The sequence below is a fragment of the Klebsiella sp. RHBSTW-00215 genome (genome assembly GCF_014103785.1).
In the GTDB taxonomy this organism is placed as follows: domain Bacteria; phylum Pseudomonadota; class Gammaproteobacteria; order Enterobacterales; family Enterobacteriaceae; genus Klebsiella.
On record NZ_JABXQS010000001.1, the window covers coordinates 2,642,393 to 2,700,063 of the forward strand.

Genomic DNA, 57,671 nt, shown 5'->3' on the forward strand with positions numbered 1-57,671 from the left:
CGTGGCGGGCGGCCTCGCGCATAATCACCGTCGATGGCTCTTCTTGCGCCATAGGCGGTTTCTGCTGGCTAAGCTGCCGGAGAAGCGGCGTTTGCTGACGCATCCACTGCAGATTAGCCTGCTCTCTGGCTAGCGTTTGCCGCCATTGCGCCTCGCGGTTTTGCCACGGCTGCCATAGCGCGTAATACACCAGGCCGATAAGCAGCATCGCGCCCATCCCCAGCAGCAGATGCTGTTCACGACGCGTACGTTGTTGCCATAAGTCGAGCAGGTCAGGCATCGTTACCCTCCAGTGTCAGACGTCCTTCGATACCGTCGGCGCGCGGCTTCATCTCGCCGGTCTGCACGCGGAATCCCGTTCGTGCGCGATTGCTGAACTGCTCCAGAGCCTGTGATGAAACTGCAGATATCTCCAACTGTAGCGTGTTGCGTGCGGCGTCAAAGCTCAGGGAGCGCAAGCGGATGCCCGGCGTCTCAGCGATGATTTTTTGCAACGCGCCGAGCCGGGAAATAAGCGCTGGTTGCCCCCCTGAGCTTTCCAGTTGGCGCAGATGCTGTTGCATTTGCAGCCTTGGGTTGATGACGTTTTTTTCCGCCTTAAACCACTGGCGGTAAAAATCGCGGCTGGCCTGCACGGCGGCATCGGCCTGTCGCCCCAGGGCGAGGTGATCGTCCAGGCTGTTTCCGCCCCACAACAGCAGTAGCGCCAGCGCTGCGGCGATCGCTGGACGCCAGCGCCGGGGCGTCGGCTGACGGCGGCGTTTAGCGGCAAAATTGCCCTGGCGTAAACAGATCTTGCGGGCATCCGGATTGTTCGCCGCCAGTTGGAGCAGGTCCAGCGGCGGGAGAGGCTGCCACGGTGCGGCGATATCCGGCGGCGGTGAATAGCACGCGATCGACGCGACGTCTTGCCAGTGGGCCAGCAGCCCGTCGAGCCACGTGGTTTCCACCGCCATTCCGTTCCATGTATCACAGCGAAACAGCCACTGCTCGCCGCACTGTACGGCGCTCCAGCCGGTTGGGCTTTGCGGCAGCGCGAGGATATCCGGGGTCAGAGCCAGTACGTTCAGTCCAAGCTCCTCGCACCAGGCCTGCCAGGCGCGCATCTTTTCCTGTCCGACCACCGCCACGGCGCAGTCGGTTTTGTCCTGATGAAGTAGGGCAAAGTGGCTCTCTTCGACCTCCGTCGCCAGCTGTTCTTCGAGTAAAAACGCCAGCGCCTGCTGTGGTCGCCTGATGGCTCCGGCGGGCAGAGTGACGCGGTGAAAAGCGCAGTCGCTGGCCGGTACCAGCACCCAGACCGGATAGCGCTGCGCCAGCAGGCTAAGCGTCCGGTCGCCATCATCAGGATGCCATTCTCCGGTCTGTGCCGCTTCTCCCGGCGCGACCAGCCGCCATATTGCCGTGGAGGTATCAGGATTGAGGCGAATAATCAGCACGGCGGCGGAAGAGGTCTGGTGGTTATTCATCGGCTACCCAATAGATTCCGTAGCGCCGTTGAACGACGCTGAAGGTTCGCCCCTGTTTTTGCAGGAGGCTACGTTGTTGATAGCGGGCGTTGCCCATCACCACGCTGAAGGTGGCGATAAAGCGTTCACTGTGTACCGCCAGCCACGGACGCGCGGCGGCGGTATCGGTTTTTTGTAATGTCGGTTGCGACAGGAAGGCGGCGACGCTGCTCCAGCCCGTCGACGCGCGGGTTTGCAGCAGTTGCTGTGCCTCGGGGACGGTGAGTTCTGCTGGAAAGAGCGCCGCCAGCAGCGCGGCCTGAGCAGGCTTCAGGGTGTTGACGTTGACCTGTAGCACGTCGTCCGTCAGGGCACAGACGTAGGGCAACAGGCGCTGATAGAGCGCAGCGTCCATCCCGACCAGCAGGCGCAGTTCGCTAACATCCTGCAGCGGCTGATTCCCGGTCAGATAGCCGGGCGATTGCGCCATATAGACTTCGTCCTCCGCGCCGTTCAGCAGCGGCTCACGATTGCTGTCTACCCAGTCGCGCAGGGCAGCGGTGAGCTGTAGCGCCCGCAAGGGTTCGCTGCCGAGGTTTTCCAGCAGCCGGGTAAAAACCTGCGCGGGATAAGGCATTTCGGCGTTTTCGTCGCCGCTGAGCTGGTTAATGGCGTTAAGATTGAAGCAGGCCTGGGCGTCGGTAATCGTGGCGTAAATCTCGCCGTCATTAACCGTAAAACGGCGATCCTGCTGGGCCCAGTTCTGCGCCAGATGGGTTTGGTTTGGTGAATCGAGCGCGTCGCGTTGCAGCAGCGCCGCCGCCATGGTTTCCGCCCCCAGCGCGTACCATTTGGCCTGTAGATTATCGAGAGTGGTGGCGGTTTGCTGGTACATCTGCGCAGTGCGTTCGGTCATGGCGCTCGCCAGCACCATCATCAGGGCGAGGATCAGCAGTACCATCAGCAGGGCGACCCCGCGCTGGCGGTTGTTCATTGGCTGCCTCCTGACGTGAGCAGAAACAGCCGCTTGATCTCGCCGTATGGTTCCAGCCTTAGGGTGACTTCCAGCCCCTGCGGCAGCGTCTGCGACTGCTGCCATTCATCCTGCCAGCGGCCGCTGGCATAAAAGCGCAGACGGAACGCCTGAACGCCGCGCTGGACTACGGTTACCGTGGGTTGGCTGCCGGGCAACGGGTCCTGCTGGTCATAGCTCAGACGCTCCAGTTGGCCCTCACGCAGGCGATAGCTGACGTTCTGAATTTCCGAACGCGGCAGCATCCCCAGCGGATTGGGCCAGCCGTTGCGGCTAAAGGCCATCGCCCAGTCATCGCTGCTCAATTGAAAGCGTCCGGCAAAAAACAGGCTTGCGCTGTCGCGGCTGCGGCGGGGAATGATGTGGCTGAAATCCGCCGCCATCTGGCTGAAGGTTTGCTGTAACGCCTGCATGCGCCCGCTCTTATCACGGGTGAGCGTATCGGCGCGCATCACGTTTTGCAGCACCGTCACCGCGGCCACGCTGAGCGCGGCGAGGATCGCCAGCGCCAGCAGCATTTCGACGAGGGTGAAGCCGCGCGAGCGTTGAGTCATAGCTGGGTGACATAGGTGCGTAGCGAAGAGACCGGTGTCTTGTCGCTTTTATTGTGACGGACTTCGACATCCAGCGCCCGCAGTTGCGGAAGGTCAGTCTCCACGCCCTGCCAGCGAATATGCCAGCTGACGCCCGCCGCCTGCACGGTGGTTTCTGACCAGCTCAGCGCCGGAAAGCGATTCTCCAGCCGTAGCTGCACCAACTGATTATCCGCCAGCCAACTGGCGAGAGTTTTCTCTTCCATTCGTCCCAGCTGGCGGGTTTGCTGGAGCGTTGTCTGCATCACCGCCAGCCCGGCGAGGGCGAACACCACCAGCGCAACCATCACTTCAATCAGCGTCATACCGGACTGGGGTTTCATTGCGCCTCCTGCGATTCGGCCAGGCTTTCGCCGCGGGCATTAAACGCGATACCCGGCGCATCGCCCATGCTGAGCTGGAACGGCGTCATTTCGCCGCCGGGGAAAATCAGCACATCGGGATTGTTGCCAGGCGTCCAGACCTCGCCCTGCGGGAAAGTAAGGTTCAGCTTGCCCTGATTGAGATTGCCCGAAGTGGCGACGCGCCCGGCCTGCAGCGGTAGCCAGCGATATCCGTTCCAGCTGTCGCTGGCGGGTGTCGGATCGTTGCTTTCACGGGCTTGCAATACCAGGAACTGCCAGCCATCGGGATGCACCGAGACGCCAAAAAACTGACCGGTTTGCAGTCCTCGCTGCTGGACAAAGCGCAGCTGCGCCTGAAAGCGCGCCAGCGTCTGCTCCGCGCCATCGTCACGCGAAGCTGGGAACGCCAGCATCACCATGCCCGCGCTGACGCCCATTAGCAGCAAAATGAGCATCATCTCCAGTAGCGTAAAGCCGCGCTGGCGCACTATTTCTTCCCGATCGTCCAGTTGCCGATATCGTCATTGCTCTCCGGGACGCCGTCCGGCCCGAGGCTGAAAATATCCACCTGTCCGTGCTGACCGGGGCTTAACAACTGGTAATCGCCGCCCCACGGGTCCTGCGGCAGACGGCGGATATAGCCGCCCTCCGGATAGTTTCGTGCGTGCGGCTCGGCGGATGGCGCGCTGACCAGCGCCTGCAGCCCCTGTTCGGTGCTCGGATAGCGGCTGTTGTCCAGTTTGTACATGTCCAGCGCCCCCTCCAGCGCGACCAGGTCGCTGACCACTTTTTGCCGGTCGGCCTTTTCCTTGTTGCCCATCAGGTTGGGCACCACCAGGCTGGCGAGCACGCCGAGGATAACAATCACCACCATGATTTCCAGTAAGGTGAATCCGCGCTGTCGTTGCATATTTTTCTCCATTAGAACAATTACATACTCATCAGGGTGTTGAGTTGCAGTATCGGTTGTAGGATGGCGAGGACGATAAACAGCACCATTCCGGCCATCGCCACCACCAACAGGGGTTCAAACAGGCTGAGCGCCAGCTGGATTTGCGCGCTCAGCTCCCGGTCCTGATTATCCGCCGCGCGTTCCAGCATGCCGTTGAGCTCGCCGCTCTGTTCGCCGCTGGCGACCATGTAGCGCATCATCGGTGGGAATAGCTGGGTCATTTCGAGGGCGCGGTGCAGGCTGACGCCTTCGCGAACCGCGTCGCTGGCGGCTTCCAGCTGGTGCTTCGCCCAGGCATTGCTTAACACTTCTGCGCTGATGCGCATCGCCAGCAGCAGCGGCACGGCGCTGGCGTTGAGAATGCTCAGGGTGCGGGCGTAGCGGGCGCTATTGACGCTGCGCGCGACCCTGCCAATCAGCGGCAGACGCAGCAGCTGCTTATGCCAGGCCAGCCGCTTTGCGGGCTGACGCAGCAGGTAGCGCAGCAGCAGAATGACCAGCACGATGACCAGCAGCAGCCATGGACCGGCGGTGCGAACCAGGTCGCTCATCGCCATCAGCAGGCGGGTGGAAAACGGCAGCGCCTGTTTGAGGTGGATAAACTGGTCGACGACCTTTGGCACCACCGTCGAGAGCAGGATCACAATCACGCTGACGGCAACAAAGGTCAGTACGATGGGGTAAATCATCGCCTGCAGCAGTTTGGCGCGAAGCTGCTGGCGCTGTTCGGTGTAATCCGCCAGCCGATTTAGTACGCCATCGAGGTGGCCTGAGGCTTCCCCGGCGGCGACCATCGCGCAGTAGAGCGCGTCGAAACAGCCAGGATAGCCGCGCATGGCTTCCGCCAGGGAATGGCCTTCCAGCACTTTGCCGCGCACCCCGGCGATAATCGTTTTTAGCTGCGGTTTCTCACACTGCTGGGCCACCGCGTCGAGCGCTTTTTCCAGCGGGATGGCGGCGGCGACCAGGGTTGCCAGTTGGCGGGTCAGCAGGGCGAGATCGCTTGCGCTCGTGCGGCGGATAAAGCGTGGACGTCCGCTGCTGCCGTTGGCTGTCGGGTCGACTTCCAGCGCCAGCCAGCCCTGCTCCCGCAGCAGCTGGCGCGCGTGGCGGGCGGAGTCAGCCTGCTGAACGCCGCGCCGGGTTTTGCCGTTTTCGTCGAGGGCCTGGTAACGAAAAAGCGCCATCTCAGGAGGCCTCCGTGGTCTGCTGCTCGGTGACTCTGAGCACCTCTTGCCAACTGGTGATCCCCGCCAGCGCTTTTTCCCGCCCGGAACGGCGCAGGGTCATATAGTCCGCCCCCAACTGTTGGATCAGCGTCACCTCGTTTTCACCACGATGGATAGCCATGCGCACGCGATCGTCCACCAGCAGCAGTTCGTGAATGCCGGTGCGCCCGCGATAGCCGGTAAAACCGCACTCGGCGCAGCCTTGAGGCCGCCAAAGCGCAGTGCCGGGGGCGATATCCATCTGGCGGGCAGCGTCGATATTTGCCGGTTCCTGCTGACGGCAGTGCGGGCAGAGTCGGCGCACCAGCCGCTGCGACATCACCGCCAGCAGCGAGGTGGAGAGCAGAAAAGGTTCCACGCCCATATCCTGCAGACGCGAGATAGCGCCCAGCGCGCTGTTGGTGTGTAGCGTCGAGAGCACCAGATGGCCGGTTAACGAGGCCTGGACGGCAATCTGCGCCGTCTCGCCATCGCGGATTTCACCCACCAGCACCACGTCGGGATCCTGGCGCAATATGGCGCGCAGCCCGCGGGCAAAGGTCATGTCGACTTTACTGTTAACCTGGGTCTGACCGATGCCCTCGAGCTCGTATTCGATAGGGTCTTCAATGGTCATGATGTTGCGCTCGCGGGCGTCGAGGCGGCTCAGCGCAGCGTAAAGCGAGGTGCTTTTTCCCGAACCGGTTGGCCCGGTCACCAGCACGATGCCGTGCGGGCGGGCGATCAACCCATCCACCTGCTGAAGCAGCGCGGGCGACATCCCCAGGGTCAGCAGATCGAGATTAACGCTGTTCTTGTCGAGCAGGCGCAGTACCACCCGTTCGCCGTAGCTTGAGGGCAGGGTGGAGACGCGCACGTCGACGGCCCGTCCGCCAATGCGCAGCGCCATGCGTCCGTCCTGAGGAATGCGTTTTTCGGCGATATCGAGGCTCGCCATCACCTTAATGCGTGAGATCAGCAGCGCGGCGAGGCGGCGCTGGGGGCGCAGGATTTCGCGCAGGACGCCGTCGACGCGAAAGCGAATTTGCAGATGGCGTTCATAGGTTTCGATATGAATATCCGAGGCTTTCTCTTTGATGGCCTCGGTGAGCATGGCGTTAATCAGGCGAATAATCGGCGCGTCGTCTTCGCTATCCAGCAGGTCGTCGGTGTCCGGCAGCTCTTCGGCAAGGGTGTATAAATCCAGTTCGTTGCCGATATCCGCCATCATGCGCCGCGCCTCCGCTGAGTCACGCTGATAGCTCAGCACCAACAGCTTTTCGAACGCCTCTTCCTCCAGGCTTTCGAGGCTGAACGGCATCGCGGCGACCCGGCGGGCTTCCAGCAGCGCCTGCGGCGCGGTGGCGGCGAGGCAGAAAACCTCGCAGCTTTCCCCGTTGCTCAACAGCATCACGTTATGCATGCGGGCGTAGCTGAAAGGTAGCAGCGGACGGCGTTCGGCGGCGGGGGTCATAGATTTCCTCCCAGGTTGAACGCGTCGATAGCGGCGCTCACCTGACGGAACGCGGCGGTATCCTGGCGCGGATAGATTTCCAGCAGATCGTTACTCAGCATCGCGTCGTTGCTCTCCTTGCCACGCTGTTTGGTCTGGGCATCGTTAAAGGCGGTGTACTGGCCGGATGATGCCTGGCGGTACTCGTCGCGGTCGCGGATCACCGTCGGGCGAATAAACAGCATCAGGTTGCGCTTGGAGACCTTTTTGCTGGTGGAGCGGAACAGCGCGCCAATCACCGGAATATCGCCGAGTAACGGGACTTTATCGGCGGTGTCGGTGACGCTTTTATCCAGCAGGCCGCCGACCACTACCGTTTCGCCGCTGCCGACCAGCACCGCGTTATTCACCGTGCGGGTATTAAAGGTCGCGCCGAGATCCGAGCTGGTGCTGGAAGCGGCATCCGCCACGCTGGAGACCTCTTGTTCGATCTCCAGCAGTACTGAATCACCTTCGTTGATTTGCGGCTTGACCTTCAGCTTGATGCCGACGGTTTTGCGCTCAACGGTATTGAAGATGTTATCTCCGGAGGTGGTTTGCGAGCCGGTGAGCACCGGGACTTCCTGGCCAACGTTAAAAGTGGCCTCCATGTTGTCGAGGGTGACGATGCTCGGGGTGGCAAGAATATCGTTTTTGGTACTGCTGGAGAGGGCAGTCAGCAGCATCGCCCAGTTGCCCTGATAGAATCCGGCGGCAATGCCGTTGAAGGAACCCAGGGCGCTGGCCAGCGAACTGGTGAGGGTGCCATCTTTGTTGTACTGATTGGCTCCGGCAATCGCTGTGGATATCGGCAGGCCGCTGTTGGTGAACTGAGTCATCCCGGCATTTTTATTGGCCCACTGGATACCAAGGTTAAGACCGTCGGCATCCTGCACTTCAGCGATAATCGCCTCCACCAGCACCTGCGGGCGGCGGATATCAAGCTGGGCGATCACCCGCTCAAGGTCGTTCATCACGTCTGGCGCTGCGGTGACAATTAGGGCGTTGGTCTGACCGTGGGCTTTGATAATGATGTTTTTATCCAGCGCCGCCACCGGCTTCGCGGCCTGCTTTTCGCTCTGAATCGTGCTGCTGATGCCGGTCAGCACTTCCACCAGATCGGACGCTTTGGCGTATTTCAGGTAGATAACTTTAGTATTGCCCTGCGTCGCCTGCTGGCGGTCGAGCTGCTTGATCATCGCGATAATGCGCTGGCGGGAGTTAGGTTCGCCGCTGACCAGTACCGCGTTGGTGCGTTCATCCGCTACCACGTTGGCGACCATCGAGCCGGGCAGCGCAGATTTGCTGGTGTCTTTGTTGAGTTCGGTCACCAGCTTGACCACATCGGCGGCGGAAGCCCAGGAGAGAGGAACGGTCACCACGCTGCGGTCTCCGGCGTTATCGACGCGCTCAACAATGGTCAGCAAGCGTTTGATCACCGCCGCACGGCCTGTCATTAACAGGACGTTGGAGGGTTCGTAATGCACCACGCTGCCCGCTCCGGCGTTATCGTTGAGCTGGCGCAGCAGTGGTGCTAAATCGCGGGCGGCGACGTTGGTCAGCGGCACCACGCGGGTGACGACTTCATCGCCGATTCCCGGCGCGGCATCGCTGGCGACCGGCACGGCGGCGGTTTTCGCATCCTTCGAACGCACCACTTTCAGCACGCCGTTATTCATATTAATCACGGCGAAGCCATACACATCGAGGACGCTGAGGAAGAATTGATAATATTGCTCTTCATTGAGCATATCGTAGCTGCGCACGGTAATGGTGCCGCGTACGCTGGGGTCGATAATCACCGTTTTATTCAGGTTTTTACTCACTGTATTGATAAATTCCTGAATATCGGTTCCCTTAAAGCTGGCAGAGAATTCTTCCGCGCCAGCCGGTCTGAATAACAGGGATGAGAATATAAGTAGCGCCAGGAAAAATGGGCGGATAACGGTAGTGATGTTCAATTATTCGTCCCTCAGGGCCAGGTAAATATCGTGTTTCTGACCATCGCGTTCAACGGTAAGGGTTATTTCACTTAATTCCGGAAGCTGAGTTAACGCCTGCTGGGCCTGTTCTCTGTCGCGTAAATCCAGGCCGTTCAGGGCAATAGCTAAGTCGTTTTCCTGGAGACCGGCCTCGCGAAATAATGCCGGGTCTTTGCCTGGATTCAGGCGATATCCGCTCAGTTTGTCATTGGTCATCACCGGCGAAATATTGAGGTAGTGAAGAATATTTTGCGGTTGCTTGCGTAGTTCCTGAGCCAATTGTTGGGTTGGGGTCATCGCGCTATTTTTTGCGCCAGTAGGTTGGTCGTTAAACAGCGGGATGGCCTCATTGCTGCCGCGATAATTGACGATCAGGCGGTCGGGAAAAATAGCGACGATTTTGGCCTCTCCACCCGGCGTGTTATCGCCAATGCCGAGGCTAACCTGTTGATTGCCTTTCATCATAATAGCAATGGCGCGGGCTGGATCGGTGCTGGCGAGCAGGCCGGTCACGCGCAGTTTTAAAGCTGAAATGGGGGCCTGCTGAAGGTCATTAACGCTTGCGGGCGCGGCGGTCTTCTCCGCGATGCCAAACAGCGTAAAGCGCGGAAGCGCTGTTTTAGATGGAACATCGGGAGGTGCCGTCAGGTTGCTATGAGGGCGTTCGTTATCCGTAAAGTTTACCGGGAAAATTATTTTCCAGGTTAATTGAGCGAGCTGTTGGCAGAGAATTAATAATATGATGGAGGTCACAATATGAGGCATGTAATTAATTATTTTTTTATTTGATATTGTTAATCTCATCACGGAATTATGCATTTTCATTCCTTTGTTCATTCTATTTCCCTCAGCAAAAGGTACAGCCCTACCGATATTGGTGGGGCGTTTTTTTATTCTAAGTATGCTTATTGCGGGAATCTGTGTTGGTCGCTGCGAATCATAATGAGTTTCGCTATTGCGGTCGTCATTCCCTTTTTATTTTTTCTCCCCCGGCCGCCTACGCCCCCTGGGAATGAGTGAATGGATGATTGAACCGAAGAGGGCAAGAATATCTAATTATCGACGCTTTAAAGATATGCTCGTCATTTTTCATGGTGCTGTAATGCACTCTGAATAATTTCGTTCATAGATCACTTCATATAATTAATCAGCATATACCCTAAATAATTCGAGTTGCAGGAAGGCGGCAACGCAGTGAGCCCCCAGGAGCGTACTTAAGTACGTGACTGGGGTGAGCGAGGCAGCCAACGCATATGCAACTTGAAGTATGACGGGTATTAAAGGGACTATCGAATGCTCAGATATACCCGTAATGCCCTGGTTCTGGGATCGCTGGTTTTGCTTAGCGGCTGCGATAACGGATCCTCTTCTTCTTCCTCTGGAAATCCTGACACGCCTGATAATCAGGATGTCGTTGTACGTTTACCTGACGTTGCGGTGCCCGGTGAAGCGGTCACGGCGGTAGAAAACCAGGCGGTCATCCACCTGGTGGATATTGCCGGGATCACCAGCAACAGCGCGGCGGACTACAGCAGTAAAAACCTCTATCTGTGGAATAACGAAACCTGCGACGCGCTGAGCTCGCCGGTTGCTGACTGGAACGATGTCAGCACCACGCCGACGGGCAGCGACAAATATGGCCCGTACTGGGTGGTTCCGCTCAATAAAGAAAGCGGCTGTATTAACGTGATTGTTCGCGACGGCACCAATAAGCTGATCGACAGCGATCTGCAAGTGTCGTTTGGCGACTTTACCGATCGCACGGTTTCCGTTATCGCTGGTAACAGCGCGGTCTACGATTCCCGCGCCGATGCCTTCCGCGCCGCGTTTGGCGTGGCGCTGGCCGAAGCCCACTGGGTCGATAAAAACACGTTGTTGTGGCCGGGCGGTCAGGATAAGCCCATCGTGCGCCTGTACTACAGCCATAGCAGTAAAGTGGCGGCCGATAGCGAAGGTAAATTTACCGACCGCTATCTGAAGCTGACGCCGACCACCGTTAGCCAGCAGGTCAGCATGCGCTTCCCGCATCTTTCCAGCTACGCGGCCTTTAAGCTGCCGGAAAACGCCAACGTTGATGAACTGTTGCAGGGTGAAACGGTTGCCATTGCCGCAGAGCAGGACGGGATCCTGATTTCCGCTACCCAGGTACAGACGGCGGGCGTACTGGATGATACCTATGCTGAAGCGGCAGAAGCGCAGAGTTATGGTGCGCAGCTGACCGACGGCGGCGTGAACTTCCGCGTCTGGGCACCGACTGCTCAGCAGGTGGATGTGGTGGTGTACAGTGCCGATAAGAAAGTGACCGGCAGCCATCCGATGACCCGCGACAGCGCTTCTGGCGCATGGTCGTGGCAGGGCGGTAGCGACCTGAAAGGGGCTTTCTACCGCTATGCGATGACGGTGTATCACCCGCAGTCGCGTAAGGTTGAACAGTACGAAGTTACCGACCCGTACGCGCACAGCCTGTCGACCAACTCGGAGTACAGTCAGGTCGTTGACCTCAACGACAGCGCGCTCAAGCCTGACGGTTGGGACAGCCTGACCATGCCGCATGCGCAGAAAACCAAAGCTGATCTAGCGAAGATGACGATCCATGAATCGCATATTCGCGATCTCTCCGCCTGGGATCAGACCGTCCCGGCAGAACTGCGCGGTAAATACCTCGCGCTGACCGCTGGCGACAGCAATATGGTGCAGCATCTGAAGAAGCTTTCGGCTTCAGGCGTGACGCACATTGAGCTGCTGCCGGTCTTCGATCTGGCGACGGTGAACGAGTTCAGCGATAAAGTTGCTGACATTCAGCAGCCGTTCAGCCGCCTGTGTGAAGTGAACAGCGCGGTGAAAAGCAGCGAATTCGCCGGATACTGCGACAGCGGCTCCACGGTGGAAGAGGTGCTGAATCAGCTCAAGCAGAGCGATAGCCAGGATAACCCGCAGGTGCAGGCGCTGAATACGCTGGTGGCGCAGACCGACTCCTATAACTGGGGCTACGATCCGTTCCATTACACTGTTCCTGAAGGATCTTACGCGACCGATCCGGAAGGCACGACGCGTATTAAAGAGTTCCGCACCATGATTCAGGCGATCAAGCAGGATCTGGGGATGAACGTCATTATGGACGTGGTGTACAACCACACCAATGCCGCCGGGCCGACCGATCGCACCTCGGTGCTGGATAAGATTGTCCCCTGGTACTATCAGCGCCTGAATGAAACCACCGGTAGCGTTGAATCTGCTACCTGCTGTTCAGACTCCGCGCCGGAACATCGGATGTTTGCCAAGCTTATCGCCGACTCTCTGGCGGTATGGACCACCGATTATAAAATCGATGGCTTCCGCTTCGACCTGATGGGCTATCACCCGAAAGCGCAAATTCTCTCGGCGTGGGATCGCATCAAAGCGTTGAACCCGGATATCTACTTCTTCGGCGAAGGTTGGGACTCTAACCAGAGCGATCGTTTTGAAATCGCTTCGCAGATCAACCTGAAAGGCACCGGTATCGGTACGTTCTCCGATCGCCTGCGCGACTCCGTGCGCGGCGGCGGGCCGTTCGACTCCGGCGATGCGCTGCGTCAGAACCAGGGTGTCGGCAGCGGCGCGGGCGTATTACCAAACGAAATTACCAGCCTGAGCGATGATCAGGTTCGCCACTTGGCCGACCTGACCCGACTGGGAATGGCCGGTAACCTTGCCGATTTTGTGATGATCGATAAAGACGGCGCGGTGAAGAAAGGCAGCGAAATTGACTATAACGGCGCGCCTGGCGGTTATGCCGCAGACCCGACGGAAGTCGTCAACTATGTTTCGAAGCACGACAACCAGACCCTGTGGGACATGATCAGCTATAAAGCGTCCCAGGAAGCCGATCTGGCGACCCGCGTTCGCATGCAGGCAGTTTCGCTGGCGACGGTGATGCTGGGGCAGGGGATTGCGTTCGACCAGCAGGGCTCTGAACTGCTGCGCTCGAAGTCCTTCACCCGCGACTCCTACGACTCCGGCGACTGGTTCAACCGCGTTGATTATTCTATGCAGGATAACAATTACAACGTCGGGATGCCGCGCAGCAGTGATGACGGCAGCAACTATGATGTGATTTCTCGCGTCAAAGATATGGTTGCCACGCCGGGCGAAGCTGAGCTGAAGCAGATGACCGCGTTCTACCAGGAACTGACCGAGCTGCGTAAATCTTCTCCGCTGTTCACGCTAGGAGACGGTAGCGCGGTAATGAAGCGCGTTGATTTCCGCAATACCGGCTCTGATCAGCAGGCAGGTCTGCTGGTTATGACCGTGGATGACGGCGTGAAAGCGGGTGCCAGCCTGGATAGCCGCCTTGATGGTCTGGTGGTGGCGATTAACGCCGGACCGGAAAGCCGGACGCTGAATGATTTTGCCGGGGAAACGCTGCAGCTGAGCGCTATCCAGGAGACGGCGGGCGAATCTTCGCTGGCAAGCGGCGTACAGATTGCTGCTGACGGTACCGTTAAGCTTCCGGCCTGGTCCGTTGCGGTACTGGAGCTGTTGCAAGGCGATGCCCAGGGCGCTGGTCTGCCGGTGAGCAGTAAGTAAATTAAGTTAGTCCTGAACCTCCCGGTCTGCGGTGTGAAAACCGCAGGCCGGGATGGCGTTTCTTTATTAAGGAGAAAGCCAGTGCTTGTTCGCCAGCAAGAGCCGTTTCCTCAACCTGATGAGCCCCCGGTGGTGATCGGGAGAATGGTGCAAATCCCGTATGTAACCGTGCCACTGTATGCCGCATTGTTGATTGCGCTGGGCTGGTTTGGCGGTGAGCAATGGCGTAACAAACCTGAGCCGCAGCCGATGATGCTGCCGGTAGCCCATGCGGCGCTGATGCCGCTCAATCAGCCTCCCGCTGAACCAGTGGTAAAAAAAGCGGCGGTGCCGGTTAAAGCTGAGGCAGAAATACAGACCGAGGCGGAAACTGAGGTTGATGAAGATAATCTGCCGCCTTTGCGCTACAGCGCGCACGTCTACGCCTCGCTGGCGGAGAAGCGCAGCATTGTATTGAACGGACAATCATGGAAGGAGGGCGATTCGCCGCTGCCGAACCTGGTTATCGAGCAGATTCAACAGGATGTCACCGTGTTTAGTTTTAATGGTCAAACTTTTACCCTGGCGGCGCTGGACGACTGGCCGGGCGGGACCATTGAGGAGAGCCAGCAGGGAGAATAAAAATATCGCGATCGAAATTAAGAAAATAGCTATTTTCCGCGCAGACTATCAATAAACGGCGCGAGCTGGCGATTAAATTGACTGCATTTTGTGGCTTCCGGCGTACTGTCCTGCTGGAGCAGCTGATATAGCTGCGCGCTGCGCTGGCTTAGCATATTTCCATCAATATTTTCCCATCCACGTTTTTTACCTACGTTTATTGCCGCGCGGTTAATGACATCATCGGCGGGAAGATCGCTACGGTTGCATTTATTCTTCAGATAGCGCGCCCCGGCGGCAACGGCGGAGAGCTGTTCAAGCTGGGCCTGGCCGCTAACCGCAGGACTCAAGGTTGTTGAACGATTTTGCTGACAGCCTGCGAGCAGGGCGACCGCCAGAAGCGGAAATATAACGAAATTGCGCATAATATATTAATCGGGAAAAATTAATTGGCTGACAGTTTAACAAATATTTATGTGGAGTCATCACAAAATCTGCCAAATTATAAATGTTAAGTGGCTCTCGTTTTTATCATTGCGGTCTTTTAAAACTCTTTTTCTTTCGGCCGAGATGACTCTCTTTTCCTGACTAAAATAATATTTTCTGCTGCTGTGATTCCCGTTTCCGCTGGCAGTCAGCTGCTGTTGCGATGGGTACAGGCTTAACTATTTATGTTATTAAAAAACATACTAATTTCCCTTTTGTTACCCGATGAGCATGTAAAATGCTGGTTAAGAATGTCGCGGTTTAGTGCTATCCTGTGTCTCCTGGACAATAAATGCTGTGTCCCGAATTATTCTGCCAATGAAGCGTGTAACAATGTGATTTGTATGGTGAATTTTTAAAGTGAAAATCATGCGAGCGACATGATAAGACGTCGCGCAGTCCATAAATGGATGCCTGAAAACGAAGACATTCAGGCGTCAATTTGAGAGATTTCTTCTTCCTCCTGTCGGGGGAAACATTGAGAATCAGGCTTTTACGCCTGAAAGTTGCGGAGAAAAAGCATGGCGGGAGATGACCGCGAGCCGATCGGACGTAAGGGGAAACCCACGCGTCCGACAAAACAAAAGGTAACTCGTCGTCGGGTTCGGGAAGAGGACTACGACGACGATTACGATGATGATGACTATGAGGATGAAAAACCGATGCCGAAGAAAGGAAAAGGCAAAGGCGGTAAACCCCCTCGTCGCAAACGCACCTGGCTATGGTTGCTGATTAAGATTGGTATCGTCTTTGCGGTGATTATTGCCGCCTACGGCGTCTATCTCGATCAGAAAATCCGTAGCCGCATTGACGGTAAAGTCTGGGATCTGCCTGCCGCGGTATATGGCCGGATGGTTAACCTTGAACCGGATATGCAGATCAGCAAAAACGAAATGGTGCGGCTGCTTAACGCCACGCAGTATCGTCAGGTGAGCGCGATGACGCGCCCGGGCGAATACACCGTGCAGGCCAACAGCATTGAGATGATCCGCCGTCCGTTCGATTTCCCGGACAGTAAAGAAGGCCAGGTGCGCGCGCGTCTGAGCTTTTCCGGCGATCGTCTGGACACCATCGAGAATATGGATAACAACCGCCAGTTCGGTTTCTTCCGCCTCGATCCGCGTCTGATTACCATGCTGCAGTCGGCCAACGGCGAACAGCGCCTGTTCGTGAAGCGTAACGGCTTCCCGGATCTGCTGGTCGATACGCTGCTGGCGACCGAAGACCGCCATTTCTACGAGCACGACGGTATCAGCCTTTACTCGATTGGCCGTGCGGTGCTGGCTAACCTGACCGCTGGTCGTACGGTGCAGGGGGCGAGTACGCTGACCCAGCAGTTGGTGAAGAACCTGTTCCTCTCCAGCGAACGTTCATACTGGCGTAAAATTAACGAAGCCTATATGGCGCTGATCGTTGATGCGCGTTACAGCAAGGATCGCATCCTTGAGCTGTATATGAACGAGGTGTACCTCGGTCAGAGCGGCGATAACGAAATCCGCGGCTTCCCGCTGGCGAGCCTGTATTACTTTGGCCGCCCGGTAGAAGAGCTGAGCCTCGATCAGCAGGCGCTGCTGGTAGGGATGGTTAAAGGTGCGTCGGTCTATAACCCGTGGCGTAACCCGAAGCTGGCGCTGGAGCGACGCAACCTCGTGCTGCGTCTTCTGCAACAGCAGCAGGTTATCGATCAGGAACTGTATGACATGCTGAGCGCGCGTCCACTGGGCGTGCAGCCGCGCGGCGGGGTTATCTCCCCGCAGCCTGCGTTTATGCAGATGGTGCGTCAGGAGCTTCAGGCGAAGCTGGGCGATAAAGTGAAAGAGCTCTCCGGCGTGAAGATCTTTACCACTTTCGACTCAGTCGCGCAGGATGCGGCGGAAAAAGCGGCGACAGAAGGCATCCCGGCGCTGAAGAAACAGCGTAAGCTGCCGGATCTGGAAACCGCAATGGTCGTCGTCGATCGCTTCACCGGCGAGGTGCGGGCGATGGTCGGCGGTGCGGAGCCGCAGTTTGCCGGTTATAACCGTGCGATGCAGGCGCGTCGTTCGATTGGTTCTCTGGCAAAACCGGCGACCTATTTGACCGCCCTGAGCCAGCCGAATCAGTATCGACTCAACACCTGGATTGCCGATGCGCCAATCGCGATTCGTTTGTCCAACGGACAGACGTGGTCGCCGCAGAACGACGATCGTCGCTACAGCGATAGCGGTAAAGTGATGCTGGTTGACGCCCTGACCCGTTCAATGAACGTGCCGACGGTGAACCTCGGGATGGCGCTGGGCCTACCGGCGGTGGTCGATACCTGGACTAAACTGGGCGCACCGAAGAATCAGCTCAATGCAGTTCCGGCTATGCTGCTGGGGGCGCTGAATCTGACGCCGATTGAAGTGGCTCAGGCGTTCCAGACCATTGCCAGCGGCGGCAACCGCGCACCGCTCTCGGCGCTGCGTTCGGTTATTGCCGAAGATGGTACCGTGCTGTATCAGAGCTATCCGCAGGCTGAACGCGCGGTTCCGGCACAAGCGGCGTATATGACGCTCTGGACCATGCAGCAGGTTGTGCAGCGTGGTACCGGCCGCCAGTTGGGCGCGAAGTATCCGGGTCTGCATCTGGCGGGTAAAACCGGGACCACCAACAACAACGTTGATACCTGGTTTGCCGGTATTGACGGTGGTCAGGTGACGATTACCTGGGTGGGTCGCGATAATAACCAGCCGACCAAGCTGTACGGTGCCAGCGGTGCGATGTCGATTTATCAGCGTTATCTGGCTAACCAGACCCCGACGCCGCTGGTGCTAACCGCGCCGGAAGACGTGGTGGATATGGGCGTCGATGGCAGCGGTAACTTCGTCTGCGGCGGCGGAATGCGTTCGCTTCCGGTATGGACGACTTCGCCGGATACGCTATGCCGCCAGGGCGAGCAGATGCAACAGCAGCAGCTCGAACAGCAGCAGGCGAATAACCCGTTCAATCAGTCCGGGCAGCAGCCGCAACAGCAGCAAAATCAGCAGCAGCAACCGCCGAAGCAGGAGAAGAGCGATGGCGTAGCGGGCTGGATTAAGGATATGTTCGGCAGCAATTAATTATCCGCTTCATCCTTAAAGCCGCCTCTTTGTTGGCTGCGGATTACTCGGCCCGTCCCTGGGCCTCGCCCCTTACGGGGCCGCTGCAAAAAGCGTTCAAATCTGCTCCCGGCAGATTTGTCAGAAACCCCAGTCACATAGTTATCTAAGTTCCTGGGGATTTCTTCTCTTGCCGCCTCGATGCGGCTTGAATGATTTTACAGATATAAATAAGCCCTCTAATACCTCAGTATTAGAGGGCTTATTTATATCTGTAAAAAACTTAACAGCAGTTTAACTCCACAATTACCGTCTGGTTATTAATTCATCCTTTGACACGTAATCAGGGGCATATTTCTTGCCATATATTCTGCGTTTCGCCTATCATGGCATCCGTCATAATAATAATTCTCGTTTACGTTATCATTCACTTTTATTAGAGATATACCCATGGCGCGTCCAAAAACTGCTCAGCCAAACCACTCGCTGCGTAAAATCGCAGTCGTAGTAGCCACGGCGGTTAGCGGCATGTCTGTCTATGCACAGGCGGCAGTTGAACCGAAAGAAGAAACGATTACCGTAACCGCAGCTCCAGCTCCGCAGGAGAGCGCTTGGGGACCTGCGGCGACCATCGCGGCGAGACAATCCGCCACGGGGACTAAAACGGATACCCCTATTCAAAAGGTACCACAGTCTATATCCGTGGTGACCGCTGAGGAGATGGCTCTCCACCAGCCGAAATCAGTTAAAGAAGCGTTGAGCTATACGCCTGGTGTTGCGGTGGGCACGCGTGGTGCTTCTAATACTTACGATTATCTGATCATCCGCGGATTCGCCGCTGATGGCCAAAGCCAGAATAACTTTCTAAATGGCTTGAAGATGCAGGGTAACTTCTACAACGATGCGGTGGTCGACCCGTATATGTTGGAGCGTGCAGAAGTCATGCGTGGCCCGATCTCCGTTCTTTACGGAAAGAGCAGCCCGGGTGGTTTGCTGAATATGGTCAGCAAACGTCCCACTACGGAGCCGCTAAAAGAAGTTCAGTTTAAAATGGGCACCGATAATCTATGGCAGACCGGTTTTGACTTCAGTGATGCCATCGATGATGACGGCGTTTATTCCTATCGCCTTACCGGTCTGGCGCGTTCAGCGAACGCACAGCAGAAGGGAGCAGAAGAACAGCGTTATGCCATTGCACCATCATTCAGCTGGCGTCCGGATGATAAAACCAACTTTACGTTTCTCTCCTACTTCCAGAATGAGCCGGAGACTGGCTACTACGGCTGGTTGCCAAAAGAGGGAACGGTGACGCCGTTACCGAACGGTAAACGTCTCCCAACCGATTTCAACGAAGGCGCTAACAACAATACCTACTCTCGTAACGAGAAAATGGTTGGCTACAGCTTCGACCACGAATTTAATGACACTTTCACCGTGCGTCAGAACCTGCGTTATGCTGAGAACAAGACCTCACAAAACAGTGTGTATGGCTACGGGGTATGTTCTGATCCAGCGAACAAGGATAGTAAGCAGTGCGCAGCATTAGCGCCTGAGGATAAGGGGCGTTATCTAGCGCGTAAATACGTCATTGATGATGAAAAGTTGCAGAACTTCACCGTGGATACTCAGTTGCAGAGTAGCTTTGCAACAGGCTCGATCGATCACATATTGCTGACTGGCGTTGACTTTATGCGCATGCGCAATGATATCAACTCTTGGTTTGGTTATGACGACTCTGTTCCGTTGCTTGACCTTTACAATCCTGTATCTACTGATTTTGATTTCAACTCTAAAGTTCCGGTCATTACTGGCCCGTATCAAGTCCTGAATAAGCAAAGGCAAACTGGCTTGTATGTGCAGGATCAGGCGCAGTGGAATAAAGTGCTGGTTACCTTGGGTGGCCGTTATGACTGGGCGAAGCAGGACTCTCTGAATCGCGTTTATGGTACTACTGCTAACCGTGATGATAAGCAGTTCACCTGGCGCGGTGGTGTTAACTACCTGTTCGATAATGGTGTAACGCCTTATTTCAGCTACAGTGAATCGTTCGAACCGGCTTCGCAGACAGGGGCTACTGGCAATATTTTCGCTCCGTCTAAAGGTAAACAGTACGAAGCTGGTGTGAAATACGTACCGAACGAACGTCCAATCGTGATTACTGGCGCCGTCTATCAGTTGACCAAAACCAACAACCTGATGGCCGATCCGGCTGGCTCATTCTTCTCAGTTGAAGGCGGTGAGATTCGCTCGCGCGGTGTGGAAATTGAAGCGAAAGCGGCACTCTCTGCCAGCGTCAATGTGGTTGGTTCATACACTTATACCGATGCTGAATACACCACGGATACTAACTACAAAGGCAACACGCCAGCACAGGTGCCAAAACACATGGCATCACTGTGGGGCGATTACACTTTATTTAACGGTCCGCTGTCTGGCCTGACGTTGGGGACTGGTGCTCGTTTTACAGGTTCCAGCTACGGCGATCCTGCGAACTCCTTCAAGGTGGGTAGCTACACGGTTGTGGATGCATTAGTCCGTTACGACTTGGCTCGCGTGGGCATGGCTGGTTCTAACGTGGCGCTTCACGTGAACAACCTGTTCGATCGTGAGTACGTTGCAAGCTGCTTCAATACTTATGGCTGCTTCTGGGGCGCAGAGCGTCAGGTCGTGGCGACCGCAACTTTCCGTTTCTAACCACTTAATGGGCGCGGTTCGCCGCGCCTCTTACCAGGTCCCGTTATGCAGGAAAACACTCCGCACTCTGATACTACGTTTTCGCTGGACCGCGTGACCTTCCGCGTGCCCGGTCGCACGCTATTGCATCCTCTCTCATTAACCTTCCCGGCGGGAAAAGTGACTGGCCTGATTGGCCACAACGGCTCCGGCAAATCGACACTGCTAAAAATGCTGGGTCGTCATCAGCCGCCCTCGGAAGGCGATGTCCTGCTTGACGGCCAGCCGCTCGATAGCTGGAGCAGCAAAGCGTTTGCCCGCAAAGTGGCCTATCTGCCGCAGCAACTGCCGCCGGCGGAAGGCATGACGGTGCGTGAACTGGTGGCTATCGGCCGCTATCCGTGGCACGGAGCGCTGGGGCGTTTTGGCGCGGCGGACCGGGAAAAAGTCGAAGAGGCGATCGCGCTGGTTGGCCTGAAACCATTAGCCCATCGGCTGGTGGATAGCCTCTCCGGTGGCGAGCGCCAGCGAGCGTGGATTGCCATGCTGGTAGCCCAGGATAGCCGCTGCCTGCTGCTCGACGAGCCGACCTCGGCGCTGGATATCGCCCATCAGGTTGATGTTCTGGCACTGGTTCACCGCCTTAGCCAGCAGCGCGGGCTGACGGTTATTGCCGTCCTGCATGATATCAATATGGCTGCCCGTTACTGCGACTATCTGGTGGCCCTGCGCGGTGGTGAAATGATTGCTCAGGGAACGCCTGCGGAGCTGATGCGTAGTGAAACCCTGGAACAAATTTACGGTATCCCGATGGGGATCCTGCCGCATCCGGCTGGCGCAGCGCCGGTAAGTTTTGTCTATTGATGGAAAACCTGAATTTAATCACGCGGCGGCGTCTGCTGACCGCGATGGCTCTGTCGCCGCTACTGTGGCAGATGCGCGGCGCGCAGGCGGCGGAAGTTGACCCGCAGCGCATTGTCGCTCTGGAGTGGCTGCCGGTCGAGCTGCTGCTGGCGCTGGGCGTCACGCCCTATGGCGTCGCCGATATCCCGAACTACAGGCTGTGGGTTAACGAACCTGCGCTGCCGCCATCGGTGATTGATGTTGGACTGCGCACCGAGCCGAATCTTGAACTGCTGACGCAAATGAAGCCGTCGTTTCTGGTCTGGTCGGCAGGATACGGCCCTTCGTCGGAAAAGCTGGCGCGCATTGCGCCCGGGCGAGGATTCACCTTCAGCGACGGCAAGCGTCCGCTGATGATGGCGCAACAGTCGCTCAATGAAATGGCTGAACTGATTGGTAAGCAACAGGAAGCGAAGCGCCATCTGGCGGAGTTTGACGCGCTGATGGAAAGCCTGCGGCCTCGCTTTGCCCGGCGTGGCGATCGCCCTCTGCTGATGATTACCCTGCTTGATACCCGTCACGTGCTGGTCTTTGCGCAAAACTGCCTGTTCCAGGAAGTGCTCGATCGCTTTGATATCAAAAACGCCTGGCAGGGCGAAACCACCTTTTGGGGCAGCGTCACCGTCGGGATCGACCGGCTGGCGGCCTATAAAGATGCCGATGTTCTCTGTTTCGATCATGGTAACGAGCGGGAAATGGCGCAATTAATGGCGACGCCGCTATGGCGAGCGATGCCTTTTGTTCGCTCTGGGCGTTTTCAGCGCGTCCCGGCGGTGTGGTTCTATGGCGCGACGCTATCAGCGATGTATTTTGCTCGCGTGCTGGCCGATGCGCAGGGAGTCCCGGCATGAGACAGCGAATTTCTCCGTTGGCTATATTGTTGCTCTCTGTTTTGCTGATCGCCGCTTTTACGCTAACGCTGTTCAACCTCAGCGTGGCGCTGCCGCGAAACGAGTGGGGGCAGGCGCTCTGGCAGCCGGATATCGATAATATTTCCCAGATGCTGTTCCACTACAGCCTGCTGCCGCGGCTGGCGATATCGCTGCTGGTCGGTGTCGGGCTGGGGCTGGTGGGCGTGCTGTTCCAGCAGGTGTTGCGTAATCCGCTGGCGGAACCGACAACGCTTGGCGTCGCGACCGGCGCGCAGTTAGGGATGACGGTTACTACGCTGTGGGCGATCCCCGGCGTGTTGGCTTCGCAGTTTGCCGCACTGGCCGGGGCGTGCCTCGTCGGCGCGCTGGTATTTGGCGTCTCCTGGGGTAAACGGCTCTCGCCGGTGACCTTGATTCTGGCGGGGCTGGTGGTGAGTTTGTACTGCGGTGCGCTCAACCAGCTGATGGCGATTTTCCATCACGATCAGTTGCAAAGTATGTTCCTGTGGAGCACCGGTACCCTGACGCAGACCGACTGGAGCGTGGTGCAGCGGCTGTGGCCGCAGCTGCTCGGCGGGGCGATTTTGACCCTGCTGCTGCTGCGTCCGCTGACCCTGATGGGGCTGGATGACGGCGTGGCGCGCAACCTCGGACTGGCGCTCTCGCTGGCGCGGCTGGGGGCGTTGACGCTGGCGATTATCATTAGCGCGCTGTTGGTCAATGCGGTAGGAATTATTGGCTTTATCGGCCTGTTCGCGCCGCTGCTGGCGAAGATGCTGGGTGCTCGTCGTCTGTTATCGCGCTTGTTCCTGGCAGCGTTGATTGGCGCGCTGCTGCTGTGGATTTCCGATCAGGTTATTCTGTGGCTCACCCGGGTGTGGATGGAAATCTCCACCGGCTCGGTAACTGCGCTGATTGGCGCGCCCTTGTTGCTATGGCTGCTACCGCGCCTGCGCAGCATTAGCGCACCGGTGATGAATGGCGGTGACAAAGTGCTGGCGGAGCGGCAAAGCGTGCAGTGGTTCGCACTCGGCGGGCTGGTGATTCTGCTGCTGGCAATTGTCGTTGCGCTGACCTTTGGCCGCGACGCGCAGGGCTGGCACTGGGCCAGCGGTACGTTACTGGATCAACTGATGCCCTGGCGCTGGCCGCGCATTCTGGCGGCGCTGTTTGCCGGCATGATGCTGGCGGTGGCGGGCTGCATCATTCAACGTCTGACCGGTAATCCGATGGCCAGCCCGGAAGTGCTTGGGATCAGCTCCGGCGCGGCGTTCGGCGTGGTGGTGATGCTGTTTTTTGTGCCGGGCAATGCGTTTGGCTGGCTGCTGCCTGCCGGTAGCCTCGGGGCCGCGGCGACGCTGCTGGTTATCCTGATTGCTGCCGGACGCGGCGGGTTCTCGCCGCATCGTATGCTGTTGGCGGGGATGGCGCTGAGCACCGCGTTTACCATGCTGCTGATGATGCTCCAGGCCAGCGGTGACCCGCGAATGGCGCAGATCCTGACGTGGATCTCCGGCTCAACCTACAGCGCAACGCCGGAATTAGTGGTGCGCAGCGGCGTGGTGATGATCATCCTGTTGGCGCTGGCCCCGCTTTGTCGACGTTGGCTGACGATTCTACCGTTGGGTAGTGAGGCGGCAAGGGCCGTTGGGGTAGCGCTGACGCCGTCGCGCATCGCGTTACTGCTGCTGGCGGCGTGCTTAACCGCCAGCGCAACGCTAACTATTGGCCCGCTTAGCTTCGTGGGTCTGATGGCACCGCATATCGCTCGTATGATGGGTTTCCGCCGTACTATGCCGCATATGGTGATGTCCGGGTTGATTGGCGGGGTGCTGTTGGTGTTTGCCGACTGGTGCGGGCGGATGATGATGTTCCCTTACCAGATCCCGGCGGGGCTGCTGTCGACCTTTATCGGCGCACCGTACTTTATCTATCTGTTAAGAAAGCAGAGCCGATAGTGCCCTGGTATCGCCGGGGCAGCGTTGCCCCGGCGTTTAGGGTTACAGCTTCGCGAAGGCGTTACGCGCTGCGGCGATGGTGTTATCGATATCTTCTTCACTGTGGGCGATAGACATAAAGCCCGCTTCAAACGCTGACGGCGCCAGGTAGATGCCTTCCTCCAGCATCAGGTGGAAGAAGCGCTTAAAGCGCTCCACGTCGCACTTCACCACGTCCTGATAGCAGGTCACGGTTGGCGCATCGGTAAAGAAAATGCCGAACATGCCGCCGACGTTATTCACTACCAGTGGAATACCGGTATCACGGGCGGCGTCCAGCAGACCCTGAGCCAGCTGATTGGTCAGATCGGTCAGGGTTTCATGCACGCCAGGCTGCGCCACTTCGGTTAAGCAGGCGAAGCCCGCCGCCATGGCGATCGGATTACCGGACAGCGTTCCCGCCTGGTAAACCGGGCCGGTCGGGGCGAGCGCATCCATCACTTCGCGACGGCCGCCGAATGCGCCAACCGGCATGCCGCCGCCGATGATTTTGCCCAGGCAGGTCAGATCCGGTACCACATCGTAGTAATCCTGCGCGCCGGCCAGCGCCACGCGGAAGCCGGTCATCACTTCATCGATAATCAGTAGCGCGCCGAATTCATCGCACAGCGCGCGCAGGCCCGGCAGGAATTCAGGCTGCGGCGGGATGCAGTTCATGTTACCGGCGACCGGTTCAACGATGATGCAGGCGATATCCTGCGGATACTGTTCGAACGCGGCGCGCACAGATGCGAGATCGTTATAGGTGCAGGTCAGGGTGTGTTTGGCGAAATCTGCCGGAACGCCCGGAGAGTTCGGTTGGCCCAGAGTCAGCGCGCCGGAACCGGCTTTCACCAGCAGGCAGTCGGCGTGGCCGTGGTAGCAGCCTTCAAATTTGATGATTTTGTCGCGGCCGGTAAAACCGCGCGCCAGACGAATGGCGCTCATCGTCGCTTCGGTACCGGAGTTCACCATGCGGACCATATCCATGGTCGGCACCAGTTCAGTGACCAGTGCCGCCATTTTGACTTCCATCTCCGTTGGTGCGCCAAAGCTTAAACCGCGTCCCGCCGCTTCGATCACGGCGTTGCGAATTGCCGGATGGTTGTGACCGAGTACCATTGGGCCCCAGGAACCAACATAATCGATATACGCTTTGCCATCGACGTCGTAGAGATATGCGCCGTCGGCGCGCTCGATAAACAGCGGCGTACCGCCGACGCCGGTGAAGGCGCGTACCGGAGAGTTCACGCCGCCGGGGATAAGTTCACGCGCAGCGTTATACAGATTTTCAGATTTGCTCATAGCCAGGGTCCTGGTTCGTGAAAAATGTTTTGTCGGCTATTCTAGGTTATTCCAGGAAGGTTATATACCCGTCATACTTCAAGTTGCAGGTGTGTTGGCTGCGCTCGTTCACCCGAATCACTTACCAGAGTAAGCTCATCGGGATTCACTCCTTTGCCGCCTTCCTGCAACTCGAATTATTTAGGGTATGAAAGTTTTGCCCAATTGAAACAATGTGGTCACGGCGCATTTTTTTGACGACGGGGCCTGTCCGGTTGGCTAGAATGCCCTTCTTTCTATTTGTATTACTAATCATTGATAATGGCATGAAAGCAGAAAATCCCTCTTCTTCAGCACATCAGTTCGTACGTGTTCGCCGCAGCGATGCCGTGCGTCGGTTGATTCAGCGTGATAAAACGCCGCTGGCGGTGTTATTGATGGCGGCCGTTGTCGGAACGCTGGCGGGGCTGGTTGGCGTCGCGTTTGAGAAAAGCGTCAACTGGGTGCAAAACGTGCGCATTGGCGCGCTGGTAGAGGTGGCAGACCACTGGTTTCTGGTCTGGCCGCTGGCTTTTATCCTCTCCGCTTTGCTGGCGATGGTGGGGTATTTCCTCGTACGTCGTTTTGCCCCGGAAGCGGGCGGATCGGGGATCCCGGAAATAGAGGGAGCGCTGGAAGAGCTGCGTCCCGTGCGCTGGTGGCGCGTGTTGCCGGTGAAGTTTATCGGCGGTATGGGGACCCTGGGCGCAGGAATGGTGCTGGGTCGTGAAGGGCCGATGGTGCAACTGGGCGGCAATCTTGGCCGCATGGTGGTGGATGTATTCCGCATGCGCAGCCCGGAGGCGCGCCATACGCTATTGGCGACCGGTGCAGCAGCGGGTCTCTCCGCCGCGTTTAATGCGCCGCTGGCCGGTATTCTGTTTATTATTGAAGAGATGCGTCCGCAGTTTCGCTACAACCTGATCTCCATTAAAGCCGTGTTTACCGGCGTGATTATGTCGACGATTGTCTTTCGTATTTTTAATGGCGATCATGCGGTTATCGAGGTTGGCAAGCTGAGCAACGCGCCGGTTAACACGCTGTGGTTATATTTGGTGCTGGGGATGATTTTCGGTTGTATCGGCCCGTTATTTAACACTCTGGTGTTGCGTACCCAGGATATGTTCCAGCGTTTTCATGGTGGTAATATCAAAAAGTGGGTGTTGATTGGCGGATTAATCGGCGGCAGCTGCGGCGTGCTTGGGCTGATTCAGCCAACGGCGGCAGGCGGCGGATTTAACCTGATTCCCATCGCTGCTGCGGGCAACTTTTCTGTTGGCCTGCTACTGTTTATTTTTATCGCCCGGGTGATTACTACGCTGCTCTGCTTCTCTTCCGGCGCGCCCGGCGGTATCTTCGCACCGATGCTGGCGCTGGGAACATTGCTGGGAACGGCCTTCGGCATGGCGGCAACGCCGCTGTTTCCGGCGTATCATCTGGATGCGGGGACGTTTGCCATTGCTGGTATGGGCGCACTTCTCGCCGCCTCGGTTCGTGCGCCGTTGACCGGCATCGTGCTGGTGCTGGAGATGACCGATAACTACCAGCTCATTTTGCCAATGATTATTACCTGCCTGGGCGCAACACTATTGGCACAATTCCTTGGCGGCAAGCCTTTATACTCGACAATCCTGCAGCGCACCCTGGCGAAACAGGAAGCCGAGCGGGCGGCAAAGGCACAGCCGGTTGGCGGGGAGAATACTTGAACGATTTACTCGGGTATTGGATAATGGCTCAAAAGGTCGGGTTATTCTTTAACCGGTCAGAAGTATCAATGGGAGCATAAAATGAGTGATGACGTAGCGTTGCCGCTGGAATTTACCGAAGCCGCAGCGATAAAAGTAAAAGACCTGATCGCGGATGAAGATAATCCGAACCTGAAACTGCGCGTGTATATCACCGGCGGTGGCTGCAGCGGTTTCCAGTACGGCTTTACCTTTGACGATCAGGTAAACGATGGGGATATGACTATCGAGAAGCAGGGCGTAGGCCTGGTGGTTGACCCAATGAGCCTGCAGTATCTGGTCGGCGGGGCTGTCGATTATACTGAAGGCTTGGAAGGTTCACGCTTTATCGTGACCAACCCGAATGCGAAAAGCACCTGCGGTTGCGGCTCTTCATTCAGCGTCTAAAGTGAGTGCGGCACCTCAGCCCTTTCCCGCAGGGAGAGGGAGCAAACAACTAAAAACGGTAACCTTAAAGTTACCGTTTTGCTTTTATTAACGCCCATTCTCATCTAGCGCAAACGTCGGTAGCTTCAGGTGCCAGCGGATTGCCGCCAGGCGAATTACCAGCGTGACCACCATTCCTAGCATTGCCGCGTTTTCTAACGGAACGTGTAAAGTGTAGTACGCCGTTGCGTGAACGATACCGCCTGCGATACAGGCTGTGGCGTAGATTTCCGTGCGCAGGATCATCGGGATTTCGCGCGCCAGCACATCGCGGATAATCCCGCCGCCAACGCCGGTGACAACGCCCATACAGACGGCGACCAGCGGCCCGCTATGGGCAAGAAACGCTTTATTGACGCCGATACCGACAAATACTGCCAGCCCAACGGCATCCAGTACCGGCAGCACCCATTTAGGCAGCCGGCGCGGCTGACGTACCAGCAGAATGGTGAGCATACTGGTGACCATTGCCACCACCAGATCGGTCGGGTCTTTCACCCAAAATACCGGGCCGTTGGCGAGAGCCATATCGCGAATGGTTCCGCCGCCTACCGCGGTCACCACGCCTAATACCAGTACGCCAAATGGGTCCATGCGCAGCTTTCCTGCCAGCAAGACGCCGGAGATGGCAAACACCGCGGTGCCAATAATATCCAGCCAATAGACAAGCATCGTGAGTTCCCTGGGTTATCAGGTAATTATTTTACCTGCTCGAGCGCAGTACAGAGTTGTTTTGCGGCGAGGATAATACGTGGGCTCGCACGTTCAAACCAGTCACCATGTAGGACAATAAACGAAATTTTTAGCTGATTCTGCCAGTAGCGCTCAACGGCGGGAAGCTTGCTGGCATCACCGGTAATGACAATGGCCTGCGGCTGCCTTGCCAGCACCTGCTCACGGCTGACCTGCGGCCAGGGAACCCGGCTGGCGGCAAAGATATTTTCCCCTCCGCATAGCGTCAAAACCTGATCCTGAATCGACCCTTTGCTGCTGGTAAAGAGCGGGTTAGTGCCAAACTGTAAAAAGACGCGCTTTTTTGGCGCGCTGGCATAGCGCGCTTTCAGCGTCTGATAATCATCCTGCATCTTTTGGGCCGCCTGCCGTGCCTTTTCCGGTTGTGGGCTCCATTGCGCCAGCTGGCGAAGCGTGGTGATGATATCTTCGATAGTCGTCGTTTCGACCCAGATAACTTTAATACCGAGCGAATTTAGCTGGTTAACCTGCCGCTCGGCATTACCGCCGCGCCAGGCCAGTACCAGGTCGGGTTTAAGTGCGACGATGCGTTCCAGATTCATCCCTTGCCAACTGGAGACCTGCTCTATCTTTGCGGCTTCTGGCGGGTAATCAGAATAGCTACTGACGCCAATCGGCGTAATACCGGCGGCAAACGCCAGTTCGGTATTGGCGGGGGAGAGCGTAATCACCCGCGGCGCAGCGAATAGCCACGCCGGGACGAGCAGTAGCAGGGCGGCAAGAGCCGTTTGAAGTGACTTAGTCACGAGCCAGACGCTGCACCAGGTTTTCCACCATCAGGGTGGACTGCTTTGCGGCAACAGCGAGGAACTCGTCGAAGCTCAGATGGGACTGCTGGTCGGCAACATCGGAAATGGCGCGAACGACAACAAACGGCACGCCGTAGCTGTGGCAGACGTGCGCAATGGCCGTTGCTTCCATCTCGACCGCCACGGCCTGCGGGAAGTTCTGACGGATTTTCGCCAGGCCAACGGAACCGTTGATAAAGGCGTCGCCGCTGACAATCAGACCGCGTACTGCGTTAAGATCCAGCGCTTTGATGCAGGTTTCCGCGGCGGCAATCAGTTTTTCATCAGCTTTAAAACCGGCAGGGCAGCCTGGCAACTGGCCATATTCGTAGCCGAATGCGGTGACGTCAGCATCGTGGTAGCGCGCTTCGTCAGAAACAACGATATCGCCAACCTTCAGGGTAGATGCCAGCCCGCCTGCCGAACCGGTGTTAATAATCACATCCGGCTTGCAGTGCTCCATCAGCAGGGTTGCGCCCATGGCGGCGGCCACTTTACCAATACCCGACTTCAACAGAGCGACGTCGGTACCTTGAAGTTGTCCGGTATAGATTTCGCTACCGCCGATAGTGATGGTCTGGCGGTTGTCGATTTTGTCGCGCAGAAGGGTAACTTCTTCTTCCATAGCGCCAATAATGCCGATTTTCATAGATTTACTCGCGATGTGTGGGTTTTAGCGGCATAGTCTATCATGCGCTTAGAAGGAAACGTTATTGCTCGCACGGGGAAGGCCATGGCAAAGATCGATTTTCGCAACAAGATTAACTGGCGTCGCCGCTATCGTTCACCGCAAGGGGTTGAGACGGAACATGAAATCCTGCGCATTTTCGAAAGCGATCGCGGGCGTATTGTTAACTCGCCGGCGATCCGCCGATTGCAGCAAAAAACTCAGGTATTCCCGCTAGAGCGTAACGCGGCGGTGCGTACCCGTCTGACCCACTCTCTTGAAGTTCAGCAGGTTGGCCGCTATATCGCTAAAGAAGTGCTAAGCCGTCTGAAAGAACAGAAGCTGCTGGAGAGCTATGGGCTGGATGAGCTAACCGGTCCATTTGAAAGTATCGTCGAGATGGCTTGCTTGATGCACGACATCGGCAATCCGCCGTTTGGTCATTTTGGCGAAGCGGCAATCAACGACTGGTTCAGCCAGCGGCTGTTCCCTGGCGATGCCGCCAGCCAGCCCCTAACCGAAGACCGTTGCGTGGTTGAAGCGCTGCGTTTGCAGGAGGGGGATAGCCAATTAAATGAGCTACGCCGCAAGGTTCGCCAGGATTTGTGCTGGTTTGAAGGAAATGCGCAGGGAATTCGTTTAGTGCATACCCTGATGCGGATGAATCTGACCTGGGCGCAGGTGGGCTGTATCCTTAAATATACCCGTCCGGCGTGGTGGCGAGGGGAACCGCCTGCCAGCCACAGTTATTTAATGAAGAAACCTGGTTATTATTTAGCCGAAGAGGGCTATGTTGCGAGGTTGCGTAAAGAACTGGATCTGGCTCCTTACAATCGGTTCCCATTAACGTGGATTATGGAAGCCGCAGATGATATCTCGTATTGCGTTGCCGACCTTGAGGATGCAGTAGAAAAACGTATTTTCAGCGTGGAGCAGCTATATCAGCATCTTTACGAGGCCTGGGGGGAGCACGAAAAAGGCTCTTTGTTTAACATGGTTGTTGAAAATGCCTGGGATAAATCTCGTGCGAATTCTCTTAGTCGAAGTACTGAAGATCAGTTCTTTATGTATTTACGGGTCAATACGCTGAATAAGCTGGTACCGTATGCGGCGCGTCGCTTTATTGATAATTTGCCAAGGATCTTTACCGGTGATTTTAATCACGCGCTGCTTGAAGACGAAAGTGATTGCAGCCAATTGCTTGAACTTTATAAAAATGTTGCTGTAAAACATGTATTTAGCCATCCAGATGTTGAGCAGCTGGAATTGCAAGGTTATCGTGTTATTAGCGGCCTGTTGGATATCTACCAGCCGTTGTTAAAATTATCGCTGGATGAGTTTAGTCTGTTGGTGGAAAAAGAGCGGGTGCGAAGTTTACCGATCGCCTCACGCTTGTTCCAGAAACTTTCGACTCGCCATCGTCTGGCCTACGTAGAAGCCGTAAATAAGATCCCGCGCGATAGCGCTGAATTTCCGCTATGGGAATATTATTATCGCTGTCGTCTCATTCAGGACTATATCAGCGGAATGACGGACTTGTATGCATGGGATGAATATCGGCGATTGATGGCCGTAGAATAAGCATGAGTTTTGTAAAGACGAACAATAAATTTTTACTTTTACCAAAACTTCATTCCGGAACTTCGCGCTATAAAATGACTCTCATAGTCACGTAAACAGCAACTATTCGTTATCTGAAATCGAGATTGAAACATATGAAAAAAACCACGTTAGCAATGAGTGCTCTGGCTCTTAGTTTAGGTCTGGCGTTGTCCCCTCTCTCTGCGAGCGCGGCGGAAACAGCTTCTTCGGCTACTAATGCACAGCAGATGCCGAGTCTGGCTCCTATGCTGGAAAAGGTGATGCCGTCTGTCGTGAGCATCAACGTTGAGGGGAGCACCACCGTTAATACCCCGCGGATGCCGCGTAACTTCCAGCAGTTCTTTGGTGATAATTCACCGTTCTGCCAGGACGGTTCACCGTTCCAAAGCTCTCCGTTCTGTCAGGGCGGTGGGCAGGGTGGCGCTCCGGGTAGCGATGGCGGTCAGCAGCAGAAATTTATGGCCCTCGGTTCTGGGGTGATCATTGATGCCGCTAAAGGTTATGTCGTCACCAACAACCACGTCGTGGATAACGCGACGACGATCAAAGTTCAACTGAGCGATGGCCGTAAGTTTGAGGCAAAAGTGGTCGGTAAAGATCCGCGTTCTGATATCGCGCTGATTCAAATTCAGGATCCGAAAAACCTGAGCGCAATCAAGCTGGCGGACTCTGATACCCTGCGCGTCGGCGATTACACCGTGGCTATCGGTAACCCGTTTGGCCTCGGTGAAACCGTGACCTCCGGGATTGTTTCCGCGTTGGGCCGCAGCGGCCTGAACGTTGAAAATTACGAGAACTTTATCCAGACCGATGCGGCGATTAACCGCGGTAACTCCGGCGGCGCGCTGGTTAACCTGAACGGCGAGCTGATCGGTATCAACACCGCGATCCTGGCACCGGACGGCGGTAATATCGGTATCGGCTTTGCGATCCCGAGCAACATGGTGAAAAACTTGACCGATCAGATGGTTAAGTTTGGCCAGGTTAAGCGCGGTGAGCTGGGCATCATGGGAACCGAGCTGAACTCCGAACTGGCGAAAGCGATGAAAGTCGACGCTCAGCGCGGTGCGTTTGTCAGCCAGGTCATGCCGGGTTCTGCAGCGGGTAAAGCAGGTATTAAAGCCGGTGACGTGATCACCACGCTGAACGGTAAGCCAATCAGCAGCTTTGCCGCACTGCGTGCACAGGTCGGCACCATGCCTATCGGCAGCAAAATTGAACTTGGCCTGCTGCGTGACGGTAAACCAGTAACGGTAACCGTAGAGCTGCAGCAAAGTAATCAGACTCAGGTTGACTCAAGCACCATCTTCAACGGTATTGAAGGTGCGGAAATGAGCAACAAGGGTCAGGATAAAGGCGTCACGGTGAGCAACGTGAAGGCGGGGACTCCGGCTGCGCAGATTGGCCTGAAGAAAGGCGATATTATCGTTGGCGCTAACCAGCAGCCGGTGAAAAATATTGCTGACCTGCGCAAAATCTTCGATGCTAAACCTTCGGTTCTGGCGCTGAACATTCAGCGTGGTGATACCTCCATCTACCTGCTGATGCAGTAATCGCGGGCAAATCGTAAAGCCCCTTGTCTCCTTGTGAGGCAAGGGGCTTTTTTTGCTCTGCGGGTCATTCTGTCTGGCGTTCTGTGACCCCTTCCACAACTCCATACTTCTCACCCCTGCTTTGTGCGAATGCACAATGCAGCGTTTTGCCAACTCTTCTATGCTGGTAACCTGCTCACGGGAGGGTTACATGGCTGGCTGGCACCTTGATACCAAAATGGCGCAGGATATCGTGGCGCGCACGATGCGCATCATTGATACCAATATCAACGTAATGGATGCTCGCGGGCGCATTATCGGCAGCGGAGATCGCGAGCGGATTGGTGAATTGCACGAAGGTGCGCTGCTGGTTCTTTCACAAGGGCGCGTTGTCGATATTGATGATGCCGTGGCGCGACATCTGCACGGCGTGCGCCAGGGCATCAACCTGCCGCTGCGTCTGGAGGGGGAAATCGTCGGCGTTATCGGTCTGACCGGCGAGCCGGAATCGCTGCGCAAATACGGTGAGCTGGTCTGTATGACGGCTGAAATGATGCTGGAGCAGTCGCGGCTGATGCACCTTCTGGCCCAGGATAGCCGTCTGCGTGAAGAGCTGGTGATGAACCTGATTCAGGCCGAGGAAAACACCCCAGCGCTGACCGAATGGGCGCAGCGGTTGGGAATCGATCTGAATCAGCCGCGTGTTGTCGCAATGATTGAAGTAGATAGTGGCCAACTGGGCGTAGACAGCGCGATGGCGGAGCTACAGCAGCTACAAACCGCGCTGACGACGCCGGACCGTAATAATCTGGTGGCCATTGTCTCGCTGACCGAAATGGTGGTGCTGAAGCCTGCGTTGAATGCTTTTGGCCGCTGGGATGCGGAAGATCACTGTAAACGGGTCGAGCAGTTGATCAGCAGGATGAAAGAGAATGGTCAGCTGCGTTTTCGTGTGGCGCTGGGTAACTTCTTTACCGGACCCGGTAGCATCGCACGTTCTTACCGTACCGCCCGAACCACAATGATGGTCGGTAAACAGCGAATGCCGGAAAGTCGGAGCTATTTTTATCAGGACCTGATGCTGCCGGTGCTACTGGATAGCCTGCGCGGCGGCTGGCAGGCCAACGAGCTGGCGCGTCCGCTGGTTCGTTTGAAAGCGATGGATAATAACGGCCTGCTGCGGCGTACCCTACAGGCGTGGTTCCGCCACAACGTGCAACCGCTAGCGACCTCAAAGGCACTATTTATTCACCGTAATACGCTGGAATATCGTCTGAATCGTATTTCTGAACTGACTGGGCTGGACCTGGGGAGTTTTGACGACCGTTTGTTGTTGTATATTGCTTTACAGCTGGACGAGCAACGTTAAAACACTCCCGCCATGGGCGGGAGCGATTGATGTTACAGGCGTTGCAACCCGAGGGCCGTGACTTGCCAGGTCACGGTATTAGGTTGTTGCCAGGTTTTGTTATTTAACGGATTGATGATAGCCGAGCGAATTCCTGCTTCAGCATGGAATACCTCGATGGTGTAGCCTTCATCCAGTATTGCTGTATCAATATAATCGCCAAGCTGCGCTGAGCCTTTAATTGACTGGCGATAAACGACGCTACCGCGTGTGTTGTAGACGTTGACCGTTGTATACGTCGTAGTGAAGTCTTTATGCGGCACAACGGAGTTGGCGGTAAAAGTAAGCTGCTTGCTGCCGATATCCATATCCATGCTGGCAAAACAGATATCATTGTCGCCAAGCAGCTGCCATGTGAATTGATCGCCGTACAAGGCGGTCACATCTCGCGTTTCTTCCTCTGTATCTGCGGCCTCCTCTTCATCAACCGGTGCTAGCGAATAGACTTCCAGCCCATCGCTCACTACGCGCCAGCGGTTGTTTTTCTTTAGCGTGATGGTGCCCTGAGTTGTGTCATTGCTGGCGCTGGAGCGGAACGGTTCATCAAGGAAAACATCAATAATCATGTTTTCCTCTAAAGCGAACGCCTCACTTTTTGCCAGATTGTCTGTACCGCCTGCATAGTTACGATTAAAGGCTATGGTACCGTTCGGTTCTGTCACCGTGATATTGGCGTAGGTATTAGCGGTGTAGTACGCATGCGGCGTGCCGGAACGCGTCTCGATGGTCATCATGTGCTGTTTGTTATCAATGGCTATCTGGCAAAACGTCTTATTACCTTGTCCTTTCAGATCCAATGTGATGCATTTTCCCGTCAACTCGTTAGGTTCGCCGTTATCCTGAGGGAGCACATCGGCATACTCTTTGAGCTGCGCGCTATAGGTAGGTTCCTCGAAATGGGACAGCATCAGCCAGAGATCGTTTTTAGCCGTAGAGTTCTCTTGTGCCAGCAGTGAAGGTTGGTTACGTATTTTCTGGGCTTGCTGGTGGAATGTCGCCAGTAAATCTTCTTCCGGATTATTGTTAAGGATAAAGTTGTAGAGCCCATTATCATCGATACGTAGCAACTGGTATTTCTCACGCGCGACCAGTGCCAGGTAAGTCGGAGAGGCTTTCAGGCGTCCAGGCTCAGCATGATAAATATATAAATGATATTCCGTGTTGAATGGAATGATGACTTTACCTGTGGTGCAACTGGTCCCATTCATTTTTCGCTCAAAGACTTTTTCGCCGTTGGCGGAGAGCACTGCGACGCTGGCGTAAAGCGTATTCGGGAAGTAGCTATGCGGAGTGGCGTCAGTAATATCCAGAATCAGTTGCTTATTTTCGTAATCAACGTCAAGGGTTGCAAACTGGTCGTCACCAAGACCTAAAAAGCGCAGCGTCACATTACGGCTGCTTGTGTCGTTTCGTTGGCTATAGACTACGCTAACGGCATTAACACCTTCCCGGATAGTAATATGGCTGATATTTGGCAGATATTTTTGCGAACGGCCCTGTGGCAATTCGACCTGATAAACGCCAACAGGAATGCTGTTTAGTGTCAAAGTATCATCATTGATCGGTACGGAATATTGGGTTCCGCAGTTATCTTTGATGATTATCGTGCGGCCATAAATCTGTTGCGCATCATCGATATCGAACGTCAGAACCAGCGTTCCCGTTTTGTTTAATGTTGCCAGCTGGCTGTTATCGACCAGCCATACGGAGGAATCCAGCCCTAATTGTTGGCGCGCGTTTTCCCATTCACTTTGTGGCAATAAATCGTAAAGTGGCCACAGCGGTTTTGTTGCCAGTGACGCGACCTTTTCTTGGGTTGTTGTTTTCAGTTTCAAGCCGCACAGGTTGATAAAGGCAGTGACGTCATAGCCTGAAGCGGTGGCGATGGCTGTCGCCAGCATATCGGCAAGACGATGTTCTATCGGCTGAAAGTTGTCTCCGTTGGCCAGTTGACGATAATTTTGGTTAAAGGCAACAAAGGCTTTAGTGCCAGCTTTTAGCAACATAAGCATCAGGAATTGCAAGCGCGGACGTAGCCCCCAACTGCTGACGGGGTCCTGATTGGTAATATGGGTGATTAACTGCTGTTCCTGTGCGGCCAGTTTGCCGTAGTTATATAGCCAACCGCCGGTATAAAGACGGTTATCCTGGCCAAGCATGAGCTGCTGATAGTAAGAGGCGTAAATATTGTTCCATACCTCGCCAGTGGGAAGGTCGGTATCTTGCATAAAGGAGCCTTGATACCCATGACCAATCTCATGAAGAATAACCCACTGTGTTGAGACGCTGTCGATCCAGCCTTCACCAATCGTAGGGGAGGTTTGCGCACACCACCCGGAGGAATAGTAGGCCGCGCCAACACCATGTTTATCCGCATGGATAAAGTAGCGGTTGGCAATATCCTGATTCAGCGGCGAGTCTGGATTGTCACTTAATCCAGCCCATTCGTTATAGTACTTGAAGAGCTGGGTGTAGTAGCTGTGCAGTGTTGACAGGCCAGCGTTGAGCGCATTATCACGATCGGCGTAGGGCAGCAGCATGTTAATAACGTCTAAATCCACCAGCGCGAACGCCGAGCTGTTTTTCTCCCAGGAGAGGAAAAATTCATCTTCGGATTGCCCCATTTTCCAGCACGGCAGCAGTTTTGTCGTGGCGGGTTGCTGGTAAGTGACGATGAACTCGCCAGGTTGTTCTGTAAATAGCGTATCAATAAAGGGGACGGTATCGACAGTTGTACTCACCGTTTGCCAACTGGTGCTCAACGTGATGGTTTTCTCTCCTTCTGAATCGTTGCATAGCAGGCGCAACCTTGCTTTGCCCTTGCTGACGTCCGGCTGACGAATCTGTAATTGCACGTTGGCAGGCAGAATAAAGCCTAGCGCCTGACGATCGTGTTCTCGCCCTTTTTGAAAACCTGCATTATCCAGCCAGGGGGCAGATTGCAGCGTATAACATGTTTGTTCAATTTCCTGTGTCATCGTATGACCTCCTTTTAGGTGGGAAATGAACATACATGAAGTATTTGATTAATTAATTCATATGGATAGTAAGGTGATGTGAAATGATGCTTGATAAGAAAAATTGAGGTTTGATGATGAGAAAATGTAGGAGAAGAGACTGAAAGGTGGAAAACAGGGCCAGTATTTGGCCCATAGCAGACTTATTTATTGCGCGTCAGTTTTTCCAGATCGGATTCAATTTCGCTGATCTTATTGGTAACTACGCTTTCCAGATGACGCAGATCGTCGAGGATTTTACGCTTAAGATCGATTTCAGTGCGATCGCGCTGGCAGATCTGATCCAGCTCATCAATGATATAGCGGAGGTTTGGACTGATCTCCTGGACTTCTTTATATCCCTGACCAATGCCGTCTGCGACAACGGTTTTACGCTGACGCGGGTACTTAAACTTGACGCTTTTGGCGAAGAACTCGCCTTTGTCCTTCTGAAAATAGATTTTCAGAATGTCGTTGTTGGCTTCCTGCCGCAGGCTATAGCGATCGATTTCATCAGGATTGGTAATACCAAGACTTTTCAGATTATCGTACATAACGGTACCTTTGATATCATCGTAATCTTTGAATAATTAACGAAAAAATCTATCTTCGCCAGCTTAATATATAAAAAAAGCGGGATGCCTCCCGCTTTTTATACTGCTTAGTCGATGGTACGCAGAAGTTCGTTGATTCCGACCTTGCCGCGCGTTTTGGCGTCGACCTTCTTCACGATAACGGCGCAATACAGGCTGTACTTGCCATCTTTCGACGGCAGGTTGCCGGATACGACTACGGAGCCAGCCGGTACGCGGCCATAGAACACTTCGCCGGTTTCGCGATCGTAGATTTTGGTGCTCTGGCCCAGGTACACGCCCATGGAGATCACGGAACCTTCTTCGACGATCACGCCTTCGACGACTTCAGAACGCGCGCCGATAAAGCAGTTATCTTCGATGATGGTCGGGTTCGCCTGCAGCGGCTCCAGTACGCCACCGATGCCGACGCCGCCGGACAGGTGAACGTTTTTACCGATCTGCGCGCAGGAGCCGACGGTCGCCCAGGTATCAACCATGGAGCCTTCATCAACGTATGCGCCGATGTTCACGTAGGACGGCATCAGAACCGTGTTGCGAGCGATAAACGCCCCCTGACGGACGGCTGCCGGTGGAACCACGCGGAAACCTTCTTTCTGGAAACGCGCTTCATCATAATCCGCGAATTTCATCGGAACTTTATCGAAGTAGCGGCTTTCCGCACCATCGATAACCTGGTTATCGTTAATACGGAAAGAGAGCAGAACCGCTTTCTTCAGCCACTGATGGGTTACCCACTGGCCGTCGATTTTTTCAGCGACGCGCAGTGCGCCGGAATCAAGCAGAGAAATCACCTGATTAACCGCTTCGCGGGTTACGGTATCCACATTTGCCGGCGTGATGTCGGCGCGACGCTCAAAGGCGGACTCAATAATATTCTGTAATTGCTGCATCGTTTCTCTTTCCATTTATACACTTCATCCTTCAAGCTGCCTCTGCGTTGGCTGCGCTTGTTCGCCCCAGTCACTTACTATCGTAAGCTCCTTAGACTCTCTCCCTGGCCGCCTTGATGCAGCTCGAATGACTTTGTGTATGTACATTTAAATTCGCTACCCTTTATCGTTTGGATTGAGGGCCTCTGTCAACCGTTGTTGTACTTCTTGTTGCAGCTCATTATTAAGGGCACGCCGGTCTGCCGTGGCGATTATAAATAAATCTTCTACTCGCTCACCAATTGTCGTAATTCGCGCTCCGTGGAGCGAAATTCCGAGGTCGGCAAACACCTGGCCGACGCGCGCTAACAGACCAGGCTGATCGAGGGCGATCAGCTCAAGGAATGATTTTCGATCGGTATGCGTTGGCAGGAAGTTAACCTCCGTCGGGACGGAAAAATGCCGTAATTTTGCCGCCTGACGACGCGGGGCTGGTGGCTGCCAGCTACGTTGGGTAATGGTCTGTTCCAGGCCCAGGCGAATCATCTCGTGCCTGTCGGCGGAAAGCGGACTGCCGTCCGGTTCAAGAACAATGAAGGTATCCATTGCCATACCGTCGCGTGTTGTAAAGATCTGCGCATCGTGGACGCTAAGGTTACGGCGGTCCAGTTCACCGCAAACGGCAGCGAACAGGTACGGTCTGTCCGGGCTCCAGATAAAAATTTCGGTGCCACCACGCGTTGCCTGAGAACTCAGTAAAATCATCGGCTTGCTGAGATCGTGCTGGAGTAAGTTGCGCGCATGCCAGGCGAGCTGATTCGGCGTATGGCGTACGAAATAGTTCGCGCGGCAGCGGTTCCAGATCAGGTGCAGAGCTTGTTCATTAATATTTTCCATCCGCAGCAGCGCCAGCGCCTGAAGCTGGTGATGGCGTACTCGTTCGCGCATGTCTGGAGTATTTTGCATTCCCCGGCGCAGCTGTTTTTCGGTGGCGAAATAGAGTTCGCGCAGCAGGCTTTGCTTCCAGCTGTTCCACAGGTTTTCGTTAGTGGCGCAGATATCGGCGACGGTCAGACAGACCAGATAGTGCAGACGGTTCTCCGTTTGTACCTCTTCGGCGAACTGCTTGATCACTTCCGGGTCCTGAATATCGCGACGCTGAGCGGTTACCGACATCAGTAAATGATGACGCACTAGCCAGGCGACGAGCTGGGTTTCACGTGAATTGAGACCATGAAGTTCGGCAAATTTGAGTACGTCCTGGGCGCCGAGGATCGAATGGTCGCCGCCACGTCCTTTGGCGATGTCGTGGAACAGGGCGGCAATAAGGATCAGTTCTGGATGCGTCAGGCGTGGCCACAGCTCAACGCATAGCGGGTGGCGGCTGCGGGTCTCTTCTTTGGCGAAACTCTCGAGCTTCAGCATGACGCGAATGGTGTGTTCATCAACGGTATAGGCGTGAAAAAGGTCGAATTGCATCTGACCAACAATATGTGACCATTGCGGCATATACGCCCACAGCACGCTATGGCGGTGCATTGGCAGCAGACCGCGGCTTACCGCGCCCTGATGGCGCAACATGCTGAGGAACAGGGTTCGCGCCTCCGGGATGTAGCAAAGCGGCTGCGTCAGATGGCGACGGGCGTGGCGCAGATGGCGAAGCGTGGTGGAGTAAATACCGGTGATGCTGCTGTTACGCACCATCATATAGAACATGCGCAGAATGGCCTGCGGCTCGCGGATAAACAGCGTGTCGTCGCGCAGGTCGATAAGCGTGCCGCGCAGTTGAAAATCATCATCAATCGGTCGTGGCTTCTCATCCTCTGTGAGAGCGAGAATCGCCTCTTCGAACAGTTGGATTAGCATATGGTTCAGCTCGCTCACCCGGCGCGTGACGCGAAAGAAATCCTTCATCATATGCTCAATGGGCTGGTTACTTTCGCCTTCATAGCGCAGGCGACGGGCGACGCTGAACTGTCTGTCGAAAAGCAGGCGGTTATCGTAGCGGTTTAGCTCAAGATGCAGGGCAAAGCGAATCCGCCAGAGCTGGTGCAGGCATTCGTTAAGCTCGTTACGCTCGGCCTCGGTGAGGAAGCCGAAGCCGACCATTTCATCAAGCGAAGTAGCGCCAAAATGACGGCGTGCGATCCACTGGAGAGTGTGAATATCGCGCAGGCCGCCAGGACTACTTTTGACATCCGGCTCCAGGTTATAGCTGGTGCCGTGATAGCGTTGATGGCGAATGTTCTGCTCTTCGACTTTTGCGGCAAAGAACTTTTCTGATGGCCAGAAGCCGTCGCTAAATATGTGTTTTTGTAATTCAAGGAATAGCGCGACATCGCCGATAAGCAGGCGCGATTCGATCAGGTTGGTGGCGACGCTGAGATCTGACAACCCCTCCAGCAGGCACTCTTCGAGGGTGCGCACGCTGTGGCCGACTTCCAGTTTGATATCCCACAGTAGCGTCAGCAGTTCACCGACTTTTTGCGCCTGTTCATCGGGCAGCTTTTTGCGGCTTAGAATTAGCAGGTCAATGTCGGAGAGCGGATGGAGCTCGCCACGACCATAGCCGCCTACCGCGACCAGGGCGGTATCGTTGACCGAGCCGAAGCCGTATTCGACCCATAGTCGCTGGAGCAACTGGTCGATAAATTCGGTTCGTGCTTCTATTAATCGTTCGGCGGCGATGCCGTTATCAAAAGCCTCGCCCAGCCAGCGCTGGAATGTATCGATATGCGCCTTAATGGCGGCACAGTTGAAATCGCTTTGCGACCAGTCGTCTGGATTATCCGGTTGGCCAGACAGGGAAGGGGAGACGGTATCAGATAAAAAGTTGCTCATCGCGCCACCATAAGAAAAAACTATCGCCCGTCATAAAAAAGCCGGCTAGCGCCGGCTTTTCATCATTCGTCGTGCGAGATTATCGCCGGGATGGTGTCATCCTTGCGTAATGTCAGAATTTCGCAGCCGTTGTCTGTCACCACAATAGTATGCTCGTACTGTGCAGACAAGCTCCGGTCTTTGGTTTTTACCGTCCAGCCGTCTTTCATGCTGCGGATCTCTTTTTTGCCCGCGTTGACCATCGGCTCAATAGTGAAGGTCATGCCCGGTTTGAGAACCACGTTGGTTTCCGCTGAATCATAGTGCAGAACCTGCGGCTCTTCATGGAAACCGCGACCGATGCCGTGACCGCAATATTCGCGCACGACCGAGAAACCTTCCGCTTCAACGAATTTCTGAATCGCAGCACCGATGGTGCGCAGGTTGATGCCTGGCTTGACCATTTTCAGCGCCAGATACAGGCTTTCCTGGGTGATGCGGCACAGGCGCTCGCCAAGGATGGTTGGCTTGCCGACGATGAACATCTTCGAGGTGTCGCCGTGGAAATCATCTTTAATCACAGTGACATCAATATTGACGATATCGCCATCTTTCAGCAATTTTTCGTCATCCGGGATCCCGTGGCATACCACTTCATTAATAGAGATGCAGACAGATTTCGGGAAACCGTGATAGCCCAGGCAAGCTGAAACGGCTTTTTGCTCGTTAACGATATAATCGTTGCAGATGCGGTCCAGTTCGCCAGTGCTGACGCCCGGTTTTACGTAAGGTTCAATCATTTCCAGCACTTCGGCAGCCAGGCGACCGGCGACGCGCATTTTTTCGATGTCTTCAGATGTCTTGATAGAAATAGCCATGGATAGTGTCCAGCAGTGTCGATTTTTTCGACAATAATAGATTATGTCCGATCAATGTTAACAGTCCGGGTGTCCTGCTGCCAAACTGAGAATCATTAACAGCACGCTACGTCAACAACAGTTGGTGTCTGGGTTGGTTTTGTGGTATAAAGCGCGCCGGACTTCCGTTCCATTCTCAGATACACAAGATGGACTGAAGCGATAAATCTCACTTTGTGTAACAACACACACGTATCGGCACATATTCCGGGGTGCCCCTTGGGGTCGGTAATATGGGATACGTGGAGGCTTAACCCCAACTTTCTAATATAGAGGTTTTAAACATGGCAACTGTTTCCATGCGCGACATGCTCAAGGCTGGTGTTCACTTTGGTCACCAGACCCGTTACTGGAACCCGAAAATGAAGCCTTTCATCTTCGGCGCACGTAACAAAGTTCACATCATCAACCTTGAGAAAACTGTACCGATGTTCAACGAAGCTCTGGCTGAACTGAACAAGATCTCTTCTCGTAAAGGCAAAATCCTTTTCGTTGGTACTAAACGCGCTGCAAGCGAAGCGGTGAAAGAAGCTGCTAACAGCTGCGACCAGTTCTTCGTGAACCATCGCTGGCTGGGCGGTATGCTGACTAACTGGAAAACCGTTCGTCAGTCTATCAAACGTCTGAAAGATCTGGAAATTCAGTCTCAGGACGGTACTTTCGACAAGCTGACCAAGAAAGAAGCGCTGATGCGTACTCGTGAGCTGGGCAAGCTGGAAAACAGCCTGGGCGGTATCAAAGACATGGGCGGCCTGCCGGACGCACTGTTCGTTATCGACGCTGACCACGAACACATCGCTATCAAAGAAGCAAACAACCTGGGTATTCCGGTATTTGCTATCGTTGATACTAACTCCGATCCGGACGGTGTTGACTTCGTTATCCCGGGTAACGACGACGCAATCCGCGCAGTTACCCTGTACCTGGGTGCTGTGGCGACTACCGTGCGTGAAGGTCGTTCGCAGGATCTGGCTTCTCAAGCGGAAGAAAGCTTCGTAGAAGCTGAATAATAAGGTTATCCCCTTATTTAGTACCGTGTATAAATAGGGGCCTCTTAGCGGCCCCTTTTTCACTTTTAAATTCGTTTGGTTCCTGGAACCGGGCGAGTCAAATCTCCCGAGGATTAAAGAATGGCTGAAATTACCGCATCCCTGGTAAAAGAGCTGCGCGAGCGTACTGGCGCAGGCATGATGGATTGCAAAAAAGCGCTGACCGAAGCTAACGGCGACATCGAGCTGGCAATCGAAAACATGCGTAAATCCGGTGCTATTAAAGCAGCGAAAAAAGCAGGCAACGTTGCTGCTGATGGCGTGATCATCACTAAAATTGACGGCACCTACGGCATCATTCTGGAAGTTAACTGCCAGACTGACTTCGTAGCTAAAGATGGTGGTTTCCAGGCATTCGCTAACAAAGTACTGGACGCTGCTGTTGCAGGCAAAATCACTGATGTTGAAGTACTGAAGGCACAGTTCGAAGAAGAACGCGTTGCGCTGGTAGCTAAAATTGGTGAGAACATCAACATTCGTCGCGTTTCTTCCCTGGAAGGCGAAGTTCTGGGTTCTTACCAGCACGGTGCGCGTATCGGTGTTCTGGTTGCGGCTAAAGGCGCTGACGCTGAGCTGGTTAAACAGCTGGCTATGCACATCGCTGCAAGCAAGCCTGAATTCGTTAAGCCGGAAGATGTTTCTGCTGACGTAGTAGAAAAAGAGTACCAGGTTCAGCTGGACATCGCCATGCAGTCTGGCAAGCCGAAAGAAATCGCAGAGAAAATGGTTGAAGGCCGCATGAAGAAATTCACCGGCGAAGTTTCTCTGACTGGTCAGCCTTTCGTTATGGATCCGAGCAAATCTGTTGCTCAGCTGCTGAAAGAGCACAACGCTGACGTGACTGGCTTCATCCGCTTTGAAGTGGGTGAAGGCATCGAGAAAGTTGAGACTGACTTTGCAGCAGAAGTTGCTGCGATGTCCAAGCAGTCTTAATTTTCAAAAAAGGAGCCGCCTGAGGGCGGCTTCTTTTTGTGCCTAACTTGTAAATTCAGCCAACCGCTCTGGTGGCTACGCTGGAAAGCGACGTACAATGTCGCCGGAAATAATTCATCTCATTCGTTGACAGTCTCAGGAAAGAAACATGGCTACCAATGCAAAACCCGTCTACAAACGTATTCTGCTTAAATTAAGTGGCGAAGCTCTGCAAGGTTCAGAAGGCTTCGGTATTGATGCAAGCATACTTGACCGTATGGCTCAGGAAATCAAAGAACTGGTTGAACTGGGTATTCAGGTTGGCGTAGTGATTGGTGGCGGTAACTTGTTCCGTGGAGCTGGTCTGGCGAAAGCAGGTATGAACCGCGTTGTGGGCGACCACATGGGCATGCTGGCAACGGTCATGAACGGCCTTGCAATGCGTGATTCTCTCCATCGCGCCTATGTGAACGCCCGCCTGATGTCAGCTATTCCGCTGAACGGCGTGTGTGATAACTACAGTTGGGCGGAAGCCATCAGTCTGCTGCGTAACAACCGCGTGGTGATTCTGGCCGCTGGTACGGGCAACCCTTTCTTTACCACTGATTCCGCAGCTTGCCTGCGCGGTATCGAAATCGAAGCTGATGTTGTGTTGAAAGCGACGAAAGTTGATGGCGTATTTACCGCTGACCCGGCCAAAGATCCTTCTGCCACCATGTACGATCAGCTGACCTACAGCGAAGTACTGGATAAAGAGCTGAAAGTGATGGATCTTGCAGCCTTCACCCTGGCCCGTGACCATAAATTGCCGATTCGCGTGTTCAACATGAACAAGCCAGGCGCGCTGCGCCGTGTGGTGATGGGCGAAAAAGAAGGCACATTAATTACGGAATAATTCCCGTCAGCGTCAAATGCGGGTAATATTCGGCCTTACTTTTACGGGTTTATGGCCCGATGGTTTTCAACATGCTTGTGGATGGAATACTGCGGCTGACCCGTAGTATGAAAGACGTTGAGCATAAACATGACTATACTTAGCTCACTTTTGTGTGGGCGACCGTCTGGTCTGTCTGAGACAAGTTTTCAAGGATTCGTAACGTGATTAGCGATATCAGAAAAGATGCTGAAGTACGCATGGAAAAATGCGTCGAAGCGTTCAAAACCCAAATCAGCAAAATACGCACGGGTCGTGCTTCTCCCAGCCTGCTGGATGGCATTGTCGTGGAATACTACGGCACGCCGACGCCGCTGCGTCAGCTAGCAAGCGTAACGGTAGAAGATTCCCGTACTCTGAAAATCAACGTGTTCGATCGCTCGCTGAGTCCGGCCGTTGAAAAAGCGATTATGGCATCTGACCTCGGTCTGAACCCAAGCTCTGCGGGCACCGATATCCGCGTTCCGCTGCCGCCGCTGACTGAAGAGCGTCGTAAAGATTTAACCAAAATTGTGCGCGGCGAAGCCGAGCAGGCGCGCGTTGCCGTACGTAACGTCCGCCGCGATGCTAACGATAAAGTGAAAGCATTACTGAAAGAGAAAGAGATCAGTGAAGATGACGATCGCCGCTCTCAGGATGATGTGCAGAAAATGACCGATGCTGCTATCAAGAAAGTTGATGCGGCGCTGGCGGATAAAGAAGCGGAACTGATGCAGTTCTGATCCTCTGCCGACACGTAGATTCGAAGTATGGATCTACGTAAAGTCTGAAACGCCGTACAGGAGACCGTACGCTCAATTTTCGGGATTGCGTTTAGACGGCTGGCCTTGTAGCCTTTGGCGCCATGTCAAAGGTTCAATGCTTCCGTTCTGTAACCCGATGATTGATGCATAGGGGCTTGCTGGCGGCGTTTTGCTTTTTATTTTGTCATAATTCTTCTGGACGTCTCATGAAGCAATTAACCATTCTCGGTTCGACGGGTTCTATTGGCTGTAGCACGCTGGATGTGGTGCGCCATAACCCCGGTAGCTTTTCCATCGCCGCGCTGGTCGCGGGGAAAAATGTCGACCGTATGGTTGAACAATGTCTGGAGTTCGCCCCTCGTTACGCGGTAATGGACGATGCGCAAAGCGCTGAGTCGCTGCGGGTCAGGTTGCGCGGGCACGGCAGTCGTACTGAAGTGATGAGCGGTCAACAGGCTGCGGCAGATGTTGCTGCGCTGGACGATGTCGATCAGGTGATGGCGGCAATTGTTGGTGCCGCAGGTCTGGTACCGACTCTCTCGGCAATCCGCGCAGGAAAAACGGTCCTGCTGGCGAACAAAGAGTCGCTGGTAACCTGCGGGCGTCTGTTTATGGATGCTGTTCAGCAACATGGCGCGCGTCTATTGCCTGTTGATAGCGAGCATAATGCGATTTTTCAGAGTATGCCGGAAACAATTCAACATAATTTGGGATACGCTGACTTAACGCAGAATGGTGTGCTGTCGATTTTGTTGACCGGCTCAGGCGGACCCTTTCGGGATACGGCAATTGGCGAACTGGCGGCAATGACGCCGGATCAGGCCTGTCGTCATCCAAACTGGTCAATGGGGCGTAAAATCTCTGTCGATTCTGCCACCATGATGAATAAAGGGCTGGAGTATATCGAAGCCCGTTGGTTGTTTAATGCTTCGGCGCAGCAAATGGAAGTGCTTATCCATCCGCAATCAGTGATTCATTCGATGGTGCGTTATCAGGACGGTAGCGTCCTGGCACAGCTCGGTGAGCCGGATATGCGTACGCCGATTGCCCACACAATGGGTTGGCCTAAGCGTCTGAACTCAGGGGTAAAACCGCTGGATTTCTGTCAATTAAGTAACCTGAATTTCTCGACGCCGGATTACGGGCGTTATCCGTGCCTGAAGCTGGCGATGGATGCCTTTGATGTGGGTCAGGCGGCAACAACGGCGCTTAATGCGGCGAACGAAGTCTCCGTAGCCGCATTCCTGAATGGCGATATTCGTTTTACCGATATCGCGGCGGTTAACCAGTCAGTGCTGGATCAACAAGCGTTGAATGAACCGCAAAGTATTGATGAAGTACTGGCGATTGACGCTATGGCTCGGGCTTGCGCAAGCCAGATATTGGCGTCTCGAAGCAAATTCTGATACTCGTTGTGATATTTGTGGGCGCTGGGCTTCAGTGATATAGTCTGCGCCATCCGATCGTTGCATTTTGTTGTGAAAGATTACGGTGGCCGTGGCAAGACACGGCTTTTTTGCGTAAAGCTTTTGGTTGTTCTCTGCGATTGGCCGTAGCTCCGGTACCGGATAAAAATGCGTATCCAGCGCTGACCGGTGACCCGTGTTTGGTAGCTTAGCTAATCCTTATTATGGACTTAAAACGCGTTATGTTGTCTGCTAATCAAACTGTCAGCGAAATGTCGTCCGCACATGGCTGTCGTCATGTTGCCATTATTATGGACGGCAACGGTCGTTGGGCGAAACGGCAAGGAAAAATTCGCGCCTTTGGCCATAAAGCCGGGGCGAAATCTGTTCGTCGAGCCGTCTCTTTCGCGGCGAACAATAGTATTGAAGCGTTGACGTTATACGCATTCAGTAGTGAAAACTGGAATCGTCCGGCGCAGGAAGTCAGTGCGCTGATGGAGTTGTTTGTCTGGGCGCTGGATAGCGAAGTGAAAAGCCTGCACAGGCACAACGTTCGTCTGCGTATTATCGGCGAGACAACACGTTTTAATGCACGTTTGCAGGAGCGTATCCGTAAAGCGGAGGCGTTGACTGAGAACAATACAGGTTTGACCCTGAACATTGCTGCGAACTATGGCGGCCGCTGGGATATCGTCCAGGGCGTTCGCCATTTGGCCCAACAGGTACAGGACGGGGTGCTGCAACCCGATCAAATCACGGAAGAGATGCTGAGCCAGCAGGTTTGTATGAATGAGCTTGCACCCGTAGATTTAGTTATTAGGACCGGGGGAGAGCATCGCATTAGTAACTTTCTGATTTGGCAAATTGCCTATGCCGAACTTTACTTTACAGATGTTCTTTGGCCCGATTTCGCTGAACAGGACTTTGAAGGTGCACTCCATGCCTTTGTTAATCGAGAGCGTCGTTTCGGCGGCACTGAGCCGGGTGGCAACAATGCCTGATGGGGGTCACTTTTGCTGAAGTATCGCCTGATTTCTGCTTTCGTCTTAATCCCCGTCGTTATAGCGGCGCTTTTTCTATTGCCGCCCGCGGGTTTTGCCATCGTCACGCTGGTCGTGTGTATGCTCGCCGCATGGGAATGGGGACAATTTAGCGGGTTCACTTCAACTACGCAGAGAGTCTGGCTGTCGGTGCTATGCGGCCTGCTGCTGGCGCTGATGCTTTTCCTGATGCCGGAATACCATTATGACGTCCATCAACCGCTGGTTGAGGGGTCGCTATGGGCATCATTTGGCTGGTGGATAGTTGCGCTTATTTTGGTACTGACTTATCCCGCTTCTGCCGCCTTCTGGCGTAACTCAAAAACGCTACGTCTGATTTTTGGCATCCTGACCATTGTCCCATTTTTTTGGGGCATGCTGGCGCTGCGCGCCTGGCATTACGCCGATGACCATTACAGCGGTGCGCTGTGGTTGCTGTACGTGATGATCCTGGTCTGGGGAGCTGATTCCGGCGCTTATATGTTCGGTAAAATGTTCGGTAAACATAAGCTGGCGCCGAAGGTTTCTCCGGGCAAAACCTGGCAGGGTTTTTTCGGCGGTCTGCTGACGGCCGCGGTGATTTCCTGGGCTTACGGCTGGTGGGCGCATCTGGATGTGACACCGACGGTCCTGCTGGTTTGTTCTGTCGTTGCCGCGTTGGCTTCAGTGCTTGGAGACCTGACCGAGAGCATGTTCAAACGTGAAGCGGGTATTAAAGATAGTGGAAATCTGATTCCTGGACATGGTGGTATTCTGGATCGTATCGATAGCCTGACGGCTGCGGTCCCTGTGTTTGCGTGTCTGCTTTTGTTAGTTTTCAGGACGATTTGACGGAAAATTTTATGCTGAGCGTTCTCTGGAATTTGGCTGCTTTTATTATTGCGCTGGGCGTGTTGATCACCGTCCATGAGTTTGGCCATTTCTGGGTAGCTCGTCGCTGTGGCATTCGCGTTGAGCGTTTCTCCATCGGTTTTGGTAAGGCACTCTGGCGGCGCTTTGATAAGCAGGGCACGGAATTTGTTATTGCCCTTATCCCGTTAGGCGGCTATGTCAAAATGCTCGACGAACGCGTCGAGCCGGTGGCGCCAGAGATGCGCCACTACGCTTTCAACAACAAAACCGTTGGTCAGCGTGCTGCTGTTATTGCCGCTGGGCCTATCGCCAACTTCCTTTTTGCCATTTTTGCCTACTGGTTGGTCTTCATTATTGGTGTCCCTGGCGTTCGTCCGGTTGTTGGCGATATAACGCCCAACTCGATAGCCGCGCAAGCACAAATTGCAAAAGGAACGGAACTTAAAGCGATAGATGGCATCGAAACGCCTGATTGGGATGCTGTGCGTATGGCGCTGGTGGCGAAGATAGGCGATCGGCAAACAATACTTACCGTCGCCCCTTTCGGGACTAACCAACGCCAGGATAAAATCCTCGATCTGCGCCACTGGGCGTTTGAACCGGATAAGCAAGATCCGGTGGCGTCATTGGGTATCAAGCCGCGTAGCGCGCAGATTGATACCGCGCTGGCTGAGGTCCAATCTCAGTCGGCCGCGCAGAAAGCAGGTTTGCAAGCGGGAGACAGGATCGTTAAAGTCGATGGTCAACCGTTAACGCAGTGGATGACGTTTGTTAATCTGGTGCGTGATAATCCGGGTAAGGCGCTGGCGCTTGAGGTCGACAGACAAGGTTCGTCGCTGTCGTTGACCCTGACTCCGGATTCGAAGTCGGTGAAAGGCAAGGCCGAAGGGTTCGCAGGGGTAGTGCCAAAAGTTATCCCGCTGCCTGATGAATACAAGACAGTGCGTCAGTACGGGCCGTTTGCCGCCATCGCCGAAGCCACGGATAAAACCTGGCAACTGATGTCGTTAACGGTCAGGATGCTGGGTAAATTGATAACCGGTGATGTCAAACTGAACAACCTCAGCGGGCCGATCTCTATCGCCCAGGGGGCTGGAATGTCAGCGGAGTTTGGGTTGATTTACTATCTGATGTTCCTTGCGCTGATTAGCGTGAACCTCGGAATAATCAACTTGTTCCCGCTACCCGTCCTCGACGGGGGGCATCTGCTGTTTTTAGCGATTGAAAAGCTGAAGGGCGGACCGGTATCCGAGCGAGTTCAAGACTTTAGTTATCGCATTGGCTCAATATTGCTGGTGTTGTTAATGGGGCTTGCACTTTTCAATGATTTCTCTCGGTTGTAAGAGAGTTTGTTAGGAAGAACGCATAATAACGATGGCGATGAAAAAGTTGCTCATAGCGTCGCTGCTGTTTAGCAGCGCAACCGTATACGGTGCTGAAGGGTTCGTGGTGAAGGACATTCATTTCGACGGCTTGCAGCGTGTCGCTGTTGGTGCGGCCCTCCTCAGTATGCCAGTGCGTCCTGGCGATACCGTAACCGATGATGATATCAGTAACACCATCCGTGCTCTGTTTGCCACTGGCAACTTTGAGGATGTCCGCGTCCTGCGCGATGGTGATACCCTGCTGGTGCAGGTGAAAGAGCGTCCAACGATTGCCAGCATCACTTTCTCCGGCAATAAGTCGGTGAAAGATGACATGCTCAAGCAAAACCTTGAGGCATCCGGCGTACGCGTAGGGGAATCTCTCGATCGCACCACGCTCGCTGATATTGAAAAAGGGCTGGAAGATTTTTACTACAGCGTCGGCAAGTACAGCGCCAGCGTAAAAGCTGTCGTGACGCCGCTGCCGCGTAACCGTGTCGACCTGAAACTGGTATTCCAGGAAGGCGTATCGGCTAAAATCCAGCAGATCAATATCGTCGGCAATCATGCTTTCAGCACGGATGAACTGATTTCGACATTCCAGCTGCGAGATGAAGTGCCATGGTGGAACGTGGTTGGCGATCGCAAATACCAGAAACAGAAGCTGGCAGGGGACCTCGAAACTCTGCGTAGTTACTATCTGGATCGCGGCTATGCCCGTTTCAACATTGATTCCACGCAGGTTAGCCTGACGCCGGACAAAAAGGGCATCTACATCACCGTCAACATTACCGAAGGCGATCAGTACAAGCTTTCTGGTGTGCAGGTGACGGGCGATCTGGCGGGACATTCGGCAGAAATCGAAGCGCTGACCAAAGTGGAGCCGGGCGAGCTGTATAACGGCACCAAAGTGACCAAAATGGAGAATGACATTAAGAAACTCCTCGGTCGCTATGGCTACGCCTATCCGCGCGTTCAGTCCCAGCCGGAAATTAACGATACCGACAAGACTGTGAAGCTACACGTTAACGTGGATGCGGGTAACCGTTATTACGTGCGTAAAGTGCGTTTTGAAGGTAACGATACCTCGAAAGATTCCGTTCTGCGTCGCGAAATGCGTCAGATGGAAGGTGCCTGGCTGGGTAGCGACCTGGTTGACCAGGGTAAAGATCGTCTGAACCGTTTGGGCTATTTTGAAACGGTTGATACCGATACGCAGCGCGTACCGGGTAGCCCGGATCAGGTTGACGTAGTTTACAAGGTTAAAGAACGTAATACCGGTAGCTTTAACTTTGGTGTTGGTTACGGTACTGAAAGCGGCGTTAGCTTCCAGGCTGGCGTTCAGCAAGATAACTGGCTCGGTACCGGCTATTCTGTTGGTATTAACGGCACCAAAAACGATTACCAGACCTATACTGAACTGTCGGTGACTAACCCGTACTTTACCGTGGATGGCGTTAGCCTCGGTGGTCGTGTCTTCTATAACGACTTCGATGCTAACGATGCGGACCTGTCTGACTATACCAACAAAAGTTATGGTACAGACATCACGCTGGGCTTCCCGGTCAACGAATACAATTCGCTGCGCGCGGGTCTGGGCTACGTGCATAACAAGCTGTCCAATATGCAGCCTCAGGTCGCTATGGATCGTTACCTTGCATCAATGGGGGCAGATAATACCAACAGCTTCTCTGCTGATGATTTCACCTTCAACTACGGTTGGACATATAACAAGCTCGATCGTGGTTTCTTCCCGACCGAAGGTTCACGTGTCAACCTGAATGGTAAAGTGACAATTCCGGGCTCTGACAACGAATACTACAAAGCGACGTTGGATACGGCAACCTATGTGCCGATTGATGACGATCACAAATGGGTAGTTTTGGGACGTACCAGACTGGGTTATGGTGACGGTATTGGAAGCAAAGAGATGCCGTTCTATGAGAACTTCTATGCGGGTGGTTCTAGCACCGTGCGCGGCTTCCAGTCTAATACCATCGGTCCGAAGGCGGTCTATAAATCAGGGGCCTATGCTGGGGATGATGATGACTACGAAGAGTGCTCCAATTCTGACGGTAAAGACTGTAAATCAGATGATGCGGTGGGCGGTAACGCCATGGCGGTTGCCAGCCTCGAGTTTATCACCCCAACGCCGTTTATTAGCGATAAATATGCGAACTCGGTCCGTACTTCCTTCTTCTGGGATATGGGTACCGTGTGGGATACGAACTGGCAGAATACTGCGGCGACGAGAGCCGCTGGAGTTCCTGACTATAGCGATCCGAACAACATTCGTATGTCTGCGGGTATCGCAGTTCAGTGGATGTCGCCGTTAGGGCCGTTGGTATTCTCCTACGCCCAGCCGTTTAAAAAGTACGATGGAGACAAAGCTGAACAGTTCCAGTTTAACATCGGTAAAACCTGGTAATTGTGTTGGCTGCAATGGAATGCAAGAGCAGTATAGCGCTGACTATTGGCGATAACTGAGGTTATCGCCTGGCCACGCAAATAACGGTACCTCAGGGTACTCATGGGATGGTAAGGAGTTTATTGTGAAAAAGTGGTTATTAGCTGCAGGTCTGGGTTTAGCAATGGTAACTTCCGCTCAGGCGGCAGATAAAATTGCAATGGTTAACATGAACAACTTGTTCCAACAGGTTGCCCAGAAAACAGGCGTTTCTAACACGCTGGAAAACGAGTTTAAAGGCCGCGCAAGCGAGCTGCAGCGTATGGAAGGCGACCTGCAGTCTAAAATGCAGCGTCTGCAGTCCATGAAAGCCGGTGCTGACCGTACCAAACTGGAAAAAGACGTGATGGCTCAGCGCCAGACTTTCTCCCAGAAAGCCCAGTCTTTCGAGCAGGACCGCGCACGTCGTTCTAACGAAGAACGTGGCAAGCTGGTGACTCGTATCCAGAGCGCAGTACAGAGCGTTGCTAAAGATCAGAGCATCGATCTGGTTGTTGACTCTAATGCCGTGGCATACAACAGCAGCGATGTAAAAGACATCACCGCTGATGTGCTGAAACAGGTTAAATAAGTAATGCCTTCAATTCGACTGGCTGATTTAGCACAACAGTTGGATGCAGAACTACACGGTGATGGCGATATCGTCATCACCGGCGTTGCGTCCATGCAATCCGCTAAAACGGGCCATATTACTTTCATGGTAAATCCTAAGTACCGTGAACACCTGGCCGCTTGCCAGGCGTCTGCTGTCGTGATGACGCAGGATGATTTGCCCTTTGCCCATAGTGCCGCGCTGGTAGTGCGTAATCCCTACCTGACATACGCGCGCATGGCTCAAATTCTTGATACCACGCCGCAGCCGGCGCAGAATATCGCGCCCAGCGCGGTTATTGACGCCACGGCTAAGCTGGGTACTGACGTTGCTATTGGCCCGAATGCTGTTATTGAATCGGGCGTTGTGCTCGGCGATAACGTTGTTATCGGCGCGGGATGCTTCGTTGGGAAAAATACGAAAATTGGTGCTGGCTCGCGTTTGTGGGCCAATGTGACCGTTTACCACGATATTGAGATCGGCGAGAATTGTCTGATCCAGTCCAGTACGGTAATTGGTGCGGATGGCTTTGGTTACGCCAACGATCGTGGTAATTGGGTTAAGATCCCACAATTGGGTCGCGTTATTATTGGCGATCGTGTGGAGATTGGCGCTTGTACTACCATTGATCGTGGTGCGCTGGACGATACTGTGATCGGCAACGGTGTGATCATCGATAATCAATGTCAAATTGCGCACAACGTGACGATTGGCGACAATACTGCCGTTGCTGGCGGTGTGATCATGGCGGGCAGCCTGAAAATTGGCCGCTACTGCATGATTGGCGGCGCCAGCGTGATCAACGGACACATGGAAATCTGCGATAAAGTTACCGTAACGGGGATGGGAATGGTTATGCGTCCAATCACCGAGCCGGGAGTTTACTCTTCAGGTATTCCGCTGCAACCGAATAAGGTTTGGCGAAAAACGGCTGCGTTGGTGCTGAATATTGATGATATGAGCAAGCGTCTCAAAGCTATTGAGCGCAAGGTTAATCAGCAAGATTAGTGCTTCACCCGACACATTAAATTTTCGGCCTGTTGCATTCATGAGATTGCCGCAGGCCGTGTTATTATTGCCCTTTAGTATATTTAGACAGGAAGAGTATTTTGACTACTGACACTCATACTCTGCACATTGAAGAGATTCTGGAACTTCTCCCTCACCGTTACCCGTTCCTGCTGGTAGATCGCGTGCTGGATTTTGAAGAAGGTCGTTTTCTGCGCGCAGTAAAAAATGTTTCTGTAAATGAGCCGTTTTTCCAGGGACACTTCCCTGGTAAGCCGATTTTACCGGGCGTACTGATTCTGGAAGCAATGGCGCAGGCCACCGGCATTCTGGCATTCAAAAGCGTGGGAAAACTGGAGCCGGGCGAGCTGTATTATTTTGCCGGGATCGACGAAGCGCGTTTCAAACGTCCGGTCGTACCTGGCGATCAAATGATTATGGAAGTCACTTTTGAGAAAACCCGTCGCGGCCTGACTCGTTTCAAAGGCGTTGCGCTGGTTGATGGAAAAGTGGTTTGCGAAGCAACGATGATGTGTGCCCGTAGCCGGGAGGCCTGATACGTGATTGATAAAACCGCCTTTATTCATCCTTCCTCCATTGTAGAAGAAGGCGCCGTTATTGGTGCTAACGTTCACATTGGTCCGTTTTGTATTGTTGGCGCTAACGTCGAAATTGGCGAAGGCACCGTACTGAAGTCTCATGTTGTCATTAATGGTCATACTAAAATTGGCCGCGATAACGAGATCTATCAGTTCGCTTCCATCGGCGAAGTTAACCAGGATCTGAAATATGCTGGTGAACCAACCCGCGTGGAAATTGGCGATCGCAACCGCATCCGCGAAAGCGTCACCATTCATCGTGGCACAGTACAGGGCGGTGGATTAACGAAGGTGGGCAGCGATAACCTGCTGATGATCAACGCGCACGTAGCGCACGATTGTACGCTTGGCAACCGCTGTATTCTGGCCAATAACGCGACGCTTGCTGGCCATGTTTCGCTGGATGATTTTGTTATCATCGGCGGCATGACCGCAGTACATCAATTCTGCATCATCGGCGCACATGTCATGGTTGGCGGCTGTTCCGGTGTTGCGCAAGACGTTCCGCCGTTTGTTATTGCTCAGGGCAACCACGCAACGCCGTTTGGCGTCAATATCGAAGGGCTGAAACGCCGTGGCTTTAGCCGTGAAGCGATCACGGCCATTCGCAACGCGTATAAACTGCTGTATCGCAGTGGCAAAACGCTGGACGAAGCAAAACCTGAGATCGCCGAACTGGCGACTCAGCACCCTGAAGTTCAGGCATTCACTGACTTCTTTGCCCGCTCAACGCGCGGCCTGATTCGTTAATGATTGAATCGCGTCCCCTGACTATTGCCCTGGTCGCCGGAGAAACTTCCGGCGATATTCTTGGCGCAGGTCTTATCCGTGCGCTTAAAGCCCGTATACCTGATGCACGCTTTGTCGGCGTTGCTGGGCCGCTGATGCAGGCCGAGGGCTGTGAAGCCTGGTATGAGATGGAAGAGCTGGCGGTAATGGGCATTGTCGAAGTGCTCGGACGCCTGCGCCGCCTGCTGCATATTCGTGCCGACCTTACCCGCCGATTCACCGATCTTAAGCCCGATGTATTCGTTGGAATCGATGCGCCTGATTTCAATATCACTCTTGAAGGTAATCTGAAGAAGCAGGGTATCAAAACTATCCATTACGTCAGTCCCTCCGTTTGGGCATGGCGGCAAAAACGCGTTTTCAAAATTGGCAGATCGACCGATCTGGTACTGGCATTTCTGCCTTTCGAAAAAGCGTTTTATGACAGATTTAATGTCCCTTGTCGGTTTATCGGCCACACGATGGCGGACGCGATGCCGCTGGATCCGGACAAAGGCGCGGCGCGCGAGCGCCTGGGGATCGCCCTGGATGTGCACTGCCTGGCGCTACTGCCGGGAAGCCGCGGCGCTGAAGTCGAGATGCTTAGCGCCGATTTCCTGAAAACGGCGCAGATCCTGAGGGGTTATTATCCTGACCTGGAAGTTGTTGTGCCGCTGGTCAATGCGAAGAGGCGGGAGCAGTTCGAGCGTATCAAAGCGGAAACGGCACCGGATCTTGCGGTGCATATGCTGGACGGTCAGGCGCGAGACGCGATGATAGCAAGCGATGCCGCGCTACTGGCTTCCGGAACGGCTGCGCTGGAGTGCATGCTGGCGAAGTGTCCGATGGTAGTTGGTTATCGTATGAAGCCATTTACCTTCTGGTTAGCTAAGCGGCTGGTTAAAACTGACTATGTGTCGTTGCCAAATCTCCTGGCCGGGCGCGAACTGGTCAAAGAGCTGTTGCAGGACGACTGCCAGCCGCAGGCGTTAGCCGACGCGCTGAAGCTGCTGCTGGCCGATGGTAAAACCAGCCACGATATGCATGAAACCTTCCGTGCGCTGCATCAGCAGATCCGCTGTAACGCTGATGAGCAGGCGGCGGATGCAGTACTGGAGCTAGCAAAATGATGGAATTCGTTTATCCGCATACCCATCTGGTTGCCGGAGTTGATGAAGTCGGACGCGGTCCGCTGGTTGGCGCGGTGGTGACTGCCGCGGTCATTCTCGACCCGGCAAAACAGATTGTGGGTCTTAATGACTCCAAAAAGTTAAGCGAAAAACGCCGCCTGGCGCTATTCGATGAGAT

48 protein-coding genes (2 of these 48 running past the window's edge) are annotated in these 57,671 nt (G+C 54.5%); 27 read left to right on the forward strand and 21 right to left on the reverse strand.

From position 1 onward, the window contains the following. The 11 genes in view from HV127_RS12545 to gspC are tightly spaced (at most 20 nt apart) and all read right to left on the reverse strand, a layout consistent with a single transcriptional unit that may run on beyond the window. Positions 1-280, reverse strand: the 5' portion of a protein-coding gene (locus HV127_RS12545; protein ID WP_182236399.1) for a type II secretion system protein M. The gene continues 206 nt to the left of window position 1, outside the view; only the first 280 of its 486 coding nucleotides appear in the window; its start codon is at positions 278-280; the stop codon falls past the left edge of the window. Continuing rightward, on the reverse strand, positions 273-1,469 hold the full coding sequence (gene gspL, locus HV127_RS12550; RefSeq protein WP_182236401.1) for a type II secretion system protein GspL: 1,197 nt from the start codon (positions 1,467-1,469) through the stop codon (positions 273-275). Before gspL ends, HV127_RS12545 begins: the two co-directional genes overlap by 8 nt. Next, complete coding sequence (gspK, locus tag HV127_RS12555; protein ID WP_182236403.1) at positions 1,462-2,442, reverse strand: type II secretion system minor pseudopilin GspK; 981 nt, start codon at positions 2,440-2,442, stop codon at positions 1,462-1,464. Before gspK ends, gspL begins: the two co-directional genes overlap by 8 nt. Then, on the reverse strand, positions 2,439-3,035 hold the full coding sequence (gene gspJ / locus HV127_RS12560) for a type II secretion system minor pseudopilin GspJ (RefSeq protein ID WP_182236405.1): 597 nt from the start codon (positions 3,033-3,035) through the stop codon (positions 2,439-2,441). Before gspJ ends, gspK begins: the two co-directional genes overlap by 4 nt. After that, positions 3,032-3,397 carry a type II secretion system minor pseudopilin GspI gene (gene gspI, locus HV127_RS12565; protein ID WP_182236407.1) on the reverse strand — a complete coding sequence of 122 codons (366 nt, stop codon included), beginning with the start codon at positions 3,395-3,397 and terminating at the stop codon, positions 3,032-3,034. Before gspI ends, gspJ begins: the two co-directional genes overlap by 4 nt. Continuing rightward, positions 3,394-3,906, reverse strand: a complete 513-nt coding sequence (gene gspH, locus HV127_RS12570) for a type II secretion system minor pseudopilin GspH (protein ID WP_182236409.1) — start codon at positions 3,904-3,906, stop codon at positions 3,394-3,396. Before gspH ends, gspI begins: the two co-directional genes overlap by 4 nt. Next, positions 3,906-4,328 (reverse strand): type II secretion system major pseudopilin GspG, encoded by a 423-nt coding sequence (gene gspG / locus HV127_RS12575; protein ID WP_182236411.1) that lies wholly within the window; start codon positions 4,326-4,328, stop codon positions 3,906-3,908. The genes gspH and gspG overlap by 1 nt, the downstream gene beginning before the upstream one ends. Positions 4,329-4,348: 20 nt before the next feature. After that, positions 4,349-5,557, reverse strand: coding sequence for a type II secretion system inner membrane protein GspF (gene gspF, locus HV127_RS12580; RefSeq protein WP_182236413.1), 1,209 nt, complete (start codon positions 5,555-5,557; stop codon positions 4,349-4,351). A gap of 1 nt (position 5,558) precedes the next feature. After that, positions 5,559-7,052 (reverse strand): type II secretion system ATPase GspE, encoded by a 1,494-nt coding sequence (gspE, locus tag HV127_RS12585; protein WP_182236415.1) that lies wholly within the window; start codon positions 7,050-7,052, stop codon positions 5,559-5,561. Next, on the reverse strand, positions 7,049-9,031 hold the full coding sequence (pulD, locus tag HV127_RS12590) for a GspD family T2SS secretin variant PulD (RefSeq protein ID WP_181483523.1): 1,983 nt from the start codon (positions 9,029-9,031) through the stop codon (positions 7,049-7,051). The genes gspE and pulD overlap by 4 nt, the downstream gene beginning before the upstream one ends. After that, complete coding sequence (gspC, locus tag HV127_RS12595) at positions 9,032-9,871, reverse strand: type II secretion system protein GspC (RefSeq protein ID WP_182236417.1); 840 nt, start codon at positions 9,869-9,871, stop codon at positions 9,032-9,034. 474 nt (positions 9,872-10,345) lie between these two features. Between gspC and pulA the strand changes: the two genes are divergently transcribed. Further along, a complete protein-coding gene (gene pulA / locus HV127_RS12600; protein WP_182236419.1) occupies positions 10,346-13,618 on the forward strand; it encodes a pullulanase-type alpha-1,6-glucosidase in 3,273 nt (1,090 codons plus the stop codon). Between the two features lie 81 nt (positions 13,619-13,699). Next, a complete protein-coding gene (gene gspB, locus HV127_RS12605; protein WP_182236421.1) occupies positions 13,700-14,239 on the forward strand; it encodes a type II secretion system assembly factor GspB in 540 nt (179 codons plus the stop codon). 29 nt (positions 14,240-14,268) lie between these two features. On the opposite strand, the gene pulS is transcribed toward gspB, so the two are convergent. Continuing rightward, positions 14,269-14,643, reverse strand: coding sequence for a GspS family T2SS pilot lipoprotein variant PulS (gene pulS / locus HV127_RS12610; RefSeq protein WP_182236423.1), 375 nt, complete (start codon positions 14,641-14,643; stop codon positions 14,269-14,271). Between the two features lie 582 nt (positions 14,644-15,225). Between pulS and mrcB the strand changes: the two genes are divergently transcribed. The 5 genes from mrcB to fhuB all read left to right on the forward strand — a co-directional run bounded on the left by mrcB (position 15,226) and on the right by fhuB (position 24,169). Next, positions 15,226-17,784: a bifunctional glycosyl transferase/transpeptidase gene (gene mrcB, locus HV127_RS12615; protein ID WP_182236425.1), complete on the forward strand. Its 2,559-nt coding sequence runs from the start codon at positions 15,226-15,228 to the stop codon at positions 17,782-17,784. Between the two features lie 429 nt (positions 17,785-18,213). Then, the gene (fhuA, locus tag HV127_RS12620) at positions 18,214-20,457 is read left to right on the forward strand and encodes a ferrichrome porin FhuA (RefSeq protein WP_182236427.1); all 2,244 of its coding nucleotides are present in this window, start codon (positions 18,214-18,216) and stop codon (positions 20,455-20,457) included. A 45-nt stretch (positions 20,458-20,502) separates the two neighbouring features. Beyond that, positions 20,503-21,300: a Fe3+-hydroxamate ABC transporter ATP-binding protein FhuC gene (gene fhuC, locus HV127_RS12625; protein WP_112215816.1), complete on the forward strand. Its 798-nt coding sequence runs from the start codon at positions 20,503-20,505 to the stop codon at positions 21,298-21,300. Next, positions 21,300-22,190 (forward strand): Fe(3+)-hydroxamate ABC transporter substrate-binding protein FhuD, encoded by an 891-nt coding sequence (fhuD, locus tag HV127_RS12630; RefSeq protein ID WP_182236429.1) that lies wholly within the window; start codon positions 21,300-21,302, stop codon positions 22,188-22,190. Before fhuC ends, fhuD begins: the two co-directional genes overlap by 1 nt. Beyond that, complete coding sequence (gene fhuB / locus HV127_RS12635; RefSeq protein WP_182236431.1) at positions 22,187-24,169, forward strand: Fe(3+)-hydroxamate ABC transporter permease FhuB; 1,983 nt, start codon at positions 22,187-22,189, stop codon at positions 24,167-24,169. Before fhuD ends, fhuB begins: the two co-directional genes overlap by 4 nt. 42 nt (positions 24,170-24,211) lie before the next feature. Here the strand turns inward: fhuB and hemL are convergent, their stop codons facing one another. After that, positions 24,212-25,492 (reverse strand): glutamate-1-semialdehyde 2,1-aminomutase, encoded by a 1,281-nt coding sequence (gene hemL / locus HV127_RS12640; RefSeq protein WP_181483513.1) that lies wholly within the window; start codon positions 25,490-25,492, stop codon positions 24,212-24,214. 305 nt (positions 25,493-25,797) lie between these two features. On the opposite strand from hemL, the gene clcA reads away from it, so the two are divergent. After that, positions 25,798-27,216, forward strand: coding sequence for a H(+)/Cl(-) exchange transporter ClcA (gene clcA / locus HV127_RS12645; protein WP_182236433.1), 1,419 nt, complete (start codon positions 25,798-25,800; stop codon positions 27,214-27,216). A gap of 81 nt (positions 27,217-27,297) precedes the next feature. Continuing rightward, a complete protein-coding gene (gene erpA, locus HV127_RS12650) occupies positions 27,298-27,642 on the forward strand; it encodes an iron-sulfur cluster insertion protein ErpA (RefSeq protein WP_110272482.1) in 345 nt (114 codons plus the stop codon). Positions 27,643-27,729: 87 nt separating this feature from the next. Here erpA and HV127_RS12655 read toward each other — a convergent pair whose 3' ends face one another. The 3 genes from HV127_RS12655 to mtnN are packed head-to-tail and all read right to left on the reverse strand — an operon-like array spanning position 27,730 to position 29,871. Continuing rightward, entirely contained in the window at positions 27,730-28,353 is a 624-nt protein-coding gene (locus HV127_RS12655; protein WP_182236435.1) for a TRIC cation channel family protein, read from the reverse strand. A gap of 26 nt (positions 28,354-28,379) precedes the next feature. After that, complete coding sequence (gene btuF, locus HV127_RS12660; protein WP_182236437.1) at positions 28,380-29,180, reverse strand: vitamin B12 ABC transporter substrate-binding protein BtuF; 801 nt, start codon at positions 29,178-29,180, stop codon at positions 28,380-28,382. Further along, positions 29,173-29,871, reverse strand: coding sequence for a 5'-methylthioadenosine/S-adenosylhomocysteine nucleosidase (mtnN, locus tag HV127_RS12665; protein WP_182236439.1), 699 nt, complete (start codon positions 29,869-29,871; stop codon positions 29,173-29,175). The genes btuF and mtnN overlap by 8 nt, the downstream gene beginning before the upstream one ends. A gap of 84 nt (positions 29,872-29,955) precedes the next feature. On the opposite strand from mtnN, the gene dgt reads away from it, so the two are divergent. The 3 genes from dgt to cdaR all read left to right on the forward strand — a co-directional run bounded on the left by dgt (position 29,956) and on the right by cdaR (position 34,392). After that, positions 29,956-31,470 (forward strand): dGTPase, encoded by a 1,515-nt coding sequence (gene dgt / locus HV127_RS12670; protein ID WP_182236441.1) that lies wholly within the window; start codon positions 29,956-29,958, stop codon positions 31,468-31,470. A 134-nt stretch (positions 31,471-31,604) separates the two neighbouring features. After that, the gene (gene degP / locus HV127_RS12675) at positions 31,605-33,044 is read left to right on the forward strand and encodes a serine endoprotease DegP (protein ID WP_182236443.1); all 1,440 of its coding nucleotides are present in this window, start codon (positions 31,605-31,607) and stop codon (positions 33,042-33,044) included. Between the two features lie 190 nt (positions 33,045-33,234). Then, on the forward strand, positions 33,235-34,392 hold the full coding sequence (gene cdaR / locus HV127_RS12680; protein ID WP_110272476.1) for a DNA-binding transcriptional regulator CdaR: 1,158 nt from the start codon (positions 33,235-33,237) through the stop codon (positions 34,390-34,392). A 32-nt stretch (positions 34,393-34,424) separates the two neighbouring features. On the opposite strand, the gene HV127_RS12685 is transcribed toward cdaR, so the two are convergent. The 5 genes from HV127_RS12685 to map form a co-directional block, all read right to left on the reverse strand. Continuing rightward, on the reverse strand, positions 34,425-37,409 hold the full coding sequence (locus tag HV127_RS12685; protein WP_182236445.1) for a putative mucin/carbohydrate-binding domain-containing protein: 2,985 nt from the start codon (positions 37,407-37,409) through the stop codon (positions 34,425-34,427). 182 nt (positions 37,410-37,591) lie between these two features. Continuing rightward, complete coding sequence (locus HV127_RS12690; protein WP_110272475.1) at positions 37,592-37,981, reverse strand: DUF3461 family protein; 390 nt, start codon at positions 37,979-37,981, stop codon at positions 37,592-37,594. A gap of 107 nt (positions 37,982-38,088) precedes the next feature. After that, positions 38,089-38,913, reverse strand: coding sequence for a 2,3,4,5-tetrahydropyridine-2,6-dicarboxylate N-succinyltransferase (gene dapD / locus HV127_RS12695; protein WP_110272474.1), 825 nt, complete (start codon positions 38,911-38,913; stop codon positions 38,089-38,091). Between the two features lie 156 nt (positions 38,914-39,069). Further along, a complete protein-coding gene (gene glnD, locus HV127_RS12700) occupies positions 39,070-41,733 on the reverse strand; it encodes a bifunctional uridylyltransferase/uridylyl-removing protein GlnD (RefSeq protein ID WP_182236448.1) in 2,664 nt (887 codons plus the stop codon). A 62-nt stretch (positions 41,734-41,795) separates the two neighbouring features. Continuing rightward, positions 41,796-42,590: a type I methionyl aminopeptidase gene (gene map, locus HV127_RS12705; protein WP_110272472.1), complete on the reverse strand. Its 795-nt coding sequence runs from the start codon at positions 42,588-42,590 to the stop codon at positions 41,796-41,798. A gap of 323 nt (positions 42,591-42,913) precedes the next feature. Here map and rpsB point away from each other — a divergent pair, with 323 nt between their 5' ends. From rpsB to rnhB, 15 genes are all read left to right on the forward strand, one after another. Beyond that, on the forward strand, positions 42,914-43,639 hold the full coding sequence (rpsB, locus tag HV127_RS12710; RefSeq protein WP_110272470.1) for a 30S ribosomal protein S2: 726 nt from the start codon (positions 42,914-42,916) through the stop codon (positions 43,637-43,639). A gap of 120 nt (positions 43,640-43,759) precedes the next feature. Further along, entirely contained in the window at positions 43,760-44,611 is an 852-nt protein-coding gene (gene tsf, locus HV127_RS12715) for a translation elongation factor Ts (RefSeq protein ID WP_110272469.1), read from the forward strand. A gap of 148 nt (positions 44,612-44,759) precedes the next feature. After that, on the forward strand, positions 44,760-45,485 hold the full coding sequence (pyrH, locus tag HV127_RS12720; protein WP_110272468.1) for a UMP kinase: 726 nt from the start codon (positions 44,760-44,762) through the stop codon (positions 45,483-45,485). A 203-nt stretch (positions 45,486-45,688) separates the two neighbouring features. After that, positions 45,689-46,246 (forward strand): ribosome recycling factor, encoded by a 558-nt coding sequence (frr, locus tag HV127_RS12725; protein WP_110272467.1) that lies wholly within the window; start codon positions 45,689-45,691, stop codon positions 46,244-46,246. Between the two features lie 227 nt (positions 46,247-46,473). After that, positions 46,474-47,673, forward strand: a complete 1,200-nt coding sequence (ispC, locus tag HV127_RS12730; RefSeq protein ID WP_182236450.1) for a 1-deoxy-D-xylulose-5-phosphate reductoisomerase — start codon at positions 46,474-46,476, stop codon at positions 47,671-47,673. Between the two features lie 242 nt (positions 47,674-47,915). Beyond that, positions 47,916-48,674, forward strand: a complete 759-nt coding sequence (ispU, locus tag HV127_RS12735; protein WP_181483504.1) for a (2E,6E)-farnesyl-diphosphate-specific ditrans,polycis-undecaprenyl-diphosphate synthase — start codon at positions 47,916-47,918, stop codon at positions 48,672-48,674. Between the two features lie 12 nt (positions 48,675-48,686). Further along, the gene (gene cdsA, locus HV127_RS12740; protein ID WP_139537044.1) at positions 48,687-49,544 is read left to right on the forward strand and encodes a phosphatidate cytidylyltransferase; all 858 of its coding nucleotides are present in this window, start codon (positions 48,687-48,689) and stop codon (positions 49,542-49,544) included. A gap of 11 nt (positions 49,545-49,555) precedes the next feature. Further along, on the forward strand, positions 49,556-50,908 hold the full coding sequence (rseP, locus tag HV127_RS12745) for a sigma E protease regulator RseP (RefSeq protein ID WP_182236452.1): 1,353 nt from the start codon (positions 49,556-49,558) through the stop codon (positions 50,906-50,908). Between the two features lie 31 nt (positions 50,909-50,939). Continuing rightward, the gene (gene bamA / locus HV127_RS12750; RefSeq protein WP_182236454.1) at positions 50,940-53,357 is read left to right on the forward strand and encodes an outer membrane protein assembly factor BamA; all 2,418 of its coding nucleotides are present in this window, start codon (positions 50,940-50,942) and stop codon (positions 53,355-53,357) included. Positions 53,358-53,481: 124 nt separating this feature from the next. Continuing rightward, a complete protein-coding gene (gene skp, locus HV127_RS12755; RefSeq protein ID WP_110272461.1) occupies positions 53,482-53,967 on the forward strand; it encodes a molecular chaperone Skp in 486 nt (161 codons plus the stop codon). Positions 53,968-53,970: 3 nt separating this feature from the next. Next, positions 53,971-54,996: a UDP-3-O-(3-hydroxymyristoyl)glucosamine N-acyltransferase gene (gene lpxD / locus HV127_RS12760; RefSeq protein ID WP_112215833.1), complete on the forward strand. Its 1,026-nt coding sequence runs from the start codon at positions 53,971-53,973 to the stop codon at positions 54,994-54,996. Between the two features lie 101 nt (positions 54,997-55,097). Beyond that, positions 55,098-55,553, forward strand: a complete 456-nt coding sequence (gene fabZ / locus HV127_RS12765) for a 3-hydroxyacyl-ACP dehydratase FabZ (protein ID WP_004145858.1) — start codon at positions 55,098-55,100, stop codon at positions 55,551-55,553. A gap of 3 nt (positions 55,554-55,556) precedes the next feature. Continuing rightward, positions 55,557-56,345 (forward strand): acyl-ACP--UDP-N-acetylglucosamine O-acyltransferase, encoded by a 789-nt coding sequence (gene lpxA, locus HV127_RS12770; RefSeq protein WP_110272459.1) that lies wholly within the window; start codon positions 55,557-55,559, stop codon positions 56,343-56,345. Further along, the gene (lpxB, locus tag HV127_RS12775; protein WP_182236456.1) at positions 56,345-57,493 is read left to right on the forward strand and encodes a lipid-A-disaccharide synthase; all 1,149 of its coding nucleotides are present in this window, start codon (positions 56,345-56,347) and stop codon (positions 57,491-57,493) included. The genes lpxA and lpxB overlap by 1 nt, the downstream gene beginning before the upstream one ends. After that, on the forward strand, positions 57,490-57,671 hold the 5' portion of the coding sequence (gene rnhB, locus HV127_RS12780) for a ribonuclease HII (protein ID WP_182236458.1). It continues 415 nt past the right edge of the window; the window shows 182 of its 597 coding nt (coding positions 1-182); it begins with the start codon at positions 57,490-57,492; its stop codon lies beyond the right edge, outside the window. The genes lpxB and rnhB overlap by 4 nt, the downstream gene beginning before the upstream one ends.

Coding starts and splice junctions, on each gene's coding strand:
- hemL (WP_181483513.1), bottom strand. CDS start 25,492: ATGAGCAAATCTGAAAATCTGTATAACGCTGCGCGTGAACTTATCCCC.
- fhuD (WP_182236429.1), top strand. CDS start 21,300: ATGGAAAACCTGAATTTAATCACGCGGCGGCGTCTGCTGACCGCGATG.
- gspL (WP_182236401.1), bottom strand. CDS start 1,469: ATGAATAACCACCAGACCTCTTCCGCCGCCGTGCTGATTATTCGCCTC.
- ispC (WP_182236450.1), top strand. CDS start 46,474: ATGAAGCAATTAACCATTCTCGGTTCGACGGGTTCTATTGGCTGTAGC.
- bamA (WP_182236454.1), top strand. CDS start 50,940: ATGGCGATGAAAAAGTTGCTCATAGCGTCGCTGCTGTTTAGCAGCGCA.
- HV127_RS12690 (WP_110272475.1), bottom strand. CDS start 37,981: ATGTACGATAATCTGAAAAGTCTTGGTATTACCAATCCTGATGAAATC.
- pyrH (WP_110272468.1), top strand. CDS start 44,760: ATGGCTACCAATGCAAAACCCGTCTACAAACGTATTCTGCTTAAATTA.
- fhuA (WP_182236427.1), top strand. CDS start 18,214: ATGGCGCGTCCAAAAACTGCTCAGCCAAACCACTCGCTGCGTAAAATC.
- gspE (WP_182236415.1), bottom strand. CDS start 7,052: ATGACCCCCGCCGCCGAACGCCGTCCGCTGCTACCTTTCAGCTACGCC.
- lpxD (WP_112215833.1), top strand. CDS start 53,971: ATGCCTTCAATTCGACTGGCTGATTTAGCACAACAGTTGGATGCAGAA.
- fhuB (WP_182236431.1), top strand. CDS start 22,187: ATGAGACAGCGAATTTCTCCGTTGGCTATATTGTTGCTCTCTGTTTTG.
- map (WP_110272472.1), bottom strand. CDS start 42,590: ATGGCTATTTCTATCAAGACATCTGAAGACATCGAAAAAATGCGCGTC.
- mrcB (WP_182236425.1), top strand. CDS start 15,226: ATGGCGGGAGATGACCGCGAGCCGATCGGACGTAAGGGGAAACCCACG.
- gspG (WP_182236411.1), bottom strand. CDS start 4,328: ATGCAACGACAGCGCGGATTCACCTTACTGGAAATCATGGTGGTGATT.
- gspK (WP_182236403.1), bottom strand. CDS start 2,442: ATGAACAACCGCCAGCGCGGGGTCGCCCTGCTGATGGTACTGCTGATC.
- cdaR (WP_110272476.1), top strand. CDS start 33,235: ATGGCTGGCTGGCACCTTGATACCAAAATGGCGCAGGATATCGTGGCG.
- gspI (WP_182236407.1), bottom strand. CDS start 3,397: ATGAAACCCCAGTCCGGTATGACGCTGATTGAAGTGATGGTTGCGCTG.
- lpxB (WP_182236456.1), top strand. CDS start 56,345: ATGATTGAATCGCGTCCCCTGACTATTGCCCTGGTCGCCGGAGAAACT.
- rseP (WP_182236452.1), top strand. CDS start 49,556: ATGCTGAGCGTTCTCTGGAATTTGGCTGCTTTTATTATTGCGCTGGGC.
- glnD (WP_182236448.1), bottom strand. CDS start 41,733: ATGAGCAACTTTTTATCTGATACCGTCTCCCCTTCCCTGTCTGGCCAA.
- ispU (WP_181483504.1), top strand. CDS start 47,916: ATGTTGTCTGCTAATCAAACTGTCAGCGAAATGTCGTCCGCACATGGC.
- erpA (WP_110272482.1), top strand. CDS start 27,298: ATGAGTGATGACGTAGCGTTGCCGCTGGAATTTACCGAAGCCGCAGCG.
- dgt (WP_182236441.1), top strand. CDS start 29,956: ATGGCAAAGATCGATTTTCGCAACAAGATTAACTGGCGTCGCCGCTAT.
- tsf (WP_110272469.1), top strand. CDS start 43,760: ATGGCTGAAATTACCGCATCCCTGGTAAAAGAGCTGCGCGAGCGTACT.
- gspC (WP_182236417.1), bottom strand. CDS start 9,871: ATGCATAATTCCGTGATGAGATTAACAATATCAAATAAAAAAATAATT.
- HV127_RS12685 (WP_182236445.1), bottom strand. CDS start 37,409: ATGACACAGGAAATTGAACAAACATGTTATACGCTGCAATCTGCCCCC.
- dapD (WP_110272474.1), bottom strand. CDS start 38,913: ATGCAGCAATTACAGAATATTATTGAGTCCGCCTTTGAGCGTCGCGCC.
- pulS (WP_182236423.1), bottom strand. CDS start 14,643: ATGCGCAATTTCGTTATATTTCCGCTTCTGGCGGTCGCCCTGCTCGCA.
- clcA (WP_182236433.1), top strand. CDS start 25,798: ATGAAAGCAGAAAATCCCTCTTCTTCAGCACATCAGTTCGTACGTGTT.
- rpsB (WP_110272470.1), top strand. CDS start 42,914: ATGGCAACTGTTTCCATGCGCGACATGCTCAAGGCTGGTGTTCACTTT.
- gspJ (WP_182236405.1), bottom strand. CDS start 3,035: ATGACTCAACGCTCGCGCGGCTTCACCCTCGTCGAAATGCTGCTGGCG.
- fhuC (WP_112215816.1), top strand. CDS start 20,503: ATGCAGGAAAACACTCCGCACTCTGATACTACGTTTTCGCTGGACCGC.
- pulA (WP_182236419.1), top strand. CDS start 10,346: ATGCTCAGATATACCCGTAATGCCCTGGTTCTGGGATCGCTGGTTTTG.
- mtnN (WP_182236439.1), bottom strand. CDS start 29,871: ATGAAAATCGGCATTATTGGCGCTATGGAAGAAGAAGTTACCCTTCTG.
- gspF (WP_182236413.1), bottom strand. CDS start 5,557: ATGGCGCTTTTTCGTTACCAGGCCCTCGACGAAAACGGCAAAACCCGG.
- HV127_RS12655 (WP_182236435.1), bottom strand. CDS start 28,353: ATGCTTGTCTATTGGCTGGATATTATTGGCACCGCGGTGTTTGCCATC.
- degP (WP_182236443.1), top strand. CDS start 31,605: ATGAAAAAAACCACGTTAGCAATGAGTGCTCTGGCTCTTAGTTTAGGT.